The organism is Rossellomorea sp. QJM3NY_18 (assembly GCF_056173145.1).
The window spans coordinates 40,001-97,500 of sequence record NZ_CM149659.1 but is presented as its reverse complement, the minus strand read 5'-3'; the positions used below and the strand labels follow the sequence as shown (position 1 = coordinate 97,500).

Below are 57,500 nucleotides of genomic sequence, written 5' to 3'. Positions count from 1 at the left end.
TCCCGCTTTTCCTTTTCCACGCTTCGTCATGATACGACCTGCGATCGTGACAGTGATATCTTTCTCTTCCAGTTCCTCTTTAGAAAACTCATCGAATTGAGATTTGATATCCGATGAACTGTGTGTACGATCATATCGTTTACCGAATGGATCCTGTCCTCTTTCACGGATGGCTTCCATCTTTTCGCGTCTGACGCGAAGCTGGTCATTGATTTCTTCGTGACTCATGTATTTCACTCCTATTCTATCTGCTTGCTTTAGTAGACTAATACGGTTATATACCATACTATTTTACACAATATCTATGTTTGTAACACCCCTAAAGTATGAGTAATTTCAGAAACGTACGTCGGGGTGCCCGAAAACCTATTAAAAAATCTAAAAAAGGCCGATCCAATTGGGTGACAGTGTCACATATTGGTTACAGCCTTATCTAGAATAACATAAAAAGGAATACAGGTGAATCAAGCGGCTTTTACTCACTACGGTCAGGTTCTTCTCGAGGGATCAGATCGTTAAGGGGAATGTTCAGTACTTCTGCAACGTTCACCAAGAAATCCTCTTTCGGTATCCGACTCCCTCTTTCCACTTCCCCGAGGACCGAAACGGAGATGGAAAGTTCCTTAGCCAAACTTTCCTGAGTATATCCTTTTAGCTTTCTGAATGCACGAATGCGTCTTCCCCATTTATCTGTTTCCATAACCGAACTCCTTCTTTGTCAGGTATTTCGTCCAGAAATTCAGCCAACGGGGCATTAAAAGACGGATGCTCAATACTTGGAGCCACCTCTAATAACGGGATTAATACAAATGCTCTTTCTTGCATTCTTGGATGAGGGATGAGAAGATTCTCTGCTTCGATCGTTTCGTGATTAAAGAGTAAGATATCGAGGTCGATTATCCTCGGACCCCATTTGAACTCCCTTTCCCTTCCAAGATCGATTTCCACCTGCAAGCACTGATGTAATAGAGTTTCTGGACATAAACTGGTATGAATTTCGATGACCATGTTCAAAAATTGATCTTGTTCTGTAAATCCTACCGGGTCTGTTTCATACAGAGAGGATCGTTTCGTTACCTCTATCTTACCATGACTGCCTAAGATGTTTATGGCTTTTTCTAAATAACCCGCCCTGTCTCCCATATTGGAACCAAGGGAAATATATGCAGTATTCATCCTATCGACTCCTATTAATCTCCACCGCCACCGATCGGTAATGACCAGGAATGGGTGGATCAGGCTTGATTAGTGTGATTTTACAGCTCTTGACAGCGGTGAATGTTTCCAGGATCCGGGAAGAGATGTCTTCAGCCACAGCTTCGACCAGATTCCTGGGCTCTCCCTCCACAACACTTTTAGTGATGGAATAGATCTCCGCATAGTTTACGGAGTCTTCAAGCTGATCGCTTTGACCGGACTTTCTTAAATCTAAATGCAACTCTACACTAACACGAAAACGTTGTCCAAGTTTGTTCTCCTCCTGGAATACACCGTGATAGCCGTAAAACTCCATTTCGTTCAATCGAATCTTATCCATATCTTTTCTCCTTTCCAACGAGGACATCCATCATTTTTGCCATGCGTGCCATTTCCTTTACATCATGAACACGTACGATGTGGCAGCCTTTTTGAATACCGTAGCAAACGGTAGCCCCCGTCCCCTCCATCCTCTCCTCAACAGGGAGATCAAGGACATGTCCGATGATGGATTTCCGTGACGTTCCGAGCAGGACAGGATAGCCAAGGGAGACGATAGCATCCAGATGCCTCATCATTTCTATGTTCAATTGTACTGTTTTGGCAAAACCAATGCCAGGATCGAGGATGACCTGTTCATCTTTTACACCCGACCCCTTAGCGATGAAGATACTCTCCTGCAAATCTTGAATCGCATCCCGTACGAAGTGGCTGTATTCCCGATTATCCCGGTTATGCATGAGAATGATCGGGGCACCGGTATCCGCCGCTACCCTTGCCATGTCAAGGTCCTTTTTCGCACCCCATACATCATTAATGATACTTGCGCCTGCTTCAAGCGCTTTTCTTGCCGTGGCAGCCTTATACGTGTCAATGGAGATTGGTACGTTCACTTCCCGGGAGATCGCTTCTATAATAGGCACAACCCGAGAAATCTCTTCTTCGGCGGGGACGACCTCGTGGCCTGGCCGGGTCGACTCACCACCTATATCAATGATGTCTGCACCCATCTCCACCATTTCTTTTGCCCGTTCCACAGCCCGGTCTAACTCATTGAAAGACCCGCCGTCCGAGAATGAATCGGGAGTGATATTCAGTATCCCCATGATAAGGGTCTTCCCTATAAAATCAAGTTCATATTTTCCGCACTTCACTGCGTTATCCCCCTCGCTTCATTTCCTGTATTGAATTCAAGTGTCGTGTATATTTCGTGTACTGCTCATGAAGCAGCCCAACGAACTTTCCGTGTAGTCCCGGTAATCGTATAGAATCCATTTTGTTTACCGGTATGATCTCTTGAACGGAATTCGTGAAAAACGCCTCATCCGCTTCAAGTATTTCCCTTTTTTCAAACATCCCGACCTGTACCGGTATATTTAATCGATCGGCAAGTGCCAGGATGAACTGCCTGGTGATTCCGTTTAACAATCCGGCTTCCACCGACGGCGTATATAATTCTCCGTCCTTTACCCAGAAGAGGTTGGAGGTGATCCCTTCACAGAGGAACCCTTCTTTTGTCAGAAAGATTCCTTCTTTATCCACGGTTGCTCCGATTTCCCTTTTTGCCGCCATATTATTCAGGTAATGATGGGATTTGAGACGTTCTCCCGTTTCCGGAGTGTTTCTCCTAAGCTTTAGGAACACACCTTCTTTTTCCTTTAAGGGGACAGAAGGTGGTAATTCCTTTTGAAAAAGAATGACGGTTGCCTCCTCATAAGGAGTTGTCTTCAAGCCGATCTCTCCAGGCCCACCCGACACGTTGAACCGACAATACGCATCCGTAAGGTCGTTTTTCTTTAACAGCTCCGAGATGGTCCATCTGATCGTTCCCTCATCCAGGTCGGCTTCTATATTCAATTCCTTTAACCCCTGGGAAAGTCTGTTCAGATGATCCTTCAGCAAAAAGGGATGACCGTCATAGGTTCGAAAGGTTTCAAATACTCCCATGCCGTACAAGTAGCCGTGATCGAATGGAGAAATGGCCGCTTCTGACTGATGTACGATATCCCCGTTTAAATATAGATACATGGGTCAGGCCACCCCGACTTTTTTATACGTGGCCAGAAAGTTAAGGAGCAGCCGCTTCCCTTGCTCCGTCATGATGGATTCAGGGTGGAACTGTACTCCCTCCACAGGAAGGTATTTATGTCTGATCGCCATGATTTCTCCCTGTGATGTCTCCGCTGAAATATCGAAGCAATCCGGAAGGGTCTCCCGTTTCACGATCAGGGAATGATACCTCGTTGCATTGAATGGATTCGGCATCCCTTCAAACACGGTTTTCCCATCATGGATCATCGGGGAGACCTTTCCGTGCATTAACCGTTCGGCACGAATGACGTCTCCTCCGAAAACCTGGGCGATTGACTGATGTCCGAGACAAACGCCGAAGATCGGAATCTTTCCGGCAAATGTTCGGATCGCCTCAAGACTTACACCCGCTTCGTTCGGGCTGCAAGGACCCGGAGAAATCATCAAATAATCCGGGGACAAAGCTTCAATTTCATCGAGGGTGATCTCATCGTTTCGCTTCACGATCAGCTCTTCTCCAAGCTCCCCTAAAAACTGCACAAGATTATAGGTAAATGAATCATAGTTATCAATCATGAGAATCATAGATTTTCTCCTTCCGCCATTGCCTTCGCGACCCAGAGGGCTTTTGCTTTCTTCAGAGATTCCTTGTATTCGTACGTTGGGTTGGAATCAATCACCACTCCCGCACCTGCTTGAATGTGACCTTTTCCTTCTTTCACAAACATCGTCCGTATGACGATGTTCAATTCCATATCGCCATTGAGGCCAATCCAGCCAATGGAGCCTGTGTAAATCCCCCGCCTGACCGGTTCAAGCTCTTCGATGATCTCCATCGTCCTCACTTTAGGCGCACCGGTAATCGTTCCCCCAGGAAAAACAGATCGAATGACGTCCGCCCCCGTTTTGGTTTCATCCAGTTTCCCCCTGACATTGGATACGATGTGCATGACGTGGGAATATTTTTCGATCACCATGAACTCGTTGACTTCGACTGTCCCGTACTGGCATACCTTCCCCAAGTCATTCCGTTCCAGATCCACAAGCATCACATGCTCGGCTCTCTCTTTTTCATTATGGATCAGTTCCAGGGCAAGTCTCTCATCCTCATCTGCATCCTTCCCACGGGACCGGGTGCCTGCAATCGGCCTCGTGCTTACTTCCGTTCCTTTCTTCTTCACAAGCAGCTCAGGTGATCCGGAAACAATCTGGAAATCCGGGCTGTGGATATAACTCATATAAGGAGAGGGATTTAATTCCCGAAGCTTTTTATAAACCGCATATGGCCCTGTTCTCAACTGTTGAGACTGCCGGACAGATAAATTCACCTGAAAGACATCCCCTTGTGAGATATAAGATTGAATTCTTTTCACTGCTTCTGAAAACTCATCCTCATCCATGGACACCTCTATATCCGCCCTGCCTTGATGCAGAGGGGTGCTCTTCGTTTCATTCATGGATGACAGGGCATTATCCCAGGAGGAAGTCCACTGTGAAAGCTTCTCTTCTGCCGATCCCGTCTCTTGATCGGATAAAATCATCGTCCATAAACAATTCTCCTGATGATCGAAGACCGCCCACTCTTTCAGATAGTAAAAATAAAGGTCGGGGATTTCCAGATCATCACGCCCAAGCGAAGGGAGTTTCTCGATCTTTCTTGCATAGTCATAACTAAGAAAACCGATTACTCCCCCCTGGAAGTCAGGGAGATCCTCTCTTCTATCCGTTCGATGGGGGGCCATCCATTTTTCCAATTGAATCAACGGATCTCCATGTATCACTTCAGCTCCAGTTGAGTCTTGTATTCTCAAACCTTCCGGAATACTTTGTAAAATGACGTCAGGGTGCAGTCCAGCCACACTATATCGTCCACCCCGTCCACTTTCTAACAAAATATGATGTGTTTGATGCTGACTAAGCAGTTCGTATGCTGCGAAGAATTGTTCTTTGGTTGTATGGTTTTTATGAAAGTACAGGTGCTGCACGGACCCCTCACACTCCTAATGTTTATCTCCTTTCATAATACATGAACTTCGAGAAGGTTTCATCGTTAAAAAAGTGAAGTCATGTGCGGGCTAAAGAGGTTTCAAACATTTAAAAAACGGATCCCGAAGCAATGTGCACTTCAGGATCCGGCATTCACATTCTATTCTTCATCAAATTGGTAAAGTGGGGTGCTTAAATAGCGTTCCCCGTTACTAGGGAGGATGGCAAGCACTTTTTTGCCCTTCCCTAACTTCTTCGCTACTTCAAGGGCTGAATAGATGGCTGCCCCGGAGGAAATTCCGCCTAGGATTCCTTCTTCTTTTGCTGCTCTTCTTGCATACTCAAAAGCTGAATCATTATCGACCTGTATGACATGGTCATATACATTTGTATTTAAAACCTCAGGGATGAATCCGGCTCCTATTCCCTGAATTTTATGAGGGCCCGGCTTTCCACCTGATAAAACGGGGGAATCCGACGGCTCGACTGCGTATAGTTCAACCGATGGATAATGCTTTTTCAACACTTCACCAACGCCTGTAATGGTTCCGCCTGTACCGATACCCGCGATGAAGGCATCAAGCTGATCACCCATCTGTTCAACGATTTCCGGTCCGGTCGTTTCACGATGAACCTTGGGATTAGCTTCATTTTTGAATTGCTGCGGCATGAAGAAGCCTTTTTCTTTCGACAGCTCTTCCGCTTTGCGAATGGCGCCATTCATTCCTTCAGAACCCGGTGTCAGCACCAATTCAGCACCATATGCTCGTAACAGGTTGTGCCTTTCTGTACTCATCGTGTCCGGCATGACGAGCAAAGAACGGTATCCTTTAGCGGCAGCGACCATGGCAAGGCCGATACCTGTGTTGCCGCTTGTCGGCTCAACAATTGTATCTCCAGGTTTGATTGTACCTGCAGCTTCCCCTGCTTCAATCATAGCCAGGGCGATCCGATCTTTCACGGAACTGCCCGGATTCATGTATTCTAATTTCAAATATACATCCGCACTATTCTCATCCACTAATCGATTCAGTTTTACCACTGGAGTCTGACCTATTAATTCTGAAATTGAATTGGCTACTCTCACCATTCATTCATCACTCCTAATTCCAAGTAAATTTGTTGGTTTTAATAAAATGTAACAATATTCAATATATTTGTCAACGATATTGCTTTTCTTTCCCGGGCACTGCTCCACGGGCAGACGCCGCGATTGCACACCCTGCTCACTCACCTACATTTATATGCACCTTACACTTATCCTATGTTTCGTTGAAAGGGTTCGAACTATGTAAAAGGAGCTGACCGAAGCCAGCTCCTTCATTACTCCTGTTTGCCATAAAACCACTCGACGTTCACTTCATCCCAAAAGGATTCAGGCTTTAGTGGTGTTTGGACTTGTTCTAAAGCAATCTGTCTGCGAATTTGTGGTTTTACTTCCTTAAAAGAAAAATCTCTCTCCTTCAGGATACCGTCAACGTAATAAATCACATATTCTGAATCCTGTCGAATCGGTGATGTCCATTCACCCTGTGATAACGGTTCTACCTCCGACTTCGCTTCCGGAGAAAGAATATCCCCATCAATGGGAACATACCCAATGTCCCCCCCTAAATGTGCGCTTTGCTCATCGGTAGAGCGTTCCATGGCCAATGCTTCAAAGTTAGATCCCCCATCGAGTTCCTTCAGAACCTGCTCCGCCTCTGTTTGATCCGCTACCTTCAACTGCTTCAGCTTATACATTTTAGGGATGGAATACTGATCCTCATTTTGTGTGTAGAATTTTTTCATCTCTTTTTCAGGAACCTGGACATCCTTCGTGATGAGTTCCTCTAATAATAATTCCGATTCGATCTGCTCTTTCAGCGTATCTTCATCTTCAAGGTTTTCTTCGTCATAGGCATTATAAACGGATTGAATAAGATAGTATTCCTGTTCTACTTCTTTATTTGAAACAGAAATATCGTATTTCTTCGCTAAGTGGTCGATCACTTTTTGATTGATCATAGCCCTCAGCTCTTCTTTTCCATGTTGCTGTTCCAATGCGTATAACCAATCCTCCCGGGTCACGGATTCTCCGCCAACCGATGCCACTACTTCCGGAGTACCGACTTTCCCTGAGGACCAGTTCCACACAAGCGTGATCAGATTCGTAACAAGCAGTACCCCGATGACCACCATGAGGACAGACCGTTTAATTCTCATTTCTCCCATTCTCCCTGGATGTAATTTATTCCTTAGCGCTTGATTTCAATTCTTCTAATTCTTCTTTAGAAAATATATAGGTTTCATTACAGAAGTGACAACTTGCTTCCGCACTTCCATCTTCATCGATCATCTCTTGAATTTCCTGTTCCCCTAAGCTGATGATGGCATTCGAGAAACGCTCTTTATTGCATTGGCATTTAAATGCCACTGGAAGTGTTTCAAGTACTTTGACTTCCCCTTTTCCAAGTACTTCTTCCAATACCTCTTCAGGACTAAGACCTTTTTCAATCAATTTAGAGATTGGAGGGATTTTCGCCAGACGTTCCTCAATCTTTGTAATCGTCTCATCCTCCGTACCCGGCATAAGCTGGAGGATGAATCCTCCTGCAGCAAGAATCGAGTTGTCTGGATTGACCAACACTCCGACCCCTACAGAAGAAGGCACTTGTTCTGATGTGACAAAATAATAGGTGAAATCTTCCCCAAGTTCTCCTGACACAATGGGAACCTGACCGGAGAAATGATCTCTCATACCGATATCCTTTACAATCGATAACGTACCTTCCGTCCCGACCGCACGGCGGACATCAAGTTTTCCGTGCTCATTCAAATCAAAGTGGACATGGGGGTTGGTCACGTATCCTCTGACTTCACCTTTTGCATTGCTGTCCACAAGGATCGCTCCGATCGGACCGCCGCCTTCTACTTTGATCGTTAATTTATTTTCACCTTTGAGCATAGCCCCCATCATCACACCGGCACTGATGCTTCGACCAAGTGCTGCTGATGCAGTCGGCCATGTACCATGTCTTCTTTGCGCTTCCCCTACTGTATCCGTACTTTTGACAGCATAAGCACGCACTTGTCCATCATAAGCTAACGCCTTTACTAAATAGTCACTCATGGTTATAGCCCCTTTCTCTTTAATTCACATTTCTCTTGTAGATTAGTTTAAGTCCTTTTAACGTCAGGAATGGATCTACTACGTCAATGCTATTGGATTCTTTCGAAATCAGCGTGGCTAATCCTCCAGTGGCAATGACCGTTGGCTCTTTCTTACTTTGTGCTTTCATTCTTTGAACGATACCTTCGACTTGTCCAACATATCCATAAAGAATACCCGCCTGCATAGCTGTCACCGTATTCTTTCCGATGATCTGTTCCGGACGGGCGATTTCAATCCTTGGCAGTTTGGCCGCCTTCGAGTACAGGGCCTCCGTTGATATACCTATTCCCGGGGCAATCGCACCACCCATATATTGTCGTTCTTCATTGATATAGCAATACGTCGTCGCTGTTCCGAAGTCAACGATGATGAGCGGGCCGCCGTATTCGTGAATGCCAGCGACTGCGTTGACGATTCGATCCGCTCCGACTTCCCTGGGATTTTCATACTTGATGTTTAAGCCTGTCTTAATCCCGGGTCCCACGACAAGTGGAGTAATATGAAAATACTTCTCACACATGCGTTCCAAACTGAACATGATCGGAGGGACAACGGAAGAAATGATGATCCCGTCAATTTCCTCAAACGTCAAATTCACATGCTCAAATAGATTCTTTACAAGCATGCCAAACTCATCTTCGGTTTTATGTCGATTCGTTTCAGCTCTCCAATGATATTTTAAATGGTCATTTTCATATACACCAAACACAATATTGGTATTCCCTACATCCATTACAAAAATCAATATCCTCACCTACTAAGCCAATTGTTTTCACACTGCCAACATCATACCATAATTTATTTTAAATAGGTATAAAACCGCAACCAGCTTGGTTAGGTCCATTCGTTATGCATAGCTTCCAAAAAATCCATTTACCATAAGTGACAGTGCGAAAACTTTGACCGTTCCTTTTCGCTCCAGGCACTTGCTTTCCACGGGGAGGAAGTCGAGCCTCCTCGAGCTTCGCCCTGTGGGGTCTCGACCATTCCTCTTTTTCCCGCTGGAGTCAAGTGCCTTCCGCTACAATCCACTCTGTGCTTCTACATTATGACTTCCTAATTATTGATAAACAAAAGAAGCCCCTTTTTTGGATATGGTCGGGTTTTAATTTCAGAAATCAATTGGTTGTAAATATTTAACGTTATTAAGCACCGTCATTTACTTGCCTTTTAGGACTATTTTGCATATGACTTTAATTTATCATGCCTAAGCTGGAGGAGAATAAAAGCCCAGGTGCTCTACCCGGACGTGACAAGTATAAGGTTCAGCAATCAAAAAAAGGATGCACCCATAAATGGATGCATCCTTCATTATTATGTGCGATCAGAATTAGTGTCGTCTTCTTTTGAAGTCGTGTCTTCTACAATCGCAGTGTCTTCATTCTTCTTTTGGATGTTCACCTTCACGTCACTGTTTTCCTGATCGGATTCATATGTGCGTTCAGGCAATTTGCCGTGATCCATCAGAGACTTGATTTGCGCTGCGTCTAATGTTTCTATATCTAATAAAGTTTTGGCAATGAGTTCAAGCTTGTCACGATTTTCAGTAAGAATTCGCTTCGCTCTCTCATAGCTTTCTTTAATAAGACGCTGCATTTCTAAGTCAATTTCATACGCGATGGCATCTGAATAGTTTTGTTCACTATTGATGTCGCGTCCAAGGAACACTTGACCACCTTGGGATTGACCGAACTGAAGTGGTCCAAGCTTATCACTCATACCATATTCAGTGACCATTTTACGGGCGATTCCAGTTGCACGTTGGAAGTCATTGTGCGCACCAGTGGATACATCACCGAAGATGATTTCCTCTGCTACTCGACCCCCAAGTAAACCGGTAATCTTATCAAGAAGCTCAGGCTTCGTCATAAAGTAACGGTCTTCCTTAGGAAGCATGACAGCATAGCCGCCAGCCTGCCCACGAGGAACGATGGTCACCTTATGTACCATGTCAGCTTCATCAAGGACTAATCCAATCACGGTGTGACCCGCTTCATGGAATGCCACGATTTTACGTTCTTTTTCAGATATGACTTTGCTCTTCTTGGCAGGACCTGCAATGACACGGTCCGTTGCTTCGTCGATATCGCGCATATCAATTTTCTTCTTATCTTCACGGGCTGCCACAAGTGCCGCTTCGTTCAGAAGGTTTTCCAAATCGGCTCCGGAGAAACCTGGTGTTCTCATAGCAATCGCTTTTAGATCGACTGAATCATCAAGCGGTTTGTTATGAGAATGTACTTTAAGGACAGCTTCACGGCCTTTTAAGTCTGGACGATCTACTGTGATTTGACGGTCAAAACGTCCCGGACGTAATAATGCCGGATCCAGAATGTCAGGTCTGTTCGTTGCAGCGACGATGATGATTCCTTCGTTCGCTCCGAAACCATCCATCTCGACAAGTAACTGGTTCAGGGTTTGCTCACGCTCATCGTGACCTCCGCCCAAGCCTGCTCCACGTTGACGACCGACTGCATCAATTTCATCAATGAAGATGATACAAGGCGCGTTCTTCTTCGCGTTTTCGAATAAATCACGTACACGAGATGCACCGACACCGACAAACATTTCAACGAAGTCGGAACCACTGATTGAGAAGAATGGAACTCCCGCTTCTCCAGCTACCGCTCGTGCAAGCAGGGTTTTACCTGTACCAGGAGGTCCCACTAGCAGGACACCCTTCGGAATGCGGGCGCCCACTTCAGAGAACTTGCGTGGATCCTTTAAGAATTCCACTACCTCTACAAGCTCCTGCTTTTCTTCATCTGCGCCCGCTACATCTTTAAAGCGGACTTTCTTCTTCTCTTCACTGTAAAGCTTTGCCTTACTCTTACCAAAGTTCATGACACGGCTTCCGCCGCCTTGAGCTTGGTTAAGTAAGAAGAAGAACAGAATGAAGATGATGACAAACGGAATGATGGTTGTGAAGAAAGATACCCAGCCGCTTGTTTCCTTGGCCTGTAATACTTCCACATCGATGCCTTGCTCCGATGCCGCAGCATTAATCTTATCCATCAGCTTTCCATCTGTGGTAAGGACATAGGTCAAGAAGTACTCTCCTTCTTTAGCCCCTTCCATTTGTCCTTTTACTTCATAAACACCTCTGCCAGGCTGAATTGAAAAAGAAGAAACATCTCCGTCTTCAAGGTTATTAATAAATGTACTGTACTCGATATTTTTGGTTGGCTCGTTGTTGTTACTGAAATAACTCACCACACCTATGATCACTAAAAAGACTAGTAAATAGAATATGGTGTTTCGAAAGATCCGGTTCATCCCTTACCTCCTCCCACGGGTAAACAAACTAAGTAAAATAGTATCATAGAAAATCATGGCATTACAACAAATTGCACTTACAAGATTCCTCTTTAGAATATACTTATTCTCCCGTTGTATACACTCTTGGTTTTAAAACACCGATATACGGCAGATTACGATATCTTTCAGCGTAATCGAGACCATATCCGACCACGAACTCGTCAGGAACAATGAAGCCCACGTAGTCCGCTTTGATATCTGCTTTACGACCGGTTGGTTTGTCAAGCAGCGTCACAATGCTGATGGATTTCGCCTTACGATAGCGGAAAAGCTCCACCAGATAGCTTAATGTCAATCCGCTGTCGATGATATCTTCAATGATGAGAATATCCCGGCCTTCTACCTTTGTATCTAAATCTTTCACAATCTTTACTTCTCCTGAAGAGACAGTAGAGTTCCCGTAGCTGGATACATCCATGAAATCCATTTCCATATGAGTATCCATGCGCTTGCAAAGGTCAGCCATGAAGGGCATCGCACCTTTTAAAACGCCAATCGCCAAAGGAAAACGGTCTTGATATTCCTCTGTTAATTGTGCGCCTAACGCTTTAATCTTTTCTTGAAGTTCTTCTTCTGAAATTAACACTTTCTCAATATCTTGGTTTAACAATGTTCAACTGCCTCCTAGAAGATGATTGCTTGTAAATTGTAGTACTAAACTATTTTCCTGCTCTTCTCCCAAATCGTAAATAGACTTCTTCATTCCCGGAACCCAGAGTATATGTTGTTCAGCATCCACTACAACCGGCCACTCCTCACGAAGGTGAGCGGGAAGTTTATGATCGATAAAGAGGGTTTTCAGCTTCTTGGAGCCTTCCATCCCCTTCACTTTCATTCTATCCTCTTTTCTTCTCGTTCGCACGTAAAGAGGGAGGGACACAGCGCTTGGATCAAGATAGATCACATCACCGGTACAGTCCGGGGTGTGCGGGGAAGAATAGAGATAAAACTGATATTCACCTTGAATGTCCAGCCCCTTATCAACCTGCAGCTCATAACAATATGGAATCTCGGTCAAGGCTAATTCTCCAAAGTGAAAATAGCATGTATGATACGCACGTGTTACCTTAAGCCCCTGTGGTAAGTCTATGCTGGCATTCGGCGCTTTTCCTTTTAAAATACTCAGTACATCGTAAATATGTATAGACGATAAGGAAGATGGTCTTAGTTTGTAAAGATAGTTTAATATTAGATTAATCCCTCTTCTTTGTAAAGGCTGAGCCATTGCAAGAAAACCATCGATATGTATGGAGGAGTGCTCCCCAGTGTTATTCCATACCTTATTCAACTTTTCCTTTGTTAATTCCTCTAAATATGCCTCATCTTCTGTCAATTCTTCACTAAACCGTTGAAATTGAAGATGGACATGAGGGTTTTCCTGTTTTAAGAATGGAAGGATCCTCTTTCTAAACCGATTCCTTGTATAGACTTCCTTCTGGTTACTGGGATCTCTTCGCGGCTCCAGATCATGCCTTTCACAATAGTTCTCGATCTCCACTTTAGTCACAGTCAGGAACGGCCGGATAATGTCCCCGTCAGCAAATGATCGTTTCAGGGGAATGCCGGCTCTACTCGCCCCCGATGCCCCTCTTGTCAATTTCATCAGGATGGTTTCGACTTGATCATCCCCGTGATGACCCAAGGCAAGCTTGGTGGCTGACACCTCTCTCATGACTTCCTCCAGAAACCCATAACGAATTTTTCGGGCCATATCCTGCATGCTTCCATTTACGGCTTCGATTTCCTTCGAAACATCCACTCTTTCTCCGTAAAAGGGGATATTCTGCTGATGACAGAAATCCCGGACGAACTGAAGCTCCTGAAAGGATTCGTCCCCCCTGAACATATGATCCAGATGGGCCGCGGCCACTTCCACCCCTAACTCTCCTTTGTTCGAGTCAAGAAAGTGCAGCAACGCGAGGGAATCAGGGCCGCCTGATACTGCTACCAGAATGCGATCGCCCTTTTGAATGAGCCGGTGATCTTGAATGAATCGTTTTGTCGTATGCTCTAACATTGTGCTTCCTCTTTCTAAAACCATTTTCCCCATTGTATCAATTTCTACTGGTTTCTCACACCGTTACGCTACAGCAATTCTCCATAAATATACAAAACGTACAGGAGAGATACAATGATCACGACAAGCACAGTCTCCAGAAAGTGACTTGAATTTTTATTCCGCTGATTTTGATATCTGCTTGGGTGGGGGGAGGATGTTCGTACAGTAGAGCTCTGCGGAACGGTTCTTTGGGCAATAGGTCTCGGTTTAGGCTGTTGCACCGTTCGGGCATGTGAGAGTCCATGTAAAAGACTCTCTCTCATATCACTGGCGGTTTGAAATTTGCCATCGAGGGCCTCCAGGATCGTCCCTGCGAATTTTTTCAGCTGGTCCTTGGAATCCACGGCCTGCCTCAGTTGTTTTATATTCCCTTCCCCGGTCTTAGTGAAACGCGTTGGATAGGCCAAATTGATAAGAATCATCCCTACTGAGAAAAGATCATAGGAAGGTTCCGCCCTCCTTGATCCCCCAATCCAATACCCTCTATCAAAAAACTCCGTAAACTCCTTGATCGCCCGGCCATTAATGGTCGTCCCCCCAACGTCAATACAGCGAATTCTGTATGGAGGACCTGTCACAATTAAGTTTTCAGGCTTTAGATCCCCAAAGACCCAGCCTTCCTTATGAATCCGCTCCAGGTCGGTCAGGAGCTGAGCAACGAGGACACCTGTCCAGGAGAATCCCTTCGATTGAACAAACGACAGGAGATCGGTTCCCTGTATATATTCCATCACGTAGAAATGGATTTTTTGACCCCTTACCTCCCAATCGTCCACATCAAGAAGCTTGGGCCCAAGGGGGGAACCTTGGACCTTGGAGAAAGCTTTTAGTACATTGACTTCAGATGTGATCGATACATTGCTGTCACTCATTTTTAACGCCTGGTATCCTGAGGACCCCTGCACAAGGAATACAATCCCGTTTGCCCCATACCCCAATTCTTTTACAATCGTATAAATATGTTTATACCACTTGCCTCTTATAACTGTTCCAGGGGGGAAACTAAATGGTTTCTTCGAAGTATTGTTCATCATCGCCACGAGAGAGCAATCCCCTTAATGAACGTTTTTTCTTAAAGTGTGTGATGGCCTCTGAAATCGCCGGCCCGGTTGGAGTAATACCGCCTGGAGACAATTTAGAGAAAATACTCGTCAGTGTTTCGAGCCTTGGTGTCCAATCCAGCAATTTTTCGACATCTTGTCGTTTCCCGGGAAATACAAACACAGAAAACTTGTTATCACCCATCCTCGCGTTTAAGCTTAATGACAGATCCAGCAAGGCTTCTTTGACCGTCGGAAGCTTGTGCTTCATACTTGCAGACGTATCGACAAGAATCAACACCTCCATATCGACGGACTCACCCAGTTCATCCACTACTTCCATGACCTCTCCACGCTGTTCGGGAGGAAGCTCTTCCATGGATGCGGATTTCCCGAGAATTTGTTTCAACTCTTTATTCACTACTCCCTGTAAGGTCTGTGTCATGGCTTTACGCGTGACCATCTGTACCGTTTGTGAAAGCGTTTCTGCATATACAATCTGACTCACTCCACCCCCCGATAGAGCAATCCCTTCAATTTCCTGCATTCCATTATCATCTATGACGTCATTATCCATTACACCAATTACATTGACCGAGATTCCCTGCTCCTTGGCAAGGGCTGCCATCGCAATTGGATCTTCTCCTTGATTCGAGCAACCATCCGTAATTAAAAGAATTTGACGAAGTGTACCTGGCTTCATCAGACTCCCCTCCTCATTCTAAAGTTGATATCATCTTCGCCGAATAAGGAGGGATTTATACTCTAGTTAACTATTTTAAAGGGTGCGGACCCTAGGAAATTTTATCTTTCGTCTTTGATTTTTGCATGGGGATGGATGACCACTTCGGTATATTATGTTTGATTTTCGATACCACAATCGTCATATCATCCTCTATTAAACCGGAGCTCGACCGGATGACCTCCTCCATTAATATGTCTGCCACTTCCTGTGGATCATCGGTTTCGAGTTCCTTTATCTTACGCTTCATCCACTGGTCATAATTTTCTACATGCTTCGGCCCCTCAAAGGCACCGTCACTCATCATGATAAGAAGATCTCCTGCTTTCAGCTGTTCCGAGACGACATCGACATCAAAGTCCTGCTGAAGCATCCCCATCGGCAAGTTACTGGCTTCCACCTTGAGGATCTTATCCCCCCGCTTAATGAAGCTTGGGGTCGAACCTATTTTTAAGAACCTCGAAGACGCATTCTGAAGATCGATCATAGCTAAATCCAGCGTGGAGAAAATTTCATCATTTGTTCTGAGGGAGAGAATCGAATTAATGGACTTGATCGCCACCTGTTCTTCGATCCCTGACTCCAGGATCTTTTTCAATAGCCTCAGTGTTTCATTGCTTTCGTAATGGGCCCGTTCACCGTTCCCCATCCCGTCACTGATCGCAACGGCATACTTCCCCCTTCCCAATTCAATCATGGAGTAACTGTCTCCTGAAATCAGTCCGCCCCCTTTTGCCGCATGGGATGCCCCTGTATCGACGACAAATTTCTTGGCAGATTGGAAGGTTACGTGACACTGACCATTTGGAAATTGAGCGCACTCCTCCTTTTGTACGACGATGTTTTCACCTAGAATATCGGATAACATGGGTGCGATGAGCTTTTCCCCCTGTCCGTGACCTCCGCAATAAGGCATGGTCATGTCGATATCGACATTCCCTTGCTCCAGATTATAGATTTCTATGTTTTCGATCTCGATCCCGAACTCTCCGATACTTGCCAGGATCTGCTCTTCCTGAATATGATGATTCTCCCTTTCTCTCTGGATTTCTTTCGCGAAATTCCCCATGACTTCAGATACACCAAGCAGCTGGTCAGCCACAAGCTTCCTGCTTTCCTGTACCTGTTTCTTCAATTTTAGATTGGCCTGATAGAAAGTGAGCTCCTGATAGATCGTATCCTTCAATTTCTTCTCTCTCGTACAATGCTTCTCTACTTCTCTTGCAAGTCTCGGGGAAAGGGGGACTCTTCCCTGATCGTACTCAGTCATCACATCTTTCATGAGATTATAGGTTTTATCAAAATTCCGCGCCCAGCACTGATCCTTCTTAAAGCAGGTTTGACACGTCTTCTCAGTGACATTGCTGAGAAAATAGTCAAATTCTTTATCCTCCTCCTCTTCAAACCGGTCTTCTATTTGTTGAAAGCTGTTCGAAAGAGCCTGAAACACTGACGAGAATTGGGTGACCCGGTGGGCGGTCACATCCCTCACCCGGCGCATATACCCTTGTTGGTCCTGCTGATATTCAGCTGTACCAGGTATATGCCTCGCAATTTTAGACGTTAAACTTTGAGGAGTGAGAAATAGAAGTAATATCGCTACCCCCGATTCATAAAGGGTTTTCGTAATGACTGTATCCGTATCTCCGTACATGCCCATTAGTAATGTAGCGATTAACAAACCGATTGCCGCTCCGAATTTCTTCCCTTCTTTCATGAGTCCGCCCAGAAGTCCGGAAAAAGCAAGCAAGCTCATTTGATAAAAGCTTGAAACGTTGGCTAAACTGAAGACGAGGCCGGTCACGACCCCTACCGTCGAGCCCACTGTGGCCCCTGCAATAAAGGAGAACAGCAGTACCAGGTATCTCGATAACACATGTTCTACAGACAGATTGTATACTGACCATCCGATCGTTCCCGTCATGATCGAGGCCAGGAGGATGATCAAACTCACCACTTCTTCTGTTTTCAGTGATTTCCTTCTGCGCTGAACCGTTACAAGGGGGACGCTCTGGATGAAGATATAGGTTAAGAGAAACGCAAGGCTTGCTTCAATTACCGCCATGACACCGTTATAAATCGTCAAGTCCTGTCCCTGTTGGATATAATCGAACCCAAGCTTTGCAGCCATCACCGTAAAGAACACATAGAAGGCGACAGCCCTCACATTATTCTTGTGATATTTCTGCGATAATCGATACGTTAACAGGAATAATACCGCACTGACAAACGTATAACTGATACTAGGAATGGATAAGGTGAGCGCTCCTGCCAGCAATCCGATGAGTGCGATCGGCGACTTCTCTCTCCTTATAATATAAACCGACGCAAAGAACGGCAGAGCAAAAGGTGACAGATGTGAAAGGATTAAAGCTCTACCGAGGAGAAACCCGATGACGAATAGAGCAACCCCCTTTTCTACGAATAACCACTCAAGCTTTGAATAAATGGACCGGATCCCCTTGGACAGTTCCACCCTAGTGTGTTCAATGTCTACGTTCTGAACAGGTTCGATGATCGACTGATCGACTTTCCCCATGTATGAAACACTCCCCATTTCTTTTTTGTTCAGTATAAAGGGTACAAGCTCAAAACTTTGTCAAAATGAGGGAATGCATTCCAAGAATGTTTCGACGTCTTTCTATGGTTTCCGGTAAAATATTCAGAATATTCAAGTTTACTCTCCTTACAAGATAGGATCTTTTCTTTTCAAATGCTTATGTAACCATGCTTAAGGGAATTTTGACAATTTCTTTATGATTGTATATTGACAAGATAATTCTTTCTAGGTATCATAGTTTTTGTGCCAAAAAGGTGCATATCCATATGGCGGTGTAGCTCAGCTGGCTAGAGCGTACGGTTCATACCCGTGAGGTCGGGGGTTCGATCCCCTCCGCCGCTACCATATTGTTCCGGCCCGTTGGTCAAGCGGTTAAGACACCGCCCTTTCACGGCGGTAACACGGGTTCGAATCCCGTACGGGTCATAGAAAAAAGACTATCATGATGATAGTCTTTTTTGTTTATTCTATTTTCCCGTCAAACCTTTTCGGCGGATACCATTTCTTCGATCTGCTCTTGATGGTGCTTATCGTGACCGATAAAGTCTTCGAAAAACTCTTCTAGGCTGAAGCTTTGATCCCCTACTTTAAACGATTGCCCGAAATCATCGTCCGATACGTTTTTTACATATGTGATCATCAGATCCCTTGTTCTGATCCCTTCTTCGATCAAATCTCCCTGGTTCACTACGCGATGGGCATATTCTTCCGCTTCTCCATTAAATTTCTGAAAAGCAGGAAAGGGTGGGAGTTCTGCTCCTTCTGCAACATGAGGGAGAATCTCCTGTAAAGAATATTGATCCCATTTAATAATGTGGGCTATATTGGCAGCGATCGACCATTTATTTTCCTCCATGGGCTTGAACCATTCATACTCACTGAGCAGCTTCAATTCCTCCAACCACATCTTAAATGACTCATAATGATCGATAATCTGATCGTATTTCATCCATTTTCGCCCCCACTCAAGTTATTTATCTCTAACTATTCGATAGGAGCAGGGGATTTTCCTGTGTAATGATGACTATCAAATATATAAAAAAACAGGCATACCCATCAAAATGGGTATGCCTGTTTTCCGTTCACAACCTGCTATTTGGGTTAATAGACAGCAAGTTAACCTTTTTTCGCCCCTTTTCCACCACGACGAGACTCAGTATTTTTCTTTAAAGATGATAAACGATCTTCACTGTCTTTCAAGAAACGTGCCATCTTTTGTTCGAAACTCTCTTTGGTGCGAGTGTCGGTCGGTTTATTATTACTACGCGGGCGCTGAGGACGCTGAGGGCGCTGCGGGCGTTGTGGTTGATCTTTCGCTTTACGGATGGATAAACCGATTTTTCCATCTTTCTCAACATTAATAACTTTAACCGTTACTTCGTCGCCGACTTTAAGGTGTTCGTTAATATCCTTAACATAGTTGTCTGCAACTTCACTAATGTGAACTAAACCTGTTGAACCTTCCGATAATTCCACGAACGCTCCAAAATTTGTAATACCTGTTACCTTACCCTGTAACTTGCTGCCTACTTCGATTGACATAAAAGAAATGCTCCTCCTTAAAATTATAAAAGATAAACCTTACTATATATTATAGCCAATTAAAAAAAAGAGTGTCAATAAGACACCTCTTCTTCTTTCTCTTTATCTGGCTCAGGTATGTTGAAAATAATCTCACCTTCATCTGATAAAAAGTAATCCCGGCGCGCCAGTTTGGCTATATATTCATCATCGTTAAGCTTCACAATCTCTTCTTCCAAGGCTGATTGCTTATCTTTCAGGTCTTCTAACTTTTTTTCCAATTGTGCTTTTTCCGTTTGTTTATCTTCTAAAACCTGGGCTCTGGAAATGAGGGTCGAGATTAAAAATCCACTAATTGCCAACATTAAAACAAAGAAAACTGCTAATCGACGGACCAAACGCTTTTTTCTCTTAGAAGAAGATTTATGCATATGCTCCTGATGACGGACATATTCATTTTCCATTGGTGTCACGTTTTTTCTCATTCCCAAACCTCCTTTACAATATGGAGTGGCAAAGCCTTAAGCCCTATTCTTTATCTTTAGGTGTCTTTTTGAACTTTTCTACCACTCTATATACTTTTTTGATGTACACTTTAAAAATTCCTGCCACTTTATTATATAACTTCTCGACTCTTTTTGTAAGATTTTTCGGCAATAAATTCCAAATACCCTTCAATATCCACCATATCGGTGTGATTACGAGCTTAATCGCCCATTGCATCACTTTCATGATCACCTTTAAAAGGAATATTATGACGGATAAGAGCCCTTTTCCTATAGATAATACAATCGTGACCAGAAGCACAATCATCCATTTTATCGGTGAATAAATCAATTTCTTCACCATTTTCACCCCGAAATTAAACAGGGAGATAAAAAACAGAATCAGCCTTTCAAGAAACGCTAAATAATGTTGCTTGATCAACGCCTGGTATGCAGCAAAACCGCATAACAATGCAATGAAAATATAAAATCGGATCTCACCGAAATTCACGACGAATAAAATATAAAAAATCGCCAGTGCCTGCAAAACCCAAAACAGGATGTCATTGATGAATACAAGCCACCGTTTTCTCTCGGACCGGTGTAAAAACCGGGAATACGTGTCCAACGTCATACCAAATAGTGCCCCCATGCCGATCATGGAGAGCATGGTATAGAACTGGGTCGAGAGGGTCATCGAAACAGCTTGCTAAAGAAGCCTTTAGCCTTCTCCCCATTTTGTTCATCCAGGTAAACGAGATCGAACACCTTTCCTTTTATAGAGACGATGCCTTTATCCACATCCAGATTTTTCATTTGAAGATTCTGGCCCCTGACAGAGAGGAATCCCATGACGGTTTCAAGAAGAAACTCTTCGTTATCGAAGCTTTCCACTTGCTTCACTCCTGTAATATCGAGCAGTTTGCGGCCCCTCATCATCACGTCATGTTCTTGAAAGGTCGTTTTATCTTTGTTTCCATCATACTGATTCATATCCATCCCTCACATTCCCATAGTACAAGCTTTGTAACTATGTTTATGTGTATAGGGGAAAAATAGAACCAAAAAACAGACCAAATGCTATGTATCCCTTTACTCCGTATCCCCGACCCTCTCCTCTGAAAGGACAGAATACAGCCCGCTCGCTTCTTCTTTTTTCGTTGTTTCAAGAAGCCTTTCAATCTTTACCCTCATAATTCTCTGGCCAAACCTTACGCTTAATTCATCCCCGACTTTTACATTGGAGCTTGCTTTGGCCTGCTGTCCGTTCACGGTGATACGTCCCTGGTCGGCAATCTCTTTCGCCAGTGTTCTTCTTTTAATGAGCCTGGATACTTTTAAGAATTTATCTAATCTCATGGATACCATTGTACATTTCCCCTTATTCAATATTCATCTTTTTCGCTTCGTTCCAAAACCGGTCTAACTCTTCCAATGAAAACTCCTCAAAACTCTTACCCGATTTGATTACTTGCTCTTCCACATAGGAAAACCGGCGGTAAAATTTCGTATTCGTCATGGCTAATGCTTCCTCAGGGAAAATCTTATAAAACCTGGCCACATTGATAAGAGCGAATAACACATCTCCAAATTCTTTTTTCATGTCGTGTTCATTATTATTCTCGACTTCTCTTTCAAATTCCTTTAATTCTTCCCATACTTTTTCCCATGCCCCTTGAGGGTCTGACCAATCAAAGCCCGATTTCGCGGCTTTTTTCTGGTATTCATATGCCTTCATGAGAGCAGGCATCCCTTTAGCCACGTTCTTGAGCATCGGTTCAGTTCCAACCTGCTTTTCACGGCTTTTGATCTCCTCCCAGTTCGCTTTCACCTGTTCCGAGTTCTCCACTTGAACGGTTCCAAATACATGAGGGTGTCTTCGGACCATCTTGGAGGCAAGTCCTTCAATTACTTCCTCCATTGTGAACATGCCCTCATCCTCGCCTATTTGCGCATGGAGCATGATTTGAAGGAGGACATCCCCCAGCTCTTCGATCATATGATCAATATCTTCTTCCTCTATGGCTTCCAGTAACTCATATGTTTCTTCAAGAAGATATTTCTTGAGTGAGTGGTGGGTTTGTTCTTTGTCCCATGGGCAGCCATTCGGTCCCCGAAGCGTCGAGATGATTTCCCTTAATGTCGCATATTGCTTAAAGGAAGATTCCATTTCGTTCACAGCCGGCACATAGAGGCTTGTCAAATTACTCAAACCGGCAACCCGGTCAAGCTCCACCAGCGGGATCCGCTCCACCTTTTCTTCCCCGCTTCCGGCAGCCGTTACAAGTGAGACCTCATAATCATATGGATAAAGCTCCATCAGAGTGAGCTTCACTTCAGAAGCAATGAAGGCATCGTACACCTGCCCGATGATGAGCTGCTGGTTCATGTGGATATCATGAAGTTTTAAGCTGGTACCATCGAGGAGCTGGAACCCATCAATCGGATCCGCTCCTACAGAAGCAAATAAAGCGTCGATAAAGCTCTGTCCCCCACCGATTTCGACGTGAATCTTCCCTTCTTTATGAAGATCCAACAGCATTTGGACAGCTTGTTCAGCGACCAACGGGTGGCCCGGCACGGCATAGACAAGGGAATGTTGCTCTGATGCTGTGATCAGTTCTTGAACAATCTCTTCATATACGAGATTGAACTGATCATATTTTTCGTAGACAGCATCGAAGGAATAATACGTGATTCCTTCTAATGCTAAATCCTTTACGACGGGATGCTGATCCGTCCTTAAGTAAAGGTGTGAGCTGTTTTTAATTCTTCTATATACTCCCAATGGCAGCTGTTCCATATCTCCTGCGCCTAACCCGACTATCGTTATCGTATTCATGTTAATCTCCTCGCTACTTATTATTCGGTTGAACTTTATTCATCAACCACACCCATTTACTGCCAAAAGGCAAGAAGCTGATGTCTTCTCTTGAGAGGACATTCCCTCTTAAAAACACGATCAAAAAAATAATGCCACCGATACAAACGCCTCCCAGTGAAAAAAGAACGGAAAGCGGACGACCGGGCATTCCATTATCCAGAAGTGTATCATATATCCACAACAGCCCCTGTAATCCAATTGTCATGGCCGCTCCGCTCAAGAGCAATGTTTTATAAAATGAGTAAGTGAAAAAACGGATTGGAAACAGTTCTCTCAACTTTATCACCATCATAATGGCAATCATACTTAAAGCGCCAACAGTCGAGATGGATGCTCCCATGACTCCCATCATGGGGATGAGACAGGCATTTCCCAGGTATTTCACTAAAATCCCCATTACTATACAGAATGCCGGGTAATAAATCCTCCCGATTCCCTGAAAAATGCCTGCAAACGTCAAAATAAGGCAGCTGAAGAATATCGATAGACAGAAGACAGCGATAATCCCGGAACCGAGGGCATTTTCAAAGAGCATCGTATTGGTCGGCACCATGATATTGATGATTCCCAGTGTAGCAGCGAATCCGGTGGTTATGCTGATCTTAAGGGACAGCTGACTGTACTCCCTTACTAAAGATTCTCTTCTTTTGAGATAGGCATTTGTCACCAACGGAACGATGGTCAGTGAGATGGATGTAGCCACTACCGTCCCGAGCTGGACAAAGGGTTGTCCCCGGTCATAAATCCCCTTCCACGTTTTTGCGCTTTCCGCTTCCATCCCTGACGACAGAAGAAGAGAGTATACATTTAATGAATCAACGAATTGGAGTAAGACGAGCAACATGGCACTTACACAGATAGCTGTTCCATTCTTGAATAACCGGGACCAGATCTGTACGTAATCGGCAGGAAGGGAAAGGTATTTCCTTGAAAACAGCTTTTCCCTGCGCGCAGTAAGGAAGGAAAGAAGAACAAGAAGTCCGCCCAGACCACCGGTAATCGACCCGAACAGCGCTCCTTTCCCTGTCATATATAAGGAGTACCCTTGGGTTACCAAAATGCTCGAAAAAATCAGGATTGTCGCCACCCTGATCGCTTGTTCCGTCACTTGAGAAACAGCCGTTGGCACCATATCTTCTTTCCCTTGATAATACCCCCTGATGACGGAGAGGGGAGCTAATAATAGGAACGATAAAGAAATCACTTGAAGTAACGGCTTTAAAAGGGGATCTCCCATCCAACGTGCGATCACGCCTGCACCGAAGTAGACGAGCAGAAACCAGGAAAGACCAACGAGACAAAGGAATAGAAAGGAGGTGACGGCCACTCTCTTTGCGCCTTCTTCATCATCTCCTAATTTCTCTGCTACCATCTTTGAAATGATGACAGGGAATCCGTAAGTGGATAGGGCGATGGCAATCCCGTAGAACGGATACACCTGCTGATATATATAAAATCCGATATCTCCAACAATATTCTGAAAAGGAACCCGGTAAACAGCACTTAATACTTTTGTTACCAATGCCGCAATCGTTAATACCATGGCCCCTTTTAAGAATTGAGTGGAGGAGTACTTCTTACTCAACCCGTTTTCCTGCCTTTCTGTACCACTTACTTCAATCTGATCAGACCGAAGAAAAAATCATTTATGTACTGGTCATTTTACCATAAAGGGCTGTATGTTTTCTCTAGTGTGAATGACGGCAAAAAAAAGAAGAGCGGCTATTTGCCACTCCTTTAGGTTATGACTCCATTTGTCTTGCTAAAAAGCCAGCTGCCGTTTCTACTGCCTTTTGTTCCACTTCGCCTACTGTACGTTCCTTTGAGAAAATCGCAACGGCACCAATCGGATCTCCATTTGCGACAATCGGAGCAATCGTATAGGAAGCAAGTTCCTCACCATGTCCTTCAACAAGCTCAGCTTGTCCCTGTTGAGTGTGTAATAGAGACGTACGGTCATCCATTACCTTCTCGACGAGCTCACTGACGTTCTTATTTAAATACTCTTTCTTCGAAGCGCCGGAGATGGCAATGACAGCATCCCGATCACAAATTAACACGGCACTTCCCAAACTGTCGTACAATGCTTCGCCATATTCCTTAGCAAAGTCACCAAGTTCACTGATTGGGGAATATTTCTTTAAGATGACTTCTCCGTCACGATCAACGAAGATTTCCAGGGGATCTCCCTCGCGAATCCTTAATGTCCTGCGAATTTCTTTCGGAATGACGACACGTCCTAAATCATCAATACGACGAACAATACCAGTTGCTTTCATCTATAGTTGCCTCACTTTCATCAGATGATTTTTATTTGGCAATGCATCCACCTTTGTTGAATACTTTACCATTGTTGAGTTTAGTATCTTACAACTTAGAAGTTCTATACACATTCAAGTTTTTTTTCTTTAATTTCACTAAAATCCTAATACAGGTATCTTTTTCCATTGTTGGCAGCTGCATAAATACTAATACCCTTATCATAGTAAAGTAAAACAATCCACGCGTTTACATTTTGGTTACATTATTATAACGAAGGGAAGAAATGCCACTGGTTTGTGTCGAAATGATGAAATGATTACACGCTTTCTTCTATTTTTACCGCTTCATCCAGGTGTTTGATGATGTCATAGGCCATGTTAAACCATTTGGACGCTTCCAAGCGTGTTGTGTTAATCGATATTTTAAGCTTCGAGCCTTCCATTCCAAGTCCGACTGCACGGCCGTGTTTGTTGCAAAGATTGAATACTTTGGATCCGTCGATGTGTGCCGTTCCTTCCGGTGACATAAAGATATTCACCATTTTCTTATCCTGCTTTATGGATTCGAGCTTTGTATTCTTGGCATAGATCTTCATTTCAGAGATGAGGAATAAGTAGCCCACCTCTTCGGGATATTCCCCGAACCGGTCCAGGATCTCTTCTTCGAGCTCCTCTATTTCAGGAAGGGAAGAAAGAGATCGGAATCGTTTATACATTTCGATCTTTTGATGACCATCTTTAATATAATCATCCGAAATATAGGCATCGATTTCAATATCCACTTCGAAGCTCGACTCAGGCCGCTTAGGTAGCTCGTCTTTCCGTTCCTCGATGGCTTCTTTCAGCATCTGGGAGTACAGATCGAATCCGACAGAATCGATGAATCCGTGCTGTTGCGCCCCGAGGAGGTTACCCGCTCCGCGGATCGTCAAGTCCCGCATGGCAATTTTGAACCCTGAACCAAGCTCTGTGAATTCTTTGATCGACTGCAATCGTTTTTCAGCCACTTCTGTCAGGACCTTATCTTTCCTATAGGTGAAATAGGCATAGGCCACCCGGTTCGAACGCCCGACACGTCCCCTTAGTTGATAAAGCTGGGATAAGCCCATCCGGTCGGCATCAAACACAATCAACGTATTAACGTTCGGGATGTCAACACCCGTCTCAATGATCGTCGTAGTGACAAGCACATCGTATTCTCCTGCAAGGAAGCTTAATATGACGGCTTCGAGCTCATTCTCGCTCATTTGACCGTGAGCGTAGGCGATCCGGGCATCAGGTACTAGCATGGAGATCTCATCGGCTTTTCTTTCAATATCTTCTACGCGATTATAGAGGAAATACACTTGGCCATTCCTTGCCATTTCTCTTTCAATCGCTTCTTTAATCAAAGCACCGTTGTACTCCATTACGTAGGTCTGAACCGGGAATCGATTTTCAGGCGGTGTTTCAATAACCGATAAATCCCTTACACCGAGCATCGACATATGAAGGGTACGGGGTATCGGTGTGGCCGTTAAGGTCAGAACGTCAATATTGGTTTTTAATTGTTTGATCTTCTCTTTATGCGTGACACCGAACCTTTGTTCTTCATCGATGATCAAGAGTCCTATATCCCGGTATTGAATGTCTTTTGAGAGAAGTCGGTGGGTTCCCACTACAATATCCACCGTTCCATTCTTGAGCCCCTTCGTTGTCTCCTGCTGCTGCTTTCTCGTTCGGAAACGGCTTAATAAACCGATTTCCACCGGAAAGTCCTGAAAACGCTCTTTGATTGTTTCATAATGCTGTTGGGCAAGGATGGTGGTAGGCACGAGGATGGCCACTTGTTTTCCGTCTGCAATCGCCTTGAAGGCGGCCCTGATCGCAACCTCGGTCTTTCCATAACCTACGTCCCCACATAATAATCGGTCCATCGGACGTTCTCTTTCCATATCGTGCTTGATTTCACTGACAGAACGCAGTTGATCATCCGTTTCTTCATAAGGGAAAGCCATTTCAAATTCTCTCTGCATGTCCCCATCTGGAGAAAAGGCGTAACCTTTTGCCGCTTCCCGTTCAGCATAAAGCTTGATCAGGTCATCAGCGATATCCTGAACAGAAGATTGAACCTTCGACTTGACCTTCTTCCATTCACTTCCACCCAGTTTATAAAGCTTTGGATCCTTATTTTCGGATGCAACATATTTCTGGACTAATTCAATTTGATCGACCGGTACATAAAGTTTGTCATTCCCTTGATACTTCACATGGAGATAGTCTTTGTGGACCCCGTTGATCTCCAATGTTTCAATCCCAAGGAATTTACCGATCCCGTGATTCACATGAACCACATGGTCCCCGACCTTCAGCTCAGAGTAACTTTTGATCCTCTCTGCGTTTGAAAGTTTCTGTCTTCTCGGCTTCTTTTGGGTTTTCTTATTGAACAATTCTTCTTCCGTAATAACTGCAAGCTTCTGAAGGGGGAGCTCGAACCCGCTTGTCAGGCTTCCATTGATCATCTGGATCGTTCCCGGCAGAAGCTTATCTCCATCTTCGACATAGGCAATTTCAATTTTGTAATCGTCCAGCACCCTTTGAAGCTTCTTAACGCGCTCTTCATCCGGTCCTAACAAGACAACGGTATATCTTCCTTTTTTCCACCTGTCCAACTCTGCCTTCAATACGTTCATCTGCCCATGGAAATTCTGCATGGGCTTCGTTGACACATTGAAGATATTTTGTGGACTGGTATTCGGAATATGACGCAGGAACAATGAAAAATATACCTTTGGCAGCTTCGTCTTACTGACTAACGACGAAAACGTATGGGACACCTGTACGTCGTGAATGATCTGTCCTTCCTGAAGCAGGGATGTATACCATTCTGCTTCCTCTTTTTCCAGGGATTCACTCATTTCCTGGACGCGACTGAACTCATCAAAGAACAGGACCCCGTCCTCGGGTAAATAATCTAGCAAACTACTAGGCTTTTCATACGCGAGGGATAAGTACTTAAAGATTTGCTCAGGAACCTGCCCGTTTTCGAGCTGCCCTACCTCATGACTTATGTACTCTGTCATCTTCTCCTTTACGGCCGCCGATTTGATCTTCTTCAAGCTTGCGGAAAGACCTGAGTTGATTTCATGAATGAGCCTCTCCATATTTTCATACTTCAATAAGACCTCTGTGGCAGGGCCAATTTCTATCTCATTAAGTTTATCAATCGAACGCTGGTCTTCAACCGAAAAGATGCGGATCGAATCAATTTCAGTGTCGAATAATTCGATCCTGATAGGATTCTGTGTTGTTAATGGGAAAATGTCGACAATCCCCCCGCGAAGGCTGAATTCCCCAGGTGTGCTGACCATCCCTGTCCGTTGATAGCCCATTTGCACCAATTGATTTAACACTTCATCCAAGTCGATATCTTCACCCATTTGAAAACGGATCTGATTCGTTGACCACATCGACTTAGGTGGAAGGATTTTACGCAGTCCGGCAACAGGTACAATATAGACACCCTGCTGATGATTGGAAAGCTTATTCATTACTTCGATCCGTTGTGCCCTCAACTCCGGGCTTGCCACACTTAGTTCAGCTGCGATCAGCTCATTAGCAGAATATAAATATACTTCGTCCTCAGACAAAAATTGAATGAGATCGTCATAGACTTTCTGGGCTTGAAACAAATTATGCGTCACCACTACGGTGGATTTATTCGTTTGTAAATATACATCTGCTATATAAGCTGTCCGGGATGAGCCGGACAATCCTGCCACAAGTTGTTCAGACAGACGTTCCTCCACTCCAGCGATGATGGACTGTAGTTCTTCACTTTGGTGAACCTGCTTTAAAATACCTTTCAAGTGTACGCTCCTCCCCTATGGTTCTTTCTATAAATAATCTAAAAGTATAAACAGAAAAATGCTTTGGCTCTTCACCAAAGCGTTCTTACTGAATGATATGATCTAATTCATGGTAGTCCGGATTTCTCTCCAGGCTCTCCTGACAATCTTCACAGATCGTTTTCACTTGGATGTCCCCGTTGTCCTGATAGTGAACCATATGTAACCGTTCTTCATCTGTCAGCATATGAATCCCGAGCTGATCGGAATGCACGGATACATTTGAAAGGGTCCCAACATTTGTTCCGCAATGCCGACACTGGTAATGGATCGCCATATCTTTCCCTCCATACACATTTATACTGTTAGTATGAACCTGTTAGAAGGGAGTTATTCAAACCGGTTAAAGGATTGATGATGAAGGAACCCTGGAAATTCATTATATGACACGGTCAGTTGAATTTATTCATGACCTCAAGGAATGGTTTATCCAACCAGGTTTCACATGCTTCCACGCTAGAAGAAATGGCTTTATCCAGTTCCGGCTGCTCTTCCTTCGAAAATTTACCCAGGACATAATCCGGGACGCTCATTCCATTGGTCGGACGGTCGATGCCCACCCGCAGGCGATTAAATTGCTGGGAACCTAAATGGGCAATGGTCGATTTAATGCCATTATGCCCCCCGGCACTTCCCTTTTGCCTTAATCTTAATTTTCCTACAGGTAAGTCCAGGTCATCATAAATGACAAGTAAATCTTCATCTTCAATTTCAAAATAATCCATCAGGGGGACAATGCTTTCCCCTGACAAATTCATATACGTAAGCGGCTTTAACAGAACGACCTTTTCTCCCTTATGATGATATGTGCCGTAAACCCCTTTAAACTTGGACTGGTTCAACGAAACGCCCAATCGATCGGCTAATGCATCTATAATAACGAAACCGATGTTATGTCTCGTTTTCTCATATTGTGATCCCGGATTTCCGAGTCCAACGATTAATTTCATTTCTAACACCTCTTCTGACCATATACCTCTAGAATAACGTAAAAAGCGCAACCTGCAAAAGGTTACGCCAAAAAATATTGATTTTTTACTCTTCCTTCGATTCGCTTTCATCACTGGCTTCCGATTCTCTTCCTTCTTCATTCTCAGGTGTGCCAGCTTCCTGCTCTTCACCGCTGTCGATTTCTTCTTCTTGTCTTGGAGCAAGAATCGAAGCAATGGTACGGTCATCCTCTTCATTAAGAGTAACACTGTACTTATCGCGGATATCGCTGATTGTTACCGTTTCTCCTACTTGGAGCTCGGTTACATCTACTTCGATAGATTCCGGGATATCCTTCGGTTTGGCTGTTACAGATACCTCATGCAATGGCTGCTGCATGACGCCACCGTCTTTCACGCCTGCTGCTTCTCCTACAAGTTCGATACGAACATCCGCATCAATCTCTTCTGACATATTCACAGCAAGGAAATCAACATGTGTGACGGCATCCTTCAGGTGATCCTGCTGGTAATCACTTAAAATGACGTTTTGTTTATTGCCATCTACGTTTAATGAAATGATTCCGTTTCTTCCGACTTCGCGAATCGTTTTAATAAATGTAATGGCATCTACCATAATTGATGTATTATCTGCTTTGTAGCCGTACACGACTCCAGGGATATTCCCCTCATGTCTCAGCTTTGTTAATGAAGATCGTTTAAAATCTTTCCTCGTATTTGCTTTTAATTCTGTTGCCATGTCTAATCCAACACCTTCCCTAATCTTTTATGTTAGTTAAAGTTCTATATATAGTAATTACCCTAATGTGATTTGAAATAAACATAGAAAAATCAATTCACTACAAGAAGAGTGCTCCGAGGATGTTGACAGATCGGGGTTTGAAGCTTCCACGACGGCAGCAGGAAAAACGAAAAAGAAGAGCTTGCCCCAATACTAAGGGGACAAGCTCTCCTTTCTATGCACAAACTACAAATATTAATTCTTAATCGAAAAGCGTGCTGACAGATTGTTGCTCATAGATGCGGATGATCGCTTCGCTGATCAAAGGAGCCACTGACAGGGATTTCACTTTACCGATCATTTTCTCTTCACCCAGTGGGATGGAGTTCGTTACAACCAGTTCTTTAATATTGGAGTTTTCGATGCGCTCGATGGCAGGACCTGAAAGAACCGGGTGCGTACAGCAAGCAAAAACTTCCTTCGCTCCGTTTTCAACTAATGCATTCGCTGCGAGTGTAATCGTGCCAGCGGTATCAATGATATCATCGATCAAGATCGCGATTTTCCCGTCGATATTACCGACGATGTTCATAACCTCTGCCACATTCGGCTTCGGACGACGCTTATCAATGATCGCGATAGGCGCTTTCAGACGTTCTGCAAGCTTACGTGCTCTAGTAACCCCTCCATGGTCCGGGGATACGATAACAAGATCCTCCGTATTGAATCCTCTCTCTTCAAAGTAATCCGCCAAGATCGGCACACCCATGAGATGATCGATCAGGATATCGAAGAAACCTTGAATTTGAGGAGCGTGCAGATCCAGTGTGATGACACGTGTAGCGCCGGCTGTTTCTAAAAGGTTCGCCACTAATTTAGCTGTGATCGGCTCACGTGCTCTTGCTTTACGGTCTTGACGGGCATAACCATAGTAAGGCATCACGATATTAATCGTCTTGGCAGAAGCACGTTTCAGGGCATCCACCATGATCAGAAGCTCCATCAGGTTTTCATTTACCGGCTGACAAGTTGATTGAATGACAAATACGTCACAACCACGGATACTTTCTTCGATGTTGATTTGGATTTCACCGTCACTGAAACGTTTAACGGACGATTTACCTAAATCCACTCCTACTTCATCAGCAATTTCCTTTGCAAGATGGTAGTTTGAATTAAGAGAGAAGATTTTCAACTTGGAATTAATATAAGAGTTTGGCATTGTGGACCTCCCATTATTTCTTATGATTTAGATTTTGAACATAATTTTCTTTATTTACTTGGCGAGCTCTCGCAATGGAAAGAGACTCACCGGGAACATCCTCAGTAATGGTAGAACCAGCAGCAATGTATGCACCTTTCCCTACGTTGACAGGGGCAACCAGATTAGAATTGCAGCCTACAAATACGCCGTCTTCAATCCTTGTCAGGTGCTTATTCTTCCCATCATAGTTCACTGTGATCGATCCACACCCGATGTTGACGTCACGTCCCACTTCAGCATCACCAATGTAGCTTAAATGTGAGGCCTTACTCGCTTTACCGAATGTTGCTTTCTTGATTTCTACAAAGTTACCGATCTTCACTTCATCTTCAATGGTAGAAGCAGGGCGAATATGAGCAAATGGCCCAATTTGAACATCCGCACCGATCGAACTGTCATGAGCCACAGACTGCTTCAAGACTGTACGGTCCCCGATCTGACAATCCTTCACCTCTGAGTTCGGTCCGATCATGGCATCTTCACCGATTGATGTGCTGCCTTGAAGCACTGTGCCAGGCAGGATCACGGTATCTCTTCCGATCGTTACATCTGCATCGATATACGTATTGTTTGGATCTTTGATCGTTACACCATTGCGCATATGGAATTCATTGATGCGCTTTTTCATTGTGATCTCTGCTTGAGAAAGGGCGACGCGATCGTTGACACCAAGCGTCTCATCAAAGTCACCTGTCTGGTATGCACTGACGATTTCACCTTCCGATTGAAGGATCTCAATGACATCCGGCAAATAATATTCACCTTGCACGTTATCATTCGAAACCTTCTTCAGGGCATCGAATAACGCTTTATTATCAAAACAATACGTTCCGGTATTAATTTCTTTCACGCTTCGTTCTTCTTCACTTGCATCCTTATGTTCCACAATGCGTTCCACTAAACCATCCTGATTGCGGATGATCCGTCCGTATCCATCAGGGGATTCCGTATGACCCGTCAAAATGGTCGCTTTGGCACCTTGTCCTTCATGATGCTGCACCAGTGCTTCCATCGTCTCTCCTTTAATGAGCGGCGTATCCCCACATACCACTAAAGTCGTTCCTTCCAAGTCACCCAGGACATCTTCAGACTGCATCAAAGCATGAGCTGTTCCTAATTGCTCAGCCTGAAGAGCGAAATCACTCTTGCCTTCTAAATGCGACTTCACAAGCTCAGCCCCATGACCGATGATTGTGACAGTCTTCTCTATATGTAGTGTTGAAATTTGGTCGACCACATGTTCCACCATCGGCTTGCCACACACAGGATGAAGAACTTTATAAAGCTTCGACTTCATTCTCGTACCTTGTCCAGCAGCTAGTATAACGGCATATCGATTTGTCATTTTTGGTCCTCCAATAACCTTTTTATCCATAACGAATATATCCTAAAAACTCTACCATTTCAAGGATTCATATAAAAGTACATATATTTGACATCAGAAAAGCGGAGGCGGCTTGCTCAGGCCCGACAAGCATAAGGCGAATCAACCGGAAAGGCGCCCTTTGCCTTTTTGGTTGATTTGACTTATGACCTCGAGGGACTAGCCGCCGGAGCTGGACAATTCGAAAAGCGGAAGGGGCTCGCACTGGGGCGACAAGCATAAGACGAGGAACCCGGAAAGGCGTTCTTTGCCTTTTTGGGTTCCTTGGCTTATGACCTCGAGCCCCAAGCCCCTGGAGCTGGACCTCGAGGGACTAGCCGCCGGAGCTGGACAAACAGAAAAGCGGAGGCGGCTCGCTCAGAGGCGACAAGCATAAGGCGGACCTGCCGGAAAGGCGTCCTTTGCCTTTTTGGGAGGTTTGACTTATGACCTCGAGCCTCTAGCCGCCGGAGCTGGACACCTCGAAAAGCGGAAGGGGCTCGCACTGGGGCGACAAGCATAAGACGAGGAACCCGGAAAGGCGTTCTTTGCCTTTTTGGGTTCCTTGGTTATGACCTCGAGCCCCAAGCCCCTGGAGCTGGACAAACGAAAAGCGGAGGCGGCTTGCTCAGGCCCGACAAGCATAAGATGAATTGATCGGAAAGGCGTTCTTTGCATTTTTGGTTGATTTGACTTATGACCTCGAGGGACTAGACGCCGGAGCTGTTATAATCGTACTTCGTTCAGCTTTATCCATTTCCCATCCCAAAACCCTTGTCGAATTTTCTTTACCACAAAACCCAAAAAATGTTTATTTAGAGGTTTCGCCATTCTATAAGCCTGGGTATACAAAAAACGTAAGAACCAATTTTTTAAAAGGGGCTTTAAAAAGACAAAAAAAAGAGCCTTACAAAAGTAGGCTCTTGATGCTATAGATCCTATTAGGAAGCCCCAGCTTCTTCTAACTCAACTTCTTCCAGCTCTCCTAAACGATGGTACTCAGCTAAAACGGCATCTTGAATCTTGCCGCGGGTACCCGAATTGATTGGATGAGCAATATCACGGAATTCTCCATCCGGAGTCCGCTTACTTGGCATCGCTACAAATAAGCCATTGTTCCCATCAATAACGCGAATGTCATGAACAACAAATTCATTATCCAGCGTAATAGATGCGATAGCTCTCATGCGACCGTCGGTGTTTACTCGGCGTAATCTTACGTCTGTTACTTCCATTCTGTTCACCACCTTTTTCCCTAGATGAAATCTACTCTATGTATTCAACGAATTATTTAGATATTCCTTCTTAAATTGTAAAATTTTTTGAAAAATTTTATTTTTCACATCTTTTTTCTATTTCGTTTGAACTATACTTCTTTTTGATACAAAAAAACACCCGTGAAGATTACTTCACGAGTGCGATTACTTCAATTTCAACCTGGGCATCTTTAGGTAGCCGGGCTACTTCCACACAAGAACGGGCTGGCTTGTGGTTGCTGAAATATTCCCCATACACTTCATTGATCGCCCCGAAATCATTCATATCCTTGATGAAGACCGTTGCTTTGACTACTGTTTCAAATGTTGCCCCAGCTTCCGATAATACGGCTTGAAGATTACGGAACACTTGATGCGTCTGTTCCATTACATCTCCTTCAATCATTGAACCCTCAGGCGTTAATGGGATTTGTCCTGAACTATAGAACAAATTATTTACGACGATCCCTTGTGAATATGGCCCAATTGCTGCTGGTGCTTCCTTAGTTGAAACTACACGCATAGTAGATGCCTCCCCTTATGGTAAAAATGTTAGATCGGATTGAAAATAATTCCCTTCCGTCAAGGAAATCTGTTTATCCTTTTCATTTACATCAGACAATTTTAACAATGAAACATAATCATCTACCAGTCGACCGTCCAAGCTATTGGATTCTACCAAAACCCCGATTCCCGACAAGGTAGCAGAAAACTCTTCCAACAGGTTTTTCATCCCATTGATGGTTCCGCCCGCCTTCATGAAATCATCGACTACCAATACTTTAGACCCTTCCTTCAAACTTCTTTTAGAAAGAACCATGGATTGGATTCTCTTCGATGAACCGGACACATAATTGATGCTCACTGTCGATCCTTCAGTTACACGACTGTCCCGTCTGACAATAACCACTGGAACATTCAAATATGAGGCAATCGCATTGGCAATCGGGATTCCCTTCGTTGCCACTGTCATAATGACATCAATATCTTTTTCAGCAAATGCAGATGCCAGTAATTTCCCGACACTCTTCATCAGCTGAGGATTACCAAGCAGGTCAGTCATATAAAGGTATCCGCCAGGTAAAAGACGATCGGAGCTTTCCAATTGAACACAAAGCTCTTCAATCATAGCCTTCGCTTCCTGACTGTTTACCTTTGGTACATATTTTACTCCGCCTGCTGCCCCGGGAACCGTTTGGACCGTCCCGACACCCCTTCCCTCAAATGTTTCCTTTACAATCGTCAAGTCTTCACTGATAGAAGACTTGGCAGAACCGTACCGTTCAGAGAAAAAAGTCAAGGGAACAAGTTGGTGGGGCCGTTCTAATAAATAGTGCGTCATATCAATCAATCGTTCGCTACGCTTAAATTTCACCAAAGAAACCTCCTGAATCCGAATATTATAATGTAAATATATCATTAATATACGGATTTCGGCAAGAGCTCTTAATCTCCAAGCATGCGCACTGCGAAAACTTGATCACAAAACCCTCTTAAACCATTGTAGATTCGATGAAGTCTTGATTCATATTGCACCAATCCATATACTGTCGGGCCGCTTCCGCTCATCAGAACGGCATCGGCACCAAACCGCTCCATCTGATCTTTAATCTGGGATACTTCCGGATGCATATCCAATGTAACCGATTCAAGTACATTCCCGAGATTGGAGCAAATATCGTGATAATTCCCATGTTCTAAAGCTGAAACCATTGCGTTGGTATCCGGATGTTGTATGTTTTTCAAATCCAGATTCTTATACACATCCGCTGTTGAAACTCCTATCGTCGGTTTTGCCAGGATCACCCAGCAATTCGGTGGAGCAGGTAGATGTTTGATTTTCTCTCCTCTTCCCGACGCTAAAGCTGTGCCTCCGTAAACACAGAAGGACACATCTGAACCGATTTCTGCACCGAGCTCTGCCAGTTCGTCCATACTAAGACCTAAATCCCATAAACGATTCAGCCCTTTCAACGTCGCGGCTGCATCGCTGCTTCCCCCTGCCAACCCTGCAGCAACAGGGATCACTTTGTCGATGGAAATGGCTACACCCTTCTTGATGTTCAGTTTCTCTTTCAGCAGATGTGCAGCCTGATAGGCAAGGTTTCTTCCATCATCCGGCACAAATCGATTGTGAGAAAGAATTTTGATCGTATCGTCTGAAAGATTCGTCAGTTCAATTCTATCCGCTAAATCGATTGTCGTCATAACCATCTCAACTTCATGGTAACCATCTGAACGTTTATGTAAAACATCAAGTGATAGGTTAATTTTTGCCGGCGCCTTTACTAATAACCTCATATCATCACCTTCTTACCAATACTCTTTGTTATATTGTATCATACACTTATTAATAGAGAGTGTTAACTTCTAAACATACTCATATAAGTATGTTATTTTATCACGTAAAGTACTGATAGGAAAGATGGTGTGCCCTTTATAAACAAAGGCCGCCGGAAAAGCATGACACTTTTTAGGCGACCCTTTGTATATGGTACTGATAAAAGATATAATCCATATGTGTAAAACGAGTTAGTATGGATGATTTTGGGACAGCTGCCGGCTTGCGCGCTCGACTGCACGCTTTACCAGATTCCCTGCGTCCCGGGACGTGATCCCGCCCCAGCCATCCTTCTGAACAACATCGTAGAACCCTAATTCCTGAGCGATTTCTTCTTTTAATTGATCAGACATGATTCCTCTTCTTCTACCCATTGTCTACCTCCTTTACATGCACCACATCGTTAGTATGTGCATGGGAGGTCAAAAAATAACGGTAGATATTATGCAAAACATGTATTTTCAAACAAATAAAAAAGCAGTAAACGAATGTCTACTGCTGGCTAAAGATGAGATTTCCTGTTGCTTCATCATAAAATGTTAATTGAACTGTCTCAGTGAGAACATCTGCATAGCTGTAAGAAACTCGTTCGAACGCATTCTCTTCTTGATCCAGTTGAACCACGAAAACAGAAGGATACGTTTCGGATAGAACACCTGAACGCTCAATTGTTTTTCGACGTCCACCGTTTGCTTTAAGCATTAAACGTTTCCCCAAATTAGAATCAAGGGACCTTTTAATGTCGGCTAATGTTTTTGGCATTTCGCTTCCACCTCACTGTTATTAAATATAACACATTATGTAATTTTAGTCAAATAAATTTCTTATTTTAACAAGAATCATGAACACCTGTCAATATATTTTATTCAACAAAAAGTACGTTTTTTCTACAACCCTAACATTCCCCAAAGATTGAAAAATTATGTAAACACTAAAAGCGGAGGCGGCTCGCCCAGGCCCGACAAGCATAAGATGAATGGGCTGAGAAGGCGTTCTTTGCCTTCTTGGACCATTTAGCTTATGACCTCGAGGGACTAGCCGCCGGAGCTGGATAACACTAAAAGCGGAGGCGGCTTGCCCAGGCCCGACAAGCATAAGATGAATGGGCTGAGAAGGCGTTCTTTGCCTTCTTGGACCATTTAGCTTATGACCTCGAGGGACTAGCCGCCGGAGCTGGATAACTCTAAAAGCGGAAGGGCTATGCCCAGAGGCGACAAGCATAAGACGAGCCTGCCGGAAAGGCGCTCTTTGCCTTTTTGGCAGGTTTGGCTTATGACCTCGAGCCTCTAAGCCCTGGAGCTGGATAACACTAAAAGCGGAGGCGGCTTGCCCAGGCCCGGCAAGGCTAAAAAACCACCACCCAACCAGTATATGAACCATCAAAGTGAAAAAGACCTTGCAATTTATGCATAAATTGCAAGGTCTTCATAGGTTTTGTCGAACCTTCCCTATTCTTCTTCGGTTATTTTGTATGGCATTCCCGTCCGAAGAACACCTTTTGTCTCGATTCCACCCAATCCTTTGTCTCCGGTGAGGGTATTGCGTATGACATCCCAGACATTCACCGAATCTTTAAATCCGGTGAAGCAGATCTTTGCCACGATATAAACGGGATCCAGGGCATGGATATTGACTCTCGAAGGGGAACTCGCAAAGTTGGCACCTGCATGAATCAGGGATTCAAAGTGGGATTGACAAGCGCCGGCAAAGATTACAAGCTGATCGAGGTGGGGGGATTTACTGCGGGCCTCTCTTACTGCCTGAACAAAGTATTTCGAATGGCGGTAAGCATTGATATCCGCTTTGGCCCCTTTCGACTTGGAGTATGCATCGTGTCCTGTCAGTACAATAATATTCGGTCTATATTTATCGATAAGTGACCCGATTTGGTTAGGCATCTCTGTTTCGCTGCAGTGGACGCCTTTTACCGGGACACCAATTTTCTCATAAAGATCTAGGCATTTTCTTAAATAGCTGGGATCTCCATCAAGATGAAGCACTTTCCCCGGGACTTGGAAATAGTTGTAATCGTCTCGATAAGCATTTGTTACCCTGTACTCCTGCTTATACTTGAGAAGCTCTATATCCTGGCGGAACAGGTCCAGGGATTGTTCTTCTTTCGAACGAAACTCCTGTGTGATGCGGTCCTGTTCTCTAGGGTCCATCTTCTTCAAATCATGAAAAGGAGCATCCGCTATTAATCGAAAATCTTCACCATATAGTACTGCCGTTTTTTGACCATCTATCATGCGGATATCTATTACCCTGAATAAAATATCACATCGATATGAAAGGCGACCTACGACATCATTGATTTCGATATTCACATCAGTCACTCCCATGGGCTAAACATTCGTTGATAAAACAAAATAGGAAATCAACAAGCCGAGGAGGGTAAGCATCTGCCCTTCTCCAGCCTTTCCTTATCATCCTTTAAGTAAATATTCCCTGTGATAACCTATGCATTCCCGGAATATTCGGTGTCAACAAAATGGGAATCGATTATTCAGTTTACATATACAAAAAAATGGCTAAACGCGCATTCACGTTTAGCCATCCATCCTTGCTTTATTTGAAATTCGGGTACAGCTCATCGCTTAATCGGCCGAATTCTTGTATCGTCAGTGTCTCTCCCCGGCGGGTAGGTTCGATGCCGGCTGCAGATAAAGCATCCAGGATCAACTCTTTCTTTTCTTTCCCTTGAGGCAACTGACTCGTTAAGTTATTCAAGATCGTCTTTCTTCTCTGAGCGAAGGACGAACGTGTAACGGTAAAAAAGAAGTCTTCACTGATGACGTCTACAGGAGGCTTCTCACGCTTCGTTAGACGGATGACGGCAGAGTCTACATTCGGTTGGGGCATAAAGACCGTTTTCGGGACAGTCATGACCATCTCAGCCTCTGTATAGTACTGAATGGCGATGGATAGTGATCCATATGCCTTTGTCCCCGGCTGAGCCGAAATACGGTCCCCTACTTCCTTCTGAAGCATGACGCATATTCCCCTGATCGGGAGACGCTCCATCAATAATTTCAGGATGATGGGTGTGGTGACGTAATACGGAAGATTGGCTACCACCATAATATCATCGAATCCTTCAAATTCTTCGTTTATGATCGCTTCAACGTCCGCCTCCAGGATATCTTCATTTATTATCTTCACATTATCATAAGGAGACAGGGTGTCACCGAGTATCGGGATCAGCCGCTGATCGATTTCAAAGGCTACAACCTTTCCTGAAGTACGGGCAAGGTGTTCTGTCAGTGCTCCGATTCCAGGTCCCACTTCAATAGCGGCCGTTTTCTCGGATAGCCCTGCATATTCCGTTATGTTCCTTAAAATATTGGGATCAATTAAAAAATTCTGGCCAAGACTTTTCTTAAACGAAAAGCCGTACTTTGTAAGGATTTCCTTCGTTCGTATCGGGGTTGCAATATCTTTATGCATGTTCTTCCTCCTGAATGATTTCCATTAACGCTTTTTTGAACTCTTCTTTTTGAATATTAAACATCCGTAATCGTTTCTGCAGTTGTTTTCCATTCGTGTATCCGATTCTAAGCTTCTCACCAAGGGCTATTCTTCTGTCTTTTGACTGAGGGCTTCCAATTAAACCGGCATCGATCAGATCTTCTCTTGAAATAATTTCTGCCTGATCGACATCCAACAAATGAGCTTCCTTCAAGGACTCCCTTATAACGTCTGGGCTTGCATGTTCGACACCTATCCCCCTGCCTGATTTCGGCAGCGCGTCTTTCTTATGTACAAAGGCATGCTTGCATCCGGGTACCGCTTCACTCACTATCTTTCGAATTCGTTCGCCCGGATAATCGGGATCCGTAAATATGATAACGCCCCTTTTTTCCTGGGCGTGCTTGATTTTCTCTATAGTAGCAGGAGACACCGCAGAACCATTCGTTTCGATCGTATCTGCATTGACGGCACGCTGAATGGCTACCGTATCATCCTTCCCTTCCACTACAATGATTTCTTTTATTTTCATAATTCCTCCAAAAAAGTTGAAACATTTTTGCATTTCAATTCGTCTAATAAATGAAGACCTAAAGCTATTATAACGGTTTTAACCGAGAATTAAAAAAAAGCAGGAAAACACCCTGCTCTTAGTTCAATATTTTCACTTTGATGGTTTTTCTTCCCCAACGATAAGCGTCTGATTTGGATGAGAAGAATACATCAATTTTATTCCCTTTAATTGCTCCGCCTGTATCTGCCGCAACTGCATATCCATAGCCTTCCACATAAACCTTTGAACCTAAAGGAATAACCGAAGGATCGACTGCGATCACTTTTACATTGGGATTCGATTTTAGATTAATGCCTGTAGCCGTATGGCCGGAGCATCCATTACAAGAAGCTGTGTACGCAGTAGAACTGACATAGAATTCCCGACCACCACTAGGAGCGGCTGAAGCTTCTGCACTGGATGATGAGGATGATGAACGTCCACGTGAAACCTGGGCCACTAAAACCTTTGTTCCGACATTGACGATTTTATCCTGACTTTCTTCCACGACTTTTTCACTCACTAATTTTCTGGAAACCTCTTTGCCATTCTCTTTTACGATTTCATACTTCTTTTCAATTTTTCCGTTTTTGCCTTCTTGAACGACTTTCTCATTTCCTTTTGAAAGGCCGGAGTCCTTCTTGGAAATAACGGTGAAATTCTTTGTCTCTTCCACTACATCGGTGACTTTTTCAACTCGAACGACATTTACGACATCATTAGCTTTAACAACTTTGTCTAAACTTGGTTCAACACGGTCTGAATCTTTTAGTGTAATTCCTTGTTGCTTTAAAAAGTCAGCGACCGTAGTCGAAGTAGACCATACATTTTGCTGTTTTCCACCGTTTACAAGCTTAAGTGGAAATGCGGTATCAATCTTTACATTCATGTTCCCTGTGACTTTTTCTGATAAGCCGGGTTGGACCTTATCATGCTCTCCTACCTGAATTTCATTTTCGGAGAGTAACTCTTTAACTGTGTCAGCAGTCGTCCAGATTTTTTTCTCCTGGCCTCCTACTGCTATTCCTACCTGTTTTGCCGGTTCCCAAACAATATTCATGTTATTTGAAACCTTCGTATTCCCCGAGGGGTACAAATAGTCTTCTGAGCGGGGTGAAATCTCTAATTCTTTTAATATATCTTGAATCGTGTTTGCATGCGTCCTAATCTCTTTTTGCTCGCCGTCTAAGGTCAATGCTACAGTGTTCTTGGATCCTTCATAAAAAAGAATTCCGAATACAGCTGCCGATGTTACGATAGTTCCGATTGTAACAATCCATTTCCTTCGACTCAAAGACTTGGAAAACAGGCTTTTCATGGCTTTAAAGTTCATGAAAAACGCCTCCTTTTCTCGGAGTGATTATATAGAGTTATCCAGTGACTGTCAACCCTTACTACTTCTAACCTAATCTAGCAAAATATTGCAACCCAGGGAACACAAAACATATTATGCAGAAAATGCAAGAAAAAGAAAAGAGAGAGTTATCGACACGTTTATCCTATGAAACAGTGTTCCTATGTAGAACTTTTTGTTTTGATTTACTATTTGGACAAGCTCTCTCAATTCTCGACAATATCTGATGTCAATTTATGTTGAATAATTTCATTGCATTTTCCGTTGTAACCTTCTCTACTTCCTCTATAGACACTTCTTTCAGTTCAGCGATTTGTTCCGCTACAAGCTTCACGTAAGCCGGTTCATTTCTCTTCCCTCTATATGGATGTGGGGCGAGATAAGGACAATCGGTTTCAATCAGAAGCTTCTCAAGCGGGATTTCTTTGGCCACATCTTTTGGTTTCTTGGCATTCTTAAACGTTAAGGGACCTCCAAGGGAAATATAGAAATTCATTTCGACACATTCTTGAGCGATTTCAGGACTTCCACTGAAGCAGTGCATGATCCCTCCGACTTCCTCCGCTCCTTCTTCCCTGAGAATATCCACTATATCCTGTGTAGCTTCACGGTTGTGTATAACGATCGGGAGTTTTACTTTCTTAGCTAGTTGAATCTGTTTTCGGAATACTTCTTTTTGAACATCCTTGGGGGATTTATCCCAATGATAGTCAAGTCCCATTTCCCCTATCGCCACTACTTTAGGGTGTTGTGAGAGTTCTTCTATCCAAGCTAAATCCTCATCATTCATATCAATTGCATCCACTGGATGCCATCCGATTGCGGCATATAGAAAATCATATTGACCAATGAGTTCCATGGCCCGATTAATGGTCGGACGGTCAAAGCCGACAACCACCATTTTTTCGACTCCAGCTTCTCTTGCCCTTGACAATACCTCCTCCAGATCTTCGTCAAATTGTTCAGCATTCAAATGAACATGTGTATCAAATAGCATATAAGACACTCCTTGTAATAAAGATAAGTTTAATATAAAAACGCATGACAAGCATCACATTCATGTAACATTCATATTACATATTATGGTTTCTTTGGATATTTTTTATTTACGGAGTTCCAATTACAGTCACACTCCATTTTATCTATTTTAGTGACAGAACCAAAATCATCTGTTTATCGCTCTTTTCTAACTATATTGAAATAATTAATAATGAAGGTATATACGTCCTTAACCATATAAAATACGTTCGTATGTTATATTTATATAATAAAGGGATGTTCCACGTGGAACATCCCTTTATTGATAAATCACAAAAAATCATTTATTTAACTTTTGTTCCATTTGGCAAGGACTGATCAATGGAAGCAAGAGACAGCGTTCCATTTTCTTCTCCGGCAAGGATCATTCCTTGGGAAAGTTCCCCACGAAGTTTTACAGGCTTCAAGTTGGTTACACAGATCACTTTTTTTCCAACGAGTTCGTCGGGCTGATAGAATTTCGCAATCCCCGATACAACTTGACGTTTTTCAAAGCCGAGGTCCAATTGCAGCTTTAGAAGTTTATCGGCTTTTTTAACTGGTTCCGCTCCAAGTACTTCGGCTACGCGAAGCTCGACTTTCATGAAATCATCAATACCGATTTCCTCTGAAGCTTCCGGTGCAGATACTTCCTTCTTCTCTTCGACAACAGGGGCAGATCCCTGCATTTTCTCTTTAATAAAGGCTACCTCTTCCTGAAGTTCAAGACGCGGGAAGATAGGTTCCCCTTTTTTGACTACTTCGGTACCCGCCGGGATTGCTCCGAAACGCTCCAGGCTTTCCCATGTGTGCATCTTTTCCTCATGCAGATTCAGTTGCTCGAAGATTTTCTTAGGGGTTCTTGTCAAGAAAGGCTGTAAGAGGACTGCCACTCTTCTCAACGATTCAGCCAAGTGACTCATCACACTTCCCAGTTCTTCTTTTTTACTTTCATCCTTCGCCAGGGTCCATGGCTGCGTCTCATCAATGTACTTATTCGTACGGCTGATCAACTGCCAAAGGCTGGACAAGGCAACTGAAAACTCCATGTTTTCCATGGCTTCTTCATAGTTCTTCACCGTTTCATTGTTCATATCCAGGAGTGCTTGATCAAATTCCCCTTTGGAATCAACATAAGTTGGAATGACTCCATCGAAATATTTATTGATCATGGCCACTGTACGATTTAATAAATTCCCCAAATCATTGGCCAGGTCAAAATTGATTCTCTCTACAAATCCTTCCGGCGTAAAGACTCCGTCAGATCCAAATGGCACTTCTCTTAACAGATAGTAGCGAAGGGAATCAAGACCATATCGATCAATAAGGGTAACGGGATCCACGACATTCCCTTTGGATTTAGACATTTTTCCGTCTTTCATCAGAAGCCATCCATGAGCGAAGACTTTCTTTGGAAGCGGAAGATCTAAAGCCATCAGCATGATCGGCCAGTAAATCGTATGGAAACGGACAATTTCTTTTCCTACCAGATGGACATCGGCTGGCCAATATTTCAAGTAGTTTGCATCTTGTTCGCTGCCATATCCTAAAGCCGTGATGTAATTGGAAAGAGCATCGATCCACACATAAATGACGTGCTTCGGATCTCCGGGTACTTTCACTCCCCAATCAAAGGTCGTACGGGAAACAGCCAGGTCTTCCAAACCGGGTTTAATGAAGTTATTTACCATCTCATTCTTCCGGGATTCGGGTTGAATGAATTCAGGATTCTCCTCATAATAAGCAAGAAGGCGATCGACATATTTACTCATCTTGAAGAAGTACGACTCTTCCTTTACTTTTTCAACAGGGCGTCCGCAATCCGGACAATTTCCGTTTTCTAATTGTCTTTCCGTAAAGAAGGATTCACATGGCGTGCAGTACCATCCTTCATACTGATCCACATAAATATCGCCCTGCTGGACAAGCTGATTGAAGATTTTTTCCACGATATCCTTATGACGCTTTTCCGTCGTCCGGATAAAGTCATCGTAGGATATATCTAACTTCCCCCATAAGTCTTTAATGCCGCTTACAATACCGTCAACATATGCCTGAGGTGTAATTCCTTCTTCCTCGGCTTTTCTTTGGATCTTCTGTCCATGTTCATCCGTCCCTGTAAGGTACATGACATCGAATCCACGCATTCTCTTGTAACGGGCCATGGCATCACCGGCAACCGTGGTGTATGCATGTCCAATATGTAAATTTCCACTTGGATAATAAATCGGCGTTGTAATATAGAAGGTGTTCAACTTTTCTTCCACTTCCTGTTCCTCCTCATTTTTCCACTTACCCCCATAAAGCCAAATCAGACTCCGTATGGTTTACAGTGGCAGGTCTGTTATATACATCCATTCTTGACCTTACCTATCATCTTAACCTCTTATCTCATCAAAATATACCTAAAATAAAGGGTTTCTGCAACTAAACAATGCTGATTTTATGTTTTGTCGATATAGATATTGAAATTTGTCGAACCTTGTCGAATTAATATAGAGGATAAAGAAAATTCGACATTCTCATTTATTATTACTTTCATTACAATAATTTTCAATTGGTAATACATTTTTTTACAACAAAGCGTAAAGCTTATTATAACAAGACTTAATCATCCACTTATTATTAATAATTTACAGATTAAATTATTGACGAGATTCCTAATCGTTGGTATGATAGTATCAGTTAATGAAATTTGTCGAATATTGACGAAACAGATAGAGATAAATAATAATATTTATTTGGAGGAGATTCTCAAATGAAGTCTACAGGTATTGTAAGAAAAGTTGATGAACTGGGCCGTGTCGTTATTCCAATCGAACTACGTCGTACATTAGGTATCGCTGAGAAAGATGCTTTGGAAATTTATGTGGATGATGAAAGAATCATCTTGAAGAAATACAAGCCAAGCATGACTTGCCAAATTACTGGTGAAGTTTCTGATGACAACATCAAGCTTGCAAATGGTAAATTAGTTCTTAGCCGTGAAGGTGCAGATCAGTTACTGAAAGAAATCCAAGAATCTTTACAATCAAAATAATCTATTGATCTATTGCCATATGACAGGCCTGAGTCCATTCGACTCAGGCCTTTTTGTTTTGCTGTTATTCCACGTGGTAAGCCTGGTACACTTCCCGTTTAGGGAGGGATCTCTCTTTTGAGACTTGTTTGATGGCTTCCTTTGATGACATGCTTCCTTCATCTACATAGTGCTGGACATGATCTTGCAAGGAGTAGCTGCTCCACCAAGTGTCTTCTTCCTCTTTCTCTTGTGGACCTGCCCCTTCGATCAACAAACAGAATTCACCCCTCACTTCTCCCTCATTCGCCCATTCGATCACTTCCTCGATTGAACCGCGGATGAACTCCTCGAATTTCTTCGTGAGCTCTCGACAGATGACGATTTGTCTATTTCCTAAAACCGCATATAGTTCTTTTAGTGTTTCTTTTAATCTATGGGGTGATTCGTAAAGGATAAATGTATCTTCCAACAATTTTAGTGTTTCAAGCTCAGCTCTTTTGTCTTTTTTGCCTCTATGTAAAAAACCATAGAAATAAAATGGCTGAGGCGCTAAACCTGAGGCAATGAGAGCCGTCAGAGCGGCATTTGCCCCGGGCAATGGAATGACCGCGATGTTGTGTTCGATTGCTTCTTTCACCAATTCGTAACCCGGATCTGAAATCGATGGCATGCCTGCATCGCTGACAAGGGCCACGAGCTCCCCTCTCTCCATTCGCTCAATCAGCTTCTGACCGCTCGTTTCTTTATTATGTTCATGGTAACTGATGATTGGTGTATCGATTTCAAAGTAATTGCAAAGTTTCTTGGTGTTCCTCGTATCCTCCGCTGCAATCACCGTCGCTTCTTTCATCATTCGGATGGCACGGAACGTCATATCCTCGAGATTTCCGATCGGTGTGGGGACAAGATACAGGCTTCCTTTTTCACTGTCCTGAAAACTTTTCTGCTGGTTCATGGTGAATTTCACCTCCTGGATCATGTTTATTGGTTTGTTTTATGATGTCCAAATAGCATATCATGTACTTCCTTAGAATATTCACCCTGCTCATCGTACACATATAAAGGAGAGAGAATCTTCAGGTCCGGTTTCCCATCTTTGATTCCTTCTATTAATATCGTGTTGGCCTCTCTCCCGGGCTTTGGATAGACAAATCGTAGTCGTTTGGGCTCGAGACGATGTTTTCTCATCAATGAGAGGATGTCCATCAATCGGCCGGGTCGATGAACGAAAGAAGCCTTACCGCCTTGTTTCAACAAATAGCTGGACGCTTTGATGGTATCCTCAAGGGTGCATAAAATTTCGTGTCGGGCAATCGCATAGTGCTCGTTCACATTTCGTTTATCTCCTGGCGGCGTATTGAAATAGGGAGGATTGCATGTTACCACATCATAATGAGAATGATGGAGGAGTTGATCAATCTTCGTTACATCCCCCATTTTCATCGTTATCTGATGTTGACGGTCATTATACTCGACACTCCGCTTTGCCATATCAAATAGACGCTCTTGAATTTCCACACCTGTAATGTGGACATTGGTTCTTGCACTAAGCAATAAGGGGATGATGCCGTTCCCTGAACATAAATCAACCACTTTCCCCTTGTGAATCGGTAAATAGCTGAAGTGTGCCAAAAGGACCGCATCTGTTGAAAAGGAGAACACGGAAGGACTTTGAATGATCCTCATGTTTTCAGCTAATAAATAATCTAAACGCTCATCTTCTTTTAACTCGACCATGCCTTTCCTCCAATTTGTTAGGCTTTTCGATTTGTCCAGCTCCGGCGGCTAGTCCCTCGAGGTCATAAGCTAAATTGACCCAAAAGGCAAAAAGCGCCTTTCCGGCCAATTCATCTTATGCTTGTCGGGCCTGAACAAGCCGCCTACGCTTTTCGATTTGTCCAGCTCCGGCGGCTAGTCCCTCGAGGTCATAAGCTAAATTGACCCAAAAGGCAAAAAGCGCCTTTCCGGCCAATTCATCTTATGCTTGTCGGGCCTGAACAAGCCGCCTACGCTTTTCGATTTGTCCAGCTCCAGGGGCTTGGGGCTCGAGGTCTTAAGCCAATTAACCCCAAAAGGCAAAGAACGCCTTTCCGGGTTACTCGTCTTAAGCTTGTCGCCCCAGGGCGAGCCCCTTCCGCTTTTCGAATAAAAAGGACCAATCCCACTATACGTGGATCAGTCCTTTTTATCTGTATTCTGTTTTAGAAGAATGAAGTGTCCTTTATTTCTTATTTAAGAAAGAAAGGCAGAATAAGCAGTCTTCATCCTTCCGGGGACTTCCGAAATGTATATTACAAATATGAAATCCTTCCTGGTATAATCGAGCAAGGTTGTCATAGCCTTCTCCGATATCCAGTGTTTTATCTTCCAAGTCTGACTCACTCGTCGTACCCGCATCGCTGTTTGTTTGTACCTTTTTTGGTGAGTTCTCTGTTTGTTCCAGTCTACGGCGCAAATGTTCATTTTCTAACTTTAGAGAATTATTTTCCTCTAACATTTCAGCTAGGCATTGTTTGAGCTCACCTAATTGATGATATAAGTCACCAATTTGTTGTTCCATGTTACTGACTGAATCAAAGAACTCTTTCTTATCCACGACACTACACCCCGTTACTCTGTGGCTTGGAATGATACGGCACCTTCGTTCATAATTTCATCTAATGTGAATTCCAGAACCCGCTCTTCTTCTTTGATTTCGACCTGAAGAATACGTTCCAGAATATTAAGACCTACCACTTTACCTTTTCCATGAGGTGTCTTAATCACTTCTCCGATATCAGGTAATTCTTCTTTCGCTGCTTCATACTCGTCATTCTCGTATTTCAGACAGCACATTAAACGTCCGCATAAACCTGAAATCTTCGTGGGATTAAGGGATAGATTCTGATCCTTCGCCATTTTGATGGACACAGGTTCAAAATCTCCTAAAAAGGTTGAACAACACAGCATGCGGCCACAAGGACCGATACCACCAAGCATTTTTGCTTCGTCTCGAACGCCAATCTGACGAAGTTCAATGCGCGTACGGAAAATGGAGGCCAGATCTTTCACCAGCTCCCGGAAATCAACACGTCCATCAGCCGTAAAATAGAATATGACTTTATTACGATCGAATGTATATTCTACATCCACCAATTTCATATCCAATTGATGCTGATTAATTTTATCACAACATACGTTATAGGCTTCCGTTGCAGACGACTTGTTCTCGTCAACGATCAATCGATCTTTTTGATCGGCGATCCGAATCACTTTTTTCAACGGAAGAACTACATCATTTTCTCCTACTTGCTTTCTCTCTACGACTACTTTACCAAATTCGACTCCGCGGACCGTTTCAACGATTACATAACAATCTTTTTGAATGTCCAGATCACCCGGATCGAAATAATAGATTTTACCCGCTTTTTTAAAGCGAACTCCTACAACATCGTACAAAGGACCATCACCCCTGCAGTTTTAGCATAAGCTGTTCTACTAGCAGCTGCGAATTCATATTGGCGTTTAATTTGCGTTTTGCTTCAAGGATCATCGTCATATTAGTAGAAAGACGATTGGTTGATACTTGAAGTGCGTTGGATTTCCAGTTTTCCTTTTGGTCCGGGTACACGAGCTGCTCTTCTTTTCCTAACTGGATATGAAGTAAGTCTTTATATATTAGAAGTAAAAGATCCAATGCTCGATCGACTTGATCTTTTTCTTTGAAGTGCTGTACAAAATCCTCTTGTATTTTGACCATTGCTTGGAAGGGACTTTTCTGGAGGACTTCATATAATTTTAACACTATTATTCTTGCTTGTGCAAACCACTCATTTTGACATATTTCTACAGCTTCCTCATAATGGTTCGTCAAGTTGGCTGCAAGAGTTGCAAAGTGAGGGGGGATCCCCTCTTCCAATAACTGTTTTGTCAGTTGTTCTTTCGGTAACGGTTTAAATGAAACCGTCTGGCATCTGGAGAGAATGGTTGGCAGGATCCGGTGAATATTTTCAGTGATGAGAATCGCGGTTGTATCCGCGAGCGGCTCTTCCAGAAATTTTAATAGGCTGTTAGCAGCATTCGCCGTCATCTTATCTCCGTGAACGATGATGTAGATTTTCTTCTTGGATTCTACACCTGTTTTCGAAAATTCTTCTTGCAGACTTTTAATCTGATCCTTCTTGATAGATAGACCATCAGGCTCCACCAGATGCAAATCCGGATGGTTCCCGTGATTGATCCGTTTACAGTTGGAGCAGTCTTCACAGGGCTTTCCTTCTACCCGGTTCAGACATAATAATGCCTTGGCGAACAGCATGCTCATTTCTTTCTTTCGTGTCCCTTTTTCACCCTCGAATAAATAAGCATGAGCGACACGATCCTTCAATATACTATTCTGCAGCATCTGAAGGACGACTGGCTGAAATGGTTGTATCTCTTCAAACAACATGTCCTAACATCACTCTCTTACATATAAAGATTAATAAGCAGTCCTTTTATTTCTCCGATTTTTCCTAATATATCAATGGACTTCTTTTCCTTATCCAATACATCTTCCGTTAATCCTACAAGATGCTGATCCACTGTTTCGACGATATTCAGCTTTCGTCCCTCACCATATTGATTCCAAGTATGGGACTGCTTCAGGTCCATTCCGAAGTCGACTGCTTCCCGTACAAACTTCTTGACCAATGTTTTATATTTGGCTAGATCTTTGAATGTCCTTGACTGAGCTAAACGGGTGCCGGCATCCTCTATTGTCCCAAGAAGCTTATTGAGCTGGTCCATATGCATTTTCTGATCATGTTTCTGAACCAGCTGGCCGAACTTAACTTGTCCCGTACCGCCAGTTCTCTGATCTTTCGCCATGCTATCTAAGGACACGCGGTGGTCCTGATTAATTTTCATAAATCCAACCTCACTTTAAAACTGATGGAACTGCTCTACAGGGAGAACGAATACCGTCGCCCCGCCTACGGCCACTTCAACGGGATAAGGCACATAGGAATCTGCATTTCCACCCATCGGGGACACCGGTGCTACCATTTGATCACGTGACTGACAGTTTTCCTTAATAACCTGTAATGCTTTCTCCACCCGAATATCCTCAGTACCAATGATGAACGTCGTATTGCCTGACTTCAAAAAACCGCCGGTGCTCGCTAATTTTGTCGAACGAAAATTATGTTCCATCAGGGCATTAGACAAACGATTGCTATCCTTATCCTGTACAACTGCCATAATTACCTTCATGAATGAATTCCTCCGTTATAAAGCCATTTACTTCCTTCTATTATATCATTGAAAAGACTCCAATGCTTCATCTAAAAAAGAGACGGATGACCAGGAAACGATTTTTCGCCCGTTCATCCGTCTCTTCTATTAGCCTCACGTGTTTAAATAACCCGTCACGATTTCATACGCATCAGTAAACACCGCTTCCTTACTCTTACTAGCATCGATGACTCGAATGCGATCCGGATATTGTTTGATTAACTTCTGATACCCCTCGCGGACGCGAGTATGAAATTCCATCGATTCGAGATCCAATCGATTCACTTCTCTGCCGTTATGCTTTGCAATTCTCTTTAACCCCTCTTCGGGATCAATGTCAAAATACAACGTGAGATCCGGCATCTTATCTTCAATCGCAAATTGATTGATATCCATGACTTCTTCCATTCCGATTCCACGGGCATTCCCTTGATAGGCAAGGGAACTGTCAATAAACCGATCACAAATCACGATCTTGCCTTCCTTAAGGGCCGGGATCACTTTCTCCACCAGATGCTGACGCCTCGCAGCTGCATATAACAGCGCTTCCGTTCGCTTATCCATTTCCGTGTTCTTTGTATTTAATATGACTTCCCTGATCTGCTCAGCTATGGAAATACCTCCCGGCTCCCTCGTCTGGACAACATCCAGTCCATCCTGCAGCAGTTGTTGATATAACTCTGATAATATCGTTGATTTCCCGGCACCCTCGGGGCCTTCAACGGTAATGAACAATCCTCTTGTCATCTATTTCCCTCCGCTTTATCGATACACATACACACAGTGGTCAGCCAATCGGTGGTGCCCCTGAATGTTTGCCTTATTCTCTATATATTTCTTCAAACGCCGGATTACATCAGCAGTGATCCGTTCCCCCGGCACCAACAACGGGATACCCGGTGGATAAGGTGTCACCATTCCAGCAGAAACTTCTCCTTCCGCATCGTCCAGGGAAATCAACGCTTCCACTTTCCCGTCCATTTCCTCCAAGGTTAATGCCAAGGTAGAAAAAGGGGTTGTCCCACTTGAACTGCTTATCCCATCCATGGGGATGACTTCCACCACAGGCACATTCTCAAGCGCCTTGTTTATCCTTCCGATCGCTTCTGTATACGGAAACGAAAGACCCTTCTTTACTAACGGAAGAATCAACAGTACTTGATTCGGATCAGCAAGCTCCGGATAAACACCTACAGACTCTAACAACTCCTGGAGGGCATACCCCGTTCTTCCTTCGATCTTCATGATAAGTTTTAATGGATCATGTGCTTGTTGAACAATGAGCTGAGGATGGATCCGTTCAATCCGGTCTATAAATTCGCGAATGTCCTCAAGTGTTTGATCCAAGTCCTCTTGTAAAAACGTCCCGACATAGGATCTCGCATAATCAAGGGATGCCATAATCGGATACGAAGGACTACTTGATTGTAGCATAGTTAAATAGTCTTTCACCTTATGCGCATCCACCCGCTTACTTCCAATATGTAAATACGACCCCATCGTCATGGCCGGGAGCATCTTATGAGCGGAATGAACCACAATATCTGCCCCACACTCCATAGCAGAATCGGGAAAAGGTGGACCCAGGGTAAAATGTGCACCATGAGCCTCATCAATGATACAGACGACATTATGTTTATGACATTCATCTATGATTTCTTTCAGATTGTATGTAAACCCGTAATAAGTCGGATACGTGAGGACACAAGCTTTCACATGAGGGAATACATTCATCGCTTCCTTTATATCATCCAATCGAATCCCAAGGGCGGTCCCCATGTCATCCCACTCTGTTTCAATGAATACCGGAACAGCCTTGGCTAGCCTGATGCCGTTCAGCACCGACTTATGACAATTCCGTTGAACAAATACTGTATCCCCAGGTTCACAGGAAGCGAGGATCGCGGCAATATTCCCTACCGTACTTCCGTTCACCAGAAAATGACTCTCTAATGACCCGTATACTTCCCCAAGCAATTCCTCCGCTTCCCGAATCGCCTCCTGGGAATCATGTAAATCATCCAAACCACTTAACTCTGTAAGATCCGATTGATAAAAAGGATGATCCTGCACCAATAATCCGTTCTTATGCCCAGGCACATGAAATGAAATAGGCTGCATGGACCGATGCCTCTCGATCGCCTCAATCAGTGGGGTTCTTGTATGATCTCGCTTCATTCCATAATCTCCTTAAAGTAAATATCCACTCATATCGTATCATAACCACGCGGTACTATGCTTCGGTGATTTCAAATCTTATTTGTATAACAATGAATCAACGAAACTCATAAAACACCGAAACTCTGACAGCAAAAAAAATCATAACCATGTATACATTCTGGTTATGAGTAGATTTGAGGAGTATTCACTTTTTTCAGCCTCTGTATGAACGTTTTATACAAAGGATCATTCGTTTCTGTGTGAACCATTTCCTTTTCACATTCTGTGCAGATAAACGATGTGTATAGATGGATTCCAACCTTCTTCTCAATGTGACAAACGATGCACTCTTCCAAAGCCGCCTTACGTTCCTGATTTAACATAGGGCCCTCCACCTCCATACAATCTATTCTGCCTCAAAACCACCAATTGTATACATAATTATAAACATTTCAACTGACAGAATAATCAAGTGTACTTTCATCTTATGTTGCCGTTACCGAGTCTGTGTATGTCTCTATAAAAAAGATTGTGAAAAGAAGTTGGTATATTGGTGGTTTGTGATTGTGAGTTTATTAGGTTGAGAGATGGGGAGGCAATGAATTATGATAGCGGCTTGGGTAGAGGACCAGCTGCAACCATGCAGCTGCGTTGTAAATATGCAAAAATATGCTCAGGATCAGCGGATACAATGGCAGAATGATGAGGTTGGAGCCCTCAACGGACATTTGAAGGGACGATTTATGACCAGATGGGACTCCCAGGATCTTGATTGCGTCGTTTTTGAATTTATTGCGTCATTTTCCAAGGGATTGCGTCATTATTTTATTATTTGCGTCTTTTTCACCCTTAATTGCGTCATTTTTTCGTTTATTGCGTATTTTTCCAAATAATTACTTTTTATACACTCATCCTTATCTAACAATGAAACCAAAAAAAGAGTAACCCCTAAGAGCTACTTTTTTTCCCTATTTGCCTGGCGACGTCCTACTCTCACAGGGGAGCCCCCCAACTACCATCGGCACTGAAGGCTGCGGCTAGTGATGAGCGGCGAATCTCTTCGTCCGCTTCACTCGTTCAGATCCTCGTGTGGACACCACACTCCGGTCTTCTCTCCCTCGCGTCCTCGACCTTCTTGCTCCTCCCTACCCTCGCACTGCGGTCGAGGAGAGATCGGATGTTCTTTGAACAAAAACCAAAACAAAAAAGAGTAACTCCCAAGAGCTACTCTTTTTCCTATTTGCCTGGCGACGTCCTACTCTCACAGGGGGAGATCCCCCAACTACCATCGGCGCTGAAGAGCTTAACTTCCGTGTTCGGCATGGGAACGGGTGTGACCTCTTCGCCATTATCACCAGACGACTATTCAATTGAAGGATTGTTCCTTCAAAACTAGATAAAGAATTGATGTCAAGAAAGCCGAATATCGACCAATGTTGTATCTACTATTACAAGTAGACAGTAATCCAGCTCCGGCGGCTAGAGACTCGAGGTCATTTCAGTTCAATCAGCTGAGGGTAAAAAGCACCCTCAGCTGATTGCCCAGAAATGCTTGTCGTCTCTGTTCAAGCCGCCTCCGCTTTATAATGTGGTTAAGTCCTCGATCGATTAGTATCAGTCAACTCCACATGTCGCCATGCTTCCATCTCTGACCTATCTACCTAGTCATCTTCTAGGGATCTTACTCACTTACGTGATGGGAAATCTCATCTCGAGGGGGGCTTCATGCTTAGATGCTTTCAGCACTTATCCCTTCCGCACATAGCTACCCAGCGATGCCTTTGGCAAGACAACTGGTACACCAGCGGTGCGTCCATCCCGGTCCTCTCGTACTAAGGACAGCTCCTCTCAAATTTCCTGCGCCCACGACGGATAGGGACCGAACTGTCTCACGACGTTCTGAACCCAGCTCGCGTACCGCTTTAATGGGCGAACAGCCCAACCCTTGGGACCGACTACAGCCCCAGGATGCGATGAGCCGACATCGAGGTGCCAAACCTCCCCGTCGATGTGGACTCTTGGGGGAGATAAGCCTGTTATCCCCGGGGTAGCTTTTATCCGTTGAGCGATGGCCCTTCCATGCGGAACCACCGGATCACTAAGCCCGACTTTCGTCCCTGCTCGACTTGTAGGTCTCGCAGTCAAGCTCCCTTGTGCCTTTACACTCTGCGAATGATTTCCAACCATTCTGAGGGAACCTTTGGGCGCCTCCGTTACTCTTTAGGAGGCGACCGCCCCAGTCAAACTGCCCACCTGACACTGTCTCCCACCCCGATAAGGGGCGCGGGTTAGAATTTCAATACAGCCAGGGTAGTATCCCACCGATGCCTCCACCGAAGCTTGTGCTCCGGTTTCCAAGGCTCCTACCTATCCTGTACAAGCTGTACCAAAATTCAATATCAGGCTACAGTAAAGCTCCACGGGGTCTTTCCGTCCTGTCGCGGGTAACCTGCATCTTCACAGGTACTATAATTTCACCGAGTCTCTCGTTGAGACAGTGCCCAGATCGTTACGCCTTTCGTGCGGGTCGGAACTTACCCGACAAGGAATTTCGCTACCTTAGGACCGTTATAGTTACGGCCGCCGTTTACTGGGGCTTCGATTCGCACCTTCGCTTACGCTAAGCACTCCTCTTAACCTTCCAGCACCGGGCAGGCGTCAGCCCCTATACTTCGCCTTACGGCTTCGCAGAGACCTGTGTTTTTGCTAAACAGTCGCCTGGGCCTATTCACTGCGGCTCTCTCGGGCTTGCACCCTACCAGAGCACCCCTTCTCCCGAAGTTACGGGGTCATTTTGCCGAGTTCCTTAACGAGAGTTCTCTCGCTCACCTTAGGATTCTCTCCTCGCCTACCTGTGTCGGTTTGCGGTACGGGCACCTTTTTCCTCGCTAGAGGCTTTTCTTGGCAGTGTGGAATCAGGAACTTCGCTACTATAATTCGCTCGCTATCACAGCTCAGCCTTCTAAGATGATGGGATTTGCCTCATCATCAGCCTAACTGCTTAGACGCACATATCCAGCAGTGCGCTTACCCTATCCTCCTGCGTCCCCCCATTGCTCAAACGGAAAAGAGGTGGTACAGGAATATCAACCTGTTGTCCATCGTCTACGCCTATCGGCCTCGACTTAGGTCCCGACTAACCCTGAGCGGACGAGCCTTCCTCAGGAAACCTTAGGCATTCGGTGGATGGGATTCTCACCCATCTTTCGCTACTCATACCGGCATTCTCACTTCTAAGCACTCCACCAGTCCTTACGGTCTAGCTTCGCAGTCCTTAGAACGCTCTCCTACCACTGACACCTAGAGGTGTCAATCCACAGCTTCGGTGATACGTTTAGCCCCGGTACATTTTCGGCGCAGAGTCACTCGACCAGTGAGCTATTACGCACTCTTTAAATGGTGGCTGCTTCTAAGCCAACATCCTGGTTGTCTAAGCAACTCCACATCCTTTTCCACTTAACGTATACTTTGGGACCTTAGCTGGTGGTCTGGGCTGTTTCCCTTTCGACTACGGATCTTATCACTCGCAGTCTGACTCCCATGGATAAGTCTTTGGCATTCGGAGTTTGTCTGAATTCGGTAACCCGATGAGGGCCCCTAGTCCAAACAGTGCTCTACCTCCAAGACTCTTACACATGAGGCTAGCCCTAAAG

At 44.0% G+C, this 57,500-nt stretch carries 56 protein-coding genes, 2 tRNA genes and 2 rRNA genes (2 of these 60 running past the window's edge); 3 read left to right on the top strand and 57 right to left on the bottom strand.

Annotated elements, in window-relative coordinates:
* The 18 genes from lysS to spoIIE form a co-directional block, all read right to left on the bottom strand.
* On the bottom strand, positions 1-237 hold the 5' portion of the coding sequence (gene lysS / locus AC0VXY_RS00500) for a lysine--tRNA ligase (protein ID WP_475527782.1). It extends 1,260 nt beyond the left edge of the window; 237 of the gene's 1,497 nt are visible here — the first part of the coding sequence; it begins with the start codon at positions 235-237; the stop codon falls past the left edge of the window.
* A gap of 238 nt (positions 238-475) precedes the next feature.
* Positions 476-700, bottom strand: a complete 225-nt coding sequence (locus AC0VXY_RS00495; protein WP_475526603.1) for a helix-turn-helix domain-containing protein — start codon at positions 698-700, stop codon at positions 476-478.
* Positions 652-1,176, bottom strand: coding sequence for a 2-amino-4-hydroxy-6-hydroxymethyldihydropteridine diphosphokinase (folK, locus tag AC0VXY_RS00490; protein ID WP_475526602.1), 525 nt, complete (start codon positions 1,174-1,176; stop codon positions 652-654). Before folK ends, AC0VXY_RS00495 begins: the two co-directional genes overlap by 49 nt.
* A gap of 1 nt (position 1,177) precedes the next feature.
* Positions 1,178-1,537: a dihydroneopterin aldolase gene (folB, locus tag AC0VXY_RS00485; protein ID WP_475526601.1), complete on the bottom strand. Its 360-nt coding sequence runs from the start codon at positions 1,535-1,537 to the stop codon at positions 1,178-1,180.
* Positions 1,530-2,303, bottom strand: coding sequence for a dihydropteroate synthase (gene folP / locus AC0VXY_RS00480; RefSeq protein WP_475527781.1), 774 nt, complete (start codon positions 2,301-2,303; stop codon positions 1,530-1,532). Before folP ends, folB begins: the two co-directional genes overlap by 8 nt.
* Before the next feature lie 52 nt (positions 2,304-2,355).
* A complete protein-coding gene (gene pabC / locus AC0VXY_RS00475) occupies positions 2,356-3,225 on the bottom strand; it encodes an aminodeoxychorismate lyase (protein WP_475526600.1) in 870 nt (289 codons plus the stop codon).
* Between the two features lie 3 nt (positions 3,226-3,228).
* Complete coding sequence (gene pabA, locus AC0VXY_RS00470; RefSeq protein WP_475526599.1) at positions 3,229-3,813, bottom strand: aminodeoxychorismate/anthranilate synthase component II; 585 nt, start codon at positions 3,811-3,813, stop codon at positions 3,229-3,231.
* Positions 3,810-5,213 carry an aminodeoxychorismate synthase, component I gene (gene pabB, locus AC0VXY_RS00465; protein ID WP_475526598.1) on the bottom strand — a complete coding sequence of 468 codons (1,404 nt, stop codon included), beginning with the start codon at positions 5,211-5,213 and terminating at the stop codon, positions 3,810-3,812. The genes pabA and pabB overlap by 4 nt, the downstream gene beginning before the upstream one ends.
* A gap of 161 nt (positions 5,214-5,374) precedes the next feature.
* Positions 5,375-6,304, bottom strand: coding sequence for a cysteine synthase A (cysK, locus tag AC0VXY_RS00460; protein WP_475526597.1), 930 nt, complete (start codon positions 6,302-6,304; stop codon positions 5,375-5,377).
* 233 nt (positions 6,305-6,537) lie between these two features.
* A complete protein-coding gene (locus AC0VXY_RS00455; RefSeq protein WP_475526596.1) occupies positions 6,538-7,419 on the bottom strand; it encodes a peptidyl-prolyl cis-trans isomerase in 882 nt (293 codons plus the stop codon).
* 25 nt (positions 7,420-7,444) lie between these two features.
* Positions 7,445-8,326 (bottom strand): Hsp33 family molecular chaperone HslO, encoded by an 882-nt coding sequence (gene hslO, locus AC0VXY_RS00450; RefSeq protein ID WP_435994274.1) that lies wholly within the window; start codon positions 8,324-8,326, stop codon positions 7,445-7,447.
* Between the two features lie 19 nt (positions 8,327-8,345).
* Positions 8,346-9,113, bottom strand: a complete 768-nt coding sequence (locus AC0VXY_RS00445; RefSeq protein WP_435994275.1) for a type III pantothenate kinase — start codon at positions 9,111-9,113, stop codon at positions 8,346-8,348.
* 569 nt (positions 9,114-9,682) lie between these two features.
* Positions 9,683-11,644 carry an ATP-dependent zinc metalloprotease FtsH gene (gene ftsH / locus AC0VXY_RS00440; protein WP_475526595.1) on the bottom strand — a complete coding sequence of 654 codons (1,962 nt, stop codon included), beginning with the start codon at positions 11,642-11,644 and terminating at the stop codon, positions 9,683-9,685.
* Positions 11,645-11,747: 103 nt separating this feature from the next.
* Entirely contained in the window at positions 11,748-12,296 is a 549-nt protein-coding gene (gene hpt / locus AC0VXY_RS00435) for a hypoxanthine phosphoribosyltransferase (RefSeq protein ID WP_034762998.1), read from the bottom strand.
* Between the two features lie 3 nt (positions 12,297-12,299).
* Positions 12,300-13,703: a tRNA lysidine(34) synthetase TilS gene (tilS, locus tag AC0VXY_RS00430; protein ID WP_475526594.1), complete on the bottom strand. Its 1,404-nt coding sequence runs from the start codon at positions 13,701-13,703 to the stop codon at positions 12,300-12,302.
* A gap of 68 nt (positions 13,704-13,771) precedes the next feature.
* A complete protein-coding gene (locus tag AC0VXY_RS00425) occupies positions 13,772-14,779 on the bottom strand; it encodes a protein kinase domain-containing protein (protein WP_475526593.1) in 1,008 nt (335 codons plus the stop codon).
* A complete protein-coding gene (locus tag AC0VXY_RS00420; protein WP_060674201.1) occupies positions 14,748-15,488 on the bottom strand; it encodes a VWA domain-containing protein in 741 nt (246 codons plus the stop codon). Before AC0VXY_RS00420 ends, AC0VXY_RS00425 begins: the two co-directional genes overlap by 32 nt.
* Positions 15,489-15,579: 91 nt before the next feature.
* Complete coding sequence (spoIIE, locus tag AC0VXY_RS00415) at positions 15,580-18,066, bottom strand: stage II sporulation protein E (protein WP_435994283.1); 2,487 nt, start codon at positions 18,064-18,066, stop codon at positions 15,580-15,582.
* A 289-nt stretch (positions 18,067-18,355) separates the two neighbouring features.
* Here spoIIE and AC0VXY_RS00410 point away from each other — a divergent pair.
* Both AC0VXY_RS00410 and AC0VXY_RS00405 read left to right on the top strand, forming a co-directional pair.
* A tRNA-Met gene (locus AC0VXY_RS00410) sits at positions 18,356-18,432 on the top strand.
* 9 nt (positions 18,433-18,441) lie between these two features.
* A tRNA-Glu gene (locus tag AC0VXY_RS00405) sits at positions 18,442-18,513 on the top strand.
* A gap of 52 nt (positions 18,514-18,565) precedes the next feature.
* Here AC0VXY_RS00405 and AC0VXY_RS00400 read toward each other — a convergent pair.
* The 27 genes from AC0VXY_RS00400 to metG all read right to left on the bottom strand — a co-directional run bounded on the left by AC0VXY_RS00400 (position 18,566) and on the right by metG (position 45,724).
* A complete protein-coding gene (locus AC0VXY_RS00400; RefSeq protein ID WP_475526592.1) occupies positions 18,566-19,036 on the bottom strand; it encodes a DinB family protein in 471 nt (156 codons plus the stop codon).
* A 167-nt stretch (positions 19,037-19,203) separates the two neighbouring features.
* A complete protein-coding gene (locus AC0VXY_RS00395; RefSeq protein ID WP_435994285.1) occupies positions 19,204-19,629 on the bottom strand; it encodes a S1 domain-containing RNA-binding protein in 426 nt (141 codons plus the stop codon).
* Positions 19,630-19,703: 74 nt separating this feature from the next.
* The gene (locus tag AC0VXY_RS00390; RefSeq protein WP_435994287.1) at positions 19,704-20,093 is read right to left on the bottom strand and encodes an FtsB family cell division protein; all 390 of its coding nucleotides are present in this window, start codon (positions 20,091-20,093) and stop codon (positions 19,704-19,706) included.
* A gap of 43 nt (positions 20,094-20,136) precedes the next feature.
* Complete coding sequence (gene yabQ, locus AC0VXY_RS00385; protein WP_435994289.1) at positions 20,137-20,790, bottom strand: spore cortex biosynthesis protein YabQ; 654 nt, start codon at positions 20,788-20,790, stop codon at positions 20,137-20,139.
* On the bottom strand, positions 20,787-21,086 hold the full coding sequence (gene yabP / locus AC0VXY_RS00380; RefSeq protein WP_060674270.1) for a sporulation protein YabP: 300 nt from the start codon (positions 21,084-21,086) through the stop codon (positions 20,787-20,789). The genes yabQ and yabP overlap by 4 nt, the downstream gene beginning before the upstream one ends.
* A gap of 99 nt (positions 21,087-21,185) precedes the next feature.
* Positions 21,186-21,452, bottom strand: a complete 267-nt coding sequence (locus AC0VXY_RS00375) for an RNA-binding S4 domain-containing protein (RefSeq protein ID WP_435994694.1) — start codon at positions 21,450-21,452, stop codon at positions 21,186-21,188.
* Between the two features lie 22 nt (positions 21,453-21,474).
* Positions 21,475-22,935: a bifunctional methyltransferase/pyrophosphohydrolase YabN gene (yabN, locus tag AC0VXY_RS00370; RefSeq protein ID WP_475526591.1), complete on the bottom strand. Its 1,461-nt coding sequence runs from the start codon at positions 22,933-22,935 to the stop codon at positions 21,475-21,477.
* A gap of 13 nt (positions 22,936-22,948) precedes the next feature.
* Positions 22,949-24,562: a putative polysaccharide biosynthesis protein gene (locus AC0VXY_RS00365; protein WP_475526590.1), complete on the bottom strand. Its 1,614-nt coding sequence runs from the start codon at positions 24,560-24,562 to the stop codon at positions 22,949-22,951.
* Between the two features lie 157 nt (positions 24,563-24,719).
* Complete coding sequence (gene spoVT / locus AC0VXY_RS00360) at positions 24,720-25,256, bottom strand: stage V sporulation protein T (RefSeq protein ID WP_435994295.1); 537 nt, start codon at positions 25,254-25,256, stop codon at positions 24,720-24,722.
* Between the two features lie 299 nt (positions 25,257-25,555).
* Positions 25,556-29,086 carry a transcription-repair coupling factor gene (gene mfd, locus AC0VXY_RS00355; protein ID WP_475526589.1) on the bottom strand — a complete coding sequence of 1,177 codons (3,531 nt, stop codon included), beginning with the start codon at positions 29,084-29,086 and terminating at the stop codon, positions 25,556-25,558.
* Positions 29,087-29,171: 85 nt separating this feature from the next.
* Positions 29,172-29,402: an anti-sigma-F factor Fin family protein gene (locus AC0VXY_RS00350; RefSeq protein ID WP_435994299.1), complete on the bottom strand. Its 231-nt coding sequence runs from the start codon at positions 29,400-29,402 to the stop codon at positions 29,172-29,174.
* A 115-nt stretch (positions 29,403-29,517) separates the two neighbouring features.
* On the bottom strand, positions 29,518-30,075 hold the full coding sequence (gene pth, locus AC0VXY_RS00345; protein WP_034762974.1) for an aminoacyl-tRNA hydrolase: 558 nt from the start codon (positions 30,073-30,075) through the stop codon (positions 29,518-29,520).
* A gap of 85 nt (positions 30,076-30,160) precedes the next feature.
* On the bottom strand, positions 30,161-30,814 hold the full coding sequence (locus tag AC0VXY_RS00340) for a 50S ribosomal protein L25/general stress protein Ctc (protein WP_435994303.1): 654 nt from the start codon (positions 30,812-30,814) through the stop codon (positions 30,161-30,163).
* A gap of 244 nt (positions 30,815-31,058) precedes the next feature.
* Positions 31,059-32,018 (bottom strand): ribose-phosphate diphosphokinase, encoded by a 960-nt coding sequence (locus AC0VXY_RS00335; protein WP_435994305.1) that lies wholly within the window; start codon positions 32,016-32,018, stop codon positions 31,059-31,061.
* Positions 32,019-32,031: 13 nt separating this feature from the next.
* Positions 32,032-33,405, bottom strand: a complete 1,374-nt coding sequence (gene glmU, locus AC0VXY_RS00330; RefSeq protein WP_475526588.1) for a bifunctional UDP-N-acetylglucosamine diphosphorylase/glucosamine-1-phosphate N-acetyltransferase GlmU — start codon at positions 33,403-33,405, stop codon at positions 32,032-32,034.
* A 959-nt stretch (positions 33,406-34,364) separates the two neighbouring features.
* A complete protein-coding gene (gene spoVG, locus AC0VXY_RS00325) occupies positions 34,365-34,658 on the bottom strand; it encodes a septation regulator SpoVG (protein WP_032085215.1) in 294 nt (97 codons plus the stop codon).
* Positions 34,659-34,827: 169 nt separating this feature from the next.
* Positions 34,828-35,202, bottom strand: a complete 375-nt coding sequence (locus tag AC0VXY_RS00320) for a RidA family protein (RefSeq protein WP_435994309.1) — start codon at positions 35,200-35,202, stop codon at positions 34,828-34,830.
* A 15-nt stretch (positions 35,203-35,217) separates the two neighbouring features.
* Positions 35,218-36,054 carry a pur operon repressor gene (purR, locus tag AC0VXY_RS00315; RefSeq protein WP_435994311.1) on the bottom strand — a complete coding sequence of 279 codons (837 nt, stop codon included), beginning with the start codon at positions 36,052-36,054 and terminating at the stop codon, positions 35,218-35,220.
* Positions 36,055-36,125: 71 nt separating this feature from the next.
* Positions 36,126-36,980: a 4-(cytidine 5'-diphospho)-2-C-methyl-D-erythritol kinase gene (ispE, locus tag AC0VXY_RS00310; RefSeq protein ID WP_435994313.1), complete on the bottom strand. Its 855-nt coding sequence runs from the start codon at positions 36,978-36,980 to the stop codon at positions 36,126-36,128.
* A gap of 231 nt (positions 36,981-37,211) precedes the next feature.
* Complete coding sequence (locus AC0VXY_RS00305) at positions 37,212-37,394, bottom strand: small, acid-soluble spore protein, alpha/beta type (protein ID WP_475526587.1); 183 nt, start codon at positions 37,392-37,394, stop codon at positions 37,212-37,214.
* A gap of 118 nt (positions 37,395-37,512) precedes the next feature.
* Positions 37,513-37,782 (bottom strand): biofilm formation stimulator Veg, encoded by a 270-nt coding sequence (gene veg / locus AC0VXY_RS00300; RefSeq protein WP_435994317.1) that lies wholly within the window; start codon positions 37,780-37,782, stop codon positions 37,513-37,515.
* Positions 37,783-38,468: 686 nt separating this feature from the next.
* Positions 38,469-39,362, bottom strand: coding sequence for a sporulation peptidase YabG (yabG, locus tag AC0VXY_RS00295; RefSeq protein WP_475526586.1), 894 nt, complete (start codon positions 39,360-39,362; stop codon positions 38,469-38,471).
* 226 nt (positions 39,363-39,588) lie between these two features.
* Positions 39,589-40,467, bottom strand: a complete 879-nt coding sequence (gene rsmA / locus AC0VXY_RS00290) for a 16S rRNA (adenine(1518)-N(6)/adenine(1519)-N(6))-dimethyltransferase RsmA (RefSeq protein ID WP_475526585.1) — start codon at positions 40,465-40,467, stop codon at positions 39,589-39,591.
* The gene (gene rnmV / locus AC0VXY_RS00285; RefSeq protein ID WP_475526584.1) at positions 40,460-41,020 is read right to left on the bottom strand and encodes a ribonuclease M5; all 561 of its coding nucleotides are present in this window, start codon (positions 41,018-41,020) and stop codon (positions 40,460-40,462) included. The genes rsmA and rnmV overlap by 8 nt, the downstream gene beginning before the upstream one ends.
* Before the next feature lie 118 nt (positions 41,021-41,138).
* On the bottom strand, positions 41,139-42,374 hold the full coding sequence (locus AC0VXY_RS00280) for a ubiquitin-like domain-containing protein (RefSeq protein WP_475526583.1): 1,236 nt from the start codon (positions 42,372-42,374) through the stop codon (positions 41,139-41,141).
* 250 nt (positions 42,375-42,624) lie between these two features.
* Positions 42,625-43,392, bottom strand: coding sequence for a TatD family hydrolase (locus tag AC0VXY_RS00275; RefSeq protein ID WP_475526582.1), 768 nt, complete (start codon positions 43,390-43,392; stop codon positions 42,625-42,627).
* A gap of 325 nt (positions 43,393-43,717) precedes the next feature.
* The gene (metG, locus tag AC0VXY_RS00270) at positions 43,718-45,724 is read right to left on the bottom strand and encodes a methionine--tRNA ligase (RefSeq protein ID WP_475527780.1); all 2,007 of its coding nucleotides are present in this window, start codon (positions 45,722-45,724) and stop codon (positions 43,718-43,720) included.
* A 446-nt stretch (positions 45,725-46,170) separates the two neighbouring features.
* On the opposite strand from metG, the gene AC0VXY_RS00265 reads away from it, so the two are divergent.
* On the top strand, positions 46,171-46,452 hold the full coding sequence (locus AC0VXY_RS00265) for an AbrB/MazE/SpoVT family DNA-binding domain-containing protein (RefSeq protein WP_034762946.1): 282 nt from the start codon (positions 46,171-46,173) through the stop codon (positions 46,450-46,452).
* A 64-nt stretch (positions 46,453-46,516) separates the two neighbouring features.
* Here the strand turns inward: AC0VXY_RS00265 and rsmI are convergent, their stop codons facing one another.
* From rsmI to AC0VXY_RS00205, 12 genes are all read right to left on the bottom strand, one after another.
* The gene (gene rsmI / locus AC0VXY_RS00260; protein WP_435994330.1) at positions 46,517-47,389 is read right to left on the bottom strand and encodes a 16S rRNA (cytidine(1402)-2'-O)-methyltransferase; all 873 of its coding nucleotides are present in this window, start codon (positions 47,387-47,389) and stop codon (positions 46,517-46,519) included.
* A 26-nt stretch (positions 47,390-47,415) separates the two neighbouring features.
* Complete coding sequence (locus AC0VXY_RS00255) at positions 47,416-48,171, bottom strand: tRNA1(Val) (adenine(37)-N6)-methyltransferase (protein WP_435994332.1); 756 nt, start codon at positions 48,169-48,171, stop codon at positions 47,416-47,418.
* Positions 48,172-48,655: 484 nt separating this feature from the next.
* Positions 48,656-49,030 carry a DNA replication initiation control protein YabA gene (gene yabA, locus AC0VXY_RS00250; RefSeq protein ID WP_034762941.1) on the bottom strand — a complete coding sequence of 125 codons (375 nt, stop codon included), beginning with the start codon at positions 49,028-49,030 and terminating at the stop codon, positions 48,656-48,658.
* A gap of 14 nt (positions 49,031-49,044) precedes the next feature.
* Positions 49,045-49,872 carry a PSP1 domain-containing protein gene (locus AC0VXY_RS00245; protein WP_098438567.1) on the bottom strand — a complete coding sequence of 276 codons (828 nt, stop codon included), beginning with the start codon at positions 49,870-49,872 and terminating at the stop codon, positions 49,045-49,047.
* A 7-nt stretch (positions 49,873-49,879) separates the two neighbouring features.
* Positions 49,880-50,863 carry a DNA polymerase III subunit delta' gene (gene holB, locus AC0VXY_RS00240; protein ID WP_435994335.1) on the bottom strand — a complete coding sequence of 328 codons (984 nt, stop codon included), beginning with the start codon at positions 50,861-50,863 and terminating at the stop codon, positions 49,880-49,882.
* A gap of 17 nt (positions 50,864-50,880) precedes the next feature.
* Positions 50,881-51,321, bottom strand: coding sequence for a YaaR family protein (locus tag AC0VXY_RS00235; RefSeq protein WP_435994337.1), 441 nt, complete (start codon positions 51,319-51,321; stop codon positions 50,881-50,883).
* 15 nt (positions 51,322-51,336) lie between these two features.
* Positions 51,337-51,666, bottom strand: a complete 330-nt coding sequence (locus AC0VXY_RS00230) for a cyclic-di-AMP receptor (RefSeq protein WP_034762933.1) — start codon at positions 51,664-51,666, stop codon at positions 51,337-51,339.
* A 135-nt stretch (positions 51,667-51,801) separates the two neighbouring features.
* Complete coding sequence (gene tmk, locus AC0VXY_RS00225) at positions 51,802-52,434, bottom strand: dTMP kinase (RefSeq protein ID WP_435994339.1); 633 nt, start codon at positions 52,432-52,434, stop codon at positions 51,802-51,804.
* Between the two features lie 15 nt (positions 52,435-52,449).
* On the bottom strand, positions 52,450-53,865 hold the full coding sequence (locus AC0VXY_RS00220; RefSeq protein ID WP_475526580.1) for an aminotransferase class I/II-fold pyridoxal phosphate-dependent enzyme: 1,416 nt from the start codon (positions 53,863-53,865) through the stop codon (positions 52,450-52,452).
* Between the two features lie 164 nt (positions 53,866-54,029).
* A complete protein-coding gene (locus AC0VXY_RS00215; RefSeq protein ID WP_475526579.1) occupies positions 54,030-54,230 on the bottom strand; it encodes a sigma factor G inhibitor Gin in 201 nt (66 codons plus the stop codon).
* A gap of 859 nt (positions 54,231-55,089) precedes the next feature.
* Positions 55,090-55,206: ribosomal RNA gene (rrf, locus tag AC0VXY_RS00210) — 5S ribosomal RNA — on the bottom strand.
* Positions 55,207-55,435: 229 nt separating this feature from the next.
* A 23S ribosomal RNA gene (locus AC0VXY_RS00205) occupies positions 55,436-57,500 on the bottom strand (it continues 872 nt past the right edge of the window).

Excerpts from the sequence above, each read along its gene's own strand:
- AC0VXY_RS00390 (WP_435994287.1), bottom strand. The coding sequence starts at position 20,093 with ATGAGAAAAAACGTGACACCAATGGAAAATGAATATGTCCGTCATCAG.
- folK (WP_475526602.1), bottom strand. The coding sequence starts at position 1,176 with ATGAATACTGCATATATTTCCCTTGGTTCCAATATGGGAGACAGGGCG.
- AC0VXY_RS00320 (WP_435994309.1), bottom strand. The coding sequence starts at position 35,202 with ATGCGTGTAGTTTCAACTAAGGAAGCACCAGCAGCAATTGGGCCATAT.
- AC0VXY_RS00335 (WP_435994305.1), bottom strand. The coding sequence starts at position 32,018 with ATGCCAAACTCTTATATTAATTCCAAGTTGAAAATCTTCTCTCTTAAT.
- tilS (WP_475526594.1), bottom strand. The coding sequence starts at position 13,703 with ATGTTAGAGCATACGACAAAACGATTCATTCAAGATCACCGGCTCATT.
- AC0VXY_RS00235 (WP_435994337.1), bottom strand. The coding sequence starts at position 51,321 with ATGAAAATTAATCAGGACCACCGCGTGTCCTTAGATAGCATGGCGAAA.
- AC0VXY_RS00275 (WP_475526582.1), bottom strand. The coding sequence starts at position 43,392 with ATGCTATTTGATACACATGTTCATTTGAATGCTGAACAATTTGACGAA.
- ftsH (WP_475526595.1), bottom strand. The coding sequence starts at position 11,644 with ATGAACCGGATCTTTCGAAACACCATATTCTATTTACTAGTCTTTTTA.
- AC0VXY_RS00280 (WP_475526583.1), bottom strand. The coding sequence starts at position 42,374 with ATGAACTTTAAAGCCATGAAAAGCCTGTTTTCCAAGTCTTTGAGTCGA.
- spoVT (WP_435994295.1), bottom strand. The coding sequence starts at position 25,256 with ATGAAAGCAACTGGTATTGTTCGTCGTATTGATGATTTAGGACGTGTC.
- tmk (WP_435994339.1), bottom strand. The coding sequence starts at position 52,434 with ATGACAAGAGGATTGTTCATTACCGTTGAAGGCCCCGAGGGTGCCGGG.
- AC0VXY_RS00350 (WP_435994299.1), bottom strand. The coding sequence starts at position 29,402 with ATGGCGATCCATTACCAGTGTCGGCATTGCGGAACAAATGTTGGGACC.
- AC0VXY_RS00230 (WP_034762933.1), bottom strand. The coding sequence starts at position 51,666 with ATGAAGGTAATTATGGCAGTTGTACAGGATAAGGATAGCAATCGTTTG.
- glmU (WP_475526588.1), bottom strand. The coding sequence starts at position 33,405 with ATGACAAATCGATATGCCGTTATACTAGCTGCTGGACAAGGTACGAGA.
- AC0VXY_RS00220 (WP_475526580.1), bottom strand. The coding sequence starts at position 53,865 with ATGAAGCGAGATCATACAAGAACCCCACTGATTGAGGCGATCGAGAGG.
- spoIIE (WP_435994283.1), bottom strand. The coding sequence starts at position 18,066 with ATGGGGAAAGTCGATCAGTCGATCATCGAACCTGTTCAGAACGTAGAC.
- ispE (WP_435994313.1), bottom strand. The coding sequence starts at position 36,980 with ATGAGGTTATTAGTAAAGGCGCCGGCAAAAATTAACCTATCACTTGAT.
- yabP (WP_060674270.1), bottom strand. The coding sequence starts at position 21,086 with ATGAATCAGTATGATGGAAACAAAGATAAAACGACCTTTCAAGAACAT.
- hslO (WP_435994274.1), bottom strand. The coding sequence starts at position 8,326 with ATGAGTGACTATTTAGTAAAGGCGTTAGCTTATGATGGACAAGTGCGT.
- yabG (WP_475526586.1), bottom strand. The coding sequence starts at position 39,362 with ATGGGAGTGACTGATGTGAATATCGAAATCAATGATGTCGTAGGTCGC.
- pth (WP_034762974.1), bottom strand. The coding sequence starts at position 30,075 with ATGAAATTAATCGTTGGACTCGGAAATCCGGGATCACAATATGAGAAA.
- AC0VXY_RS00375 (WP_435994694.1), bottom strand. The coding sequence starts at position 21,452 with ATGAGATTAGATAAATTCTTAAAAGTATCCAGGCTCATTAAAAGAAGA.
- veg (WP_435994317.1), bottom strand. The coding sequence starts at position 37,782 with ATGCCAAAAACATTAGCCGACATTAAAAGGTCCCTTGATTCTAATTTG.
- yabQ (WP_435994289.1), bottom strand. The coding sequence starts at position 20,790 with ATGACCCTCTCGACCCAGTTCTATACCATGCTCTCCATGATCGGCATG.
- rsmI (WP_435994330.1), bottom strand. The coding sequence starts at position 47,389 with ATGAACCAGCAGAAAAGTTTTCAGGACAGTGAAAAAGGAAGCCTGTAT.
- cysK (WP_475526597.1), bottom strand. The coding sequence starts at position 6,304 with ATGGTGAGAGTAGCCAATTCAATTTCAGAATTAATAGGTCAGACTCCA.
- pabC (WP_475526600.1), bottom strand. The coding sequence starts at position 3,225 with ATGTATCTATATTTAAACGGGGATATCGTACATCAGTCAGAAGCGGCC.
- AC0VXY_RS00425 (WP_475526593.1), bottom strand. The coding sequence starts at position 14,779 with ATGATGAACAATACTTCGAAGAAACCATTTAGTTTCCCCCCTGGAACA.
- yabN (WP_475526591.1), bottom strand. The coding sequence starts at position 22,935 with ATGAATACGATAACGATAGTCGGGTTAGGCGCAGGAGATATGGAACAG.
- folB (WP_475526601.1), bottom strand. The coding sequence starts at position 1,537 with ATGGATAAGATTCGATTGAACGAAATGGAGTTTTACGGCTATCACGGT.
- AC0VXY_RS00400 (WP_475526592.1), bottom strand. The coding sequence starts at position 19,036 with ATGAAATACGATCAGATTATCGATCATTATGAGTCATTTAAGATGTGG.
- rsmA (WP_475526585.1), bottom strand. The coding sequence starts at position 40,467 with ATGCATAAAGATATTGCAACCCCGATACGAACGAAGGAAATCCTTACA.
- AC0VXY_RS00305 (WP_475526587.1), bottom strand. The coding sequence starts at position 37,394 with ATGGGTAGAAGAAGAGGAATCATGTCTGATCAATTAAAAGAAGAAATC.
- AC0VXY_RS00215 (WP_475526579.1), bottom strand. The coding sequence starts at position 54,230 with ATGTTAAATCAGGAACGTAAGGCGGCTTTGGAAGAGTGCATCGTTTGT.
- spoVG (WP_032085215.1), bottom strand. The coding sequence starts at position 34,658 with ATGGAAGTAACAGACGTAAGATTACGCCGAGTAAACACCGACGGTCGC.
- AC0VXY_RS00265 (WP_034762946.1), top strand. The coding sequence starts at position 46,171 with ATGAAGTCTACAGGTATTGTAAGAAAAGTTGATGAACTGGGCCGTGTC.
- folP (WP_475527781.1), bottom strand. The coding sequence starts at position 2,303 with ATGGGGATACTGAATATCACTCCCGATTCATTCTCGGACGGCGGGTCT.
- AC0VXY_RS00395 (WP_435994285.1), bottom strand. The coding sequence starts at position 19,629 with ATGTCAATCGAAGTAGGCAGCAAGTTACAGGGTAAGGTAACAGGTATT.
- AC0VXY_RS00455 (WP_475526596.1), bottom strand. The coding sequence starts at position 7,419 with ATGAGAATTAAACGGTCTGTCCTCATGGTGGTCATCGGGGTACTGCTT.
- rnmV (WP_475526584.1), bottom strand. The coding sequence starts at position 41,020 with ATGAAAATAAAAGAAATCATTGTAGTGGAAGGGAAGGATGATACGGTA.
- AC0VXY_RS00495 (WP_475526603.1), bottom strand. The coding sequence starts at position 700 with ATGGAAACAGATAAATGGGGAAGACGCATTCGTGCATTCAGAAAGCTA.
- holB (WP_435994335.1), bottom strand. The coding sequence starts at position 50,863 with ATGTTGTTTGAAGAGATACAACCATTTCAGCCAGTCGTCCTTCAGATG.
- AC0VXY_RS00340 (WP_435994303.1), bottom strand. The coding sequence starts at position 30,814 with ATGGCAACAGAATTAAAAGCAAATACGAGGAAAGATTTTAAACGATCT.
- AC0VXY_RS00255 (WP_435994332.1), bottom strand. The coding sequence starts at position 48,171 with ATGGTCGAGTTAAAAGAAGATGAGCGTTTAGATTATTTATTAGCTGAA.
- pabA (WP_475526599.1), bottom strand. The coding sequence starts at position 3,813 with ATGATTCTCATGATTGATAACTATGATTCATTTACCTATAATCTTGTG.
- AC0VXY_RS00420 (WP_060674201.1), bottom strand. The coding sequence starts at position 15,488 with ATGAAGCCAGGTACACTTCGTCAAATTCTTTTAATTACGGATGGTTGC.